This window comes from Donghicola eburneus (assembly GCF_900115865.1).
Classification (GTDB): domain Bacteria; phylum Pseudomonadota; class Alphaproteobacteria; order Rhodobacterales; family Rhodobacteraceae; genus Donghicola; species Donghicola eburneus.
On record NZ_FOXY01000008.1, the window covers coordinates 1 to 56428 of the forward strand.

General features: G+C 60.3%; 55 protein-coding genes, 1 tRNA gene and 1 pseudogene (1 of these 57 cut by a window edge). 18 read left to right on the plus strand and 39 right to left on the minus strand.

Annotated elements, in window-relative coordinates; all coding sequences use genetic code 11:
- Window positions 1-338 (plus strand): annotated as a pseudogene (locus tag BM225_RS14170) (integrase core domain-containing protein); the annotation flags it as partial.
- Window positions 339-567: 229 nt separating this feature from the next.
- On the opposite strand, the gene BM225_RS14175 reads toward BM225_RS14170, so the two are convergent.
- The gene (locus BM225_RS14175) at window positions 568-1461 is read right to left on the minus strand and encodes a LysR family transcriptional regulator (protein ID WP_072709474.1); all 894 of its coding nucleotides are present in this window, start codon (window positions 1459-1461) and stop codon (window positions 568-570) included.
- Between the two features lie 241 nt (window positions 1462-1702).
- Here BM225_RS14175 and BM225_RS14180 point away from each other — a divergent pair, with 241 nt between their 5' ends.
- Window positions 1703-2980, plus strand: a complete 1278-nt coding sequence (locus BM225_RS14180) for an NAD(P)/FAD-dependent oxidoreductase (RefSeq protein ID WP_072709477.1) — start codon at window positions 1703-1705, stop codon at window positions 2978-2980.
- Window positions 2981-2983: 3 nt separating this feature from the next.
- On the opposite strand, the gene hypE is transcribed toward BM225_RS14180, so the two are convergent.
- The 21 genes from hypE to betC all read right to left on the minus strand — a co-directional run bounded on the left by hypE (window position 2984) and on the right by betC (window position 23970).
- Entirely contained in the window at window positions 2984-4012 is a 1029-nt protein-coding gene (hypE, locus tag BM225_RS14185; RefSeq protein WP_072709479.1) for a hydrogenase expression/formation protein HypE, read from the minus strand.
- Window positions 4009-5151, minus strand: a complete 1143-nt coding sequence (hypD, locus tag BM225_RS14190; protein WP_072709481.1) for a hydrogenase formation protein HypD — start codon at window positions 5149-5151, stop codon at window positions 4009-4011. The genes hypE and hypD overlap by 4 nt, the downstream gene beginning before the upstream one ends.
- Window positions 5148-5438, minus strand: a complete 291-nt coding sequence (gene hypC, locus BM225_RS14195) for a HypC/HybG/HupF family hydrogenase formation chaperone (protein WP_072709484.1) — start codon at window positions 5436-5438, stop codon at window positions 5148-5150. Before hypC ends, hypD begins: the two co-directional genes overlap by 4 nt.
- A gap of 3 nt (window positions 5439-5441) precedes the next feature.
- Entirely contained in the window at window positions 5442-6917 is a 1476-nt protein-coding gene (locus BM225_RS14200; RefSeq protein ID WP_083595777.1) for a sigma-54-dependent transcriptional regulator, read from the minus strand.
- Window positions 6917-7771 carry a hydrogenase nickel incorporation protein HypB gene (gene hypB / locus BM225_RS14205; protein ID WP_072709488.1) on the minus strand — a complete coding sequence of 285 codons (855 nt, stop codon included), beginning with the start codon at window positions 7769-7771 and terminating at the stop codon, window positions 6917-6919. Before hypB ends, BM225_RS14200 begins: the two co-directional genes overlap by 1 nt.
- The gene (gene hypA / locus BM225_RS14210; RefSeq protein ID WP_072709490.1) at window positions 7771-8112 is read right to left on the minus strand and encodes a hydrogenase maturation nickel metallochaperone HypA; all 342 of its coding nucleotides are present in this window, start codon (window positions 8110-8112) and stop codon (window positions 7771-7773) included. The genes hypB and hypA overlap by 1 nt, the downstream gene beginning before the upstream one ends.
- On the minus strand, window positions 8105-8983 hold the full coding sequence (locus tag BM225_RS14215) for a hypothetical protein (RefSeq protein ID WP_072709492.1): 879 nt from the start codon (window positions 8981-8983) through the stop codon (window positions 8105-8107). The genes hypA and BM225_RS14215 overlap by 8 nt, the downstream gene beginning before the upstream one ends.
- 1 nt (window position 8984) lies before the next feature.
- Window positions 8985-9800: a [NiFe]-hydrogenase assembly chaperone HybE gene (gene hybE, locus BM225_RS14220; RefSeq protein ID WP_072709494.1), complete on the minus strand. Its 816-nt coding sequence runs from the start codon at window positions 9798-9800 to the stop codon at window positions 8985-8987.
- Window positions 9797-10633, minus strand: coding sequence for a hydrogenase expression/formation protein (locus BM225_RS14225; protein WP_072709496.1), 837 nt, complete (start codon window positions 10631-10633; stop codon window positions 9797-9799). Before BM225_RS14225 ends, hybE begins: the two co-directional genes overlap by 4 nt.
- A 21-nt stretch (window positions 10634-10654) precedes the next feature.
- Complete coding sequence (locus BM225_RS14230) at window positions 10655-11050, minus strand: thioredoxin domain-containing protein (protein WP_072709498.1); 396 nt, start codon at window positions 11048-11050, stop codon at window positions 10655-10657.
- A gap of 10 nt (window positions 11051-11060) precedes the next feature.
- The gene (locus tag BM225_RS14235; protein ID WP_072709500.1) at window positions 11061-11381 is read right to left on the minus strand and encodes a HypC/HybG/HupF family hydrogenase formation chaperone; all 321 of its coding nucleotides are present in this window, start codon (window positions 11379-11381) and stop codon (window positions 11061-11063) included.
- Window positions 11382-11384: 3 nt separating this feature from the next.
- Window positions 11385-11993: a HyaD/HybD family hydrogenase maturation endopeptidase gene (locus tag BM225_RS14240; RefSeq protein WP_072709502.1), complete on the minus strand. Its 609-nt coding sequence runs from the start codon at window positions 11991-11993 to the stop codon at window positions 11385-11387.
- A 286-nt stretch (window positions 11994-12279) separates the two neighbouring features.
- Window positions 12280-13056, minus strand: a complete 777-nt coding sequence (gene cybH, locus BM225_RS14245) for a Ni/Fe-hydrogenase, b-type cytochrome subunit (RefSeq protein WP_072709504.1) — start codon at window positions 13054-13056, stop codon at window positions 12280-12282.
- A gap of 3 nt (window positions 13057-13059) precedes the next feature.
- Window positions 13060-13236 carry a DUF6732 family protein gene (locus BM225_RS21840; RefSeq protein ID WP_177218633.1) on the minus strand — a complete coding sequence of 59 codons (177 nt, stop codon included), beginning with the start codon at window positions 13234-13236 and terminating at the stop codon, window positions 13060-13062.
- A 15-nt stretch (window positions 13237-13251) separates the two neighbouring features.
- Window positions 13252-15042 (minus strand): nickel-dependent hydrogenase large subunit, encoded by a 1791-nt coding sequence (locus BM225_RS14250; protein ID WP_072709506.1) that lies wholly within the window; start codon window positions 15040-15042, stop codon window positions 13252-13254.
- A gap of 3 nt (window positions 15043-15045) precedes the next feature.
- Window positions 15046-16131 carry a hydrogenase small subunit gene (locus BM225_RS14255; protein ID WP_072709508.1) on the minus strand — a complete coding sequence of 362 codons (1086 nt, stop codon included), beginning with the start codon at window positions 16129-16131 and terminating at the stop codon, window positions 15046-15048.
- A gap of 216 nt (window positions 16132-16347) precedes the next feature.
- The gene (gene hypF, locus BM225_RS14260) at window positions 16348-18600 is read right to left on the minus strand and encodes a carbamoyltransferase HypF (protein ID WP_072709510.1); all 2253 of its coding nucleotides are present in this window, start codon (window positions 18598-18600) and stop codon (window positions 16348-16350) included.
- Window positions 18600-20024, minus strand: a complete 1425-nt coding sequence (locus BM225_RS14265) for a nickel-dependent hydrogenase large subunit (protein ID WP_072709512.1) — start codon at window positions 20022-20024, stop codon at window positions 18600-18602. Before BM225_RS14265 ends, hypF begins: the two co-directional genes overlap by 1 nt.
- Complete coding sequence (locus BM225_RS14270) at window positions 20021-21013, minus strand: NADH-quinone oxidoreductase subunit B family protein (RefSeq protein ID WP_072709514.1); 993 nt, start codon at window positions 21011-21013, stop codon at window positions 20021-20023. Before BM225_RS14270 ends, BM225_RS14265 begins: the two co-directional genes overlap by 4 nt.
- Entirely contained in the window at window positions 21010-22338 is a 1329-nt protein-coding gene (locus tag BM225_RS14275) for a sensor histidine kinase (protein ID WP_072709516.1), read from the minus strand. Before BM225_RS14275 ends, BM225_RS14270 begins: the two co-directional genes overlap by 4 nt.
- A gap of 108 nt (window positions 22339-22446) precedes the next feature.
- Window positions 22447-23970, minus strand: a complete 1524-nt coding sequence (betC, locus tag BM225_RS14280) for a choline-sulfatase (protein WP_072709518.1) — start codon at window positions 23968-23970, stop codon at window positions 22447-22449.
- A gap of 205 nt (window positions 23971-24175) precedes the next feature.
- On the opposite strand from betC, the gene choX reads away from it, so the two are divergent.
- The 3 genes from choX to choV all read left to right on the plus strand — a co-directional run bounded on the left by choX (window position 24176) and on the right by choV (window position 27036).
- The gene (choX, locus tag BM225_RS14285; protein WP_072709520.1) at window positions 24176-25090 is read left to right on the plus strand and encodes a choline ABC transporter substrate-binding protein; all 915 of its coding nucleotides are present in this window, start codon (window positions 24176-24178) and stop codon (window positions 25088-25090) included.
- A 78-nt stretch (window positions 25091-25168) separates the two neighbouring features.
- Window positions 25169-26008, plus strand: a complete 840-nt coding sequence (choW, locus tag BM225_RS14290) for a choline ABC transporter permease subunit (protein WP_072709522.1) — start codon at window positions 25169-25171, stop codon at window positions 26006-26008.
- On the plus strand, window positions 26005-27036 hold the full coding sequence (choV, locus tag BM225_RS14295) for a choline ABC transporter ATP-binding protein (RefSeq protein ID WP_072709524.1): 1032 nt from the start codon (window positions 26005-26007) through the stop codon (window positions 27034-27036). The genes choW and choV overlap by 4 nt, the downstream gene beginning before the upstream one ends.
- Here choV and BM225_RS14300 read toward each other — a convergent pair.
- Genes BM225_RS14300 through BM225_RS14315 form a run of 4 tightly spaced genes read right to left on the minus strand, consistent with a single transcriptional unit; the run spans window position 27033 to window position 31178 of the window.
- Window positions 27033-27665, minus strand: a complete 633-nt coding sequence (locus tag BM225_RS14300) for an ATP-binding cassette domain-containing protein (RefSeq protein WP_072709525.1) — start codon at window positions 27663-27665, stop codon at window positions 27033-27035. The genes choV and BM225_RS14300 overlap by 4 nt on opposite strands.
- A complete protein-coding gene (locus tag BM225_RS14305; protein WP_072709527.1) occupies window positions 27662-29350 on the minus strand; it encodes an ABC transporter permease in 1689 nt (562 codons plus the stop codon). Before BM225_RS14305 ends, BM225_RS14300 begins: the two co-directional genes overlap by 4 nt.
- Window positions 29347-30546: an ABC transporter substrate-binding protein gene (locus tag BM225_RS14310; protein ID WP_072709529.1), complete on the minus strand. Its 1200-nt coding sequence runs from the start codon at window positions 30544-30546 to the stop codon at window positions 29347-29349. Before BM225_RS14310 ends, BM225_RS14305 begins: the two co-directional genes overlap by 4 nt.
- A complete protein-coding gene (locus BM225_RS14315) occupies window positions 30546-31178 on the minus strand; it encodes a CDP-alcohol phosphatidyltransferase family protein (RefSeq protein WP_072709531.1) in 633 nt (210 codons plus the stop codon). The genes BM225_RS14310 and BM225_RS14315 overlap by 1 nt, the downstream gene beginning before the upstream one ends.
- 264 nt (window positions 31179-31442) lie before the next feature.
- On the opposite strand from BM225_RS14315, the gene BM225_RS14320 reads away from it, so the two are divergent.
- From BM225_RS14320 to BM225_RS14335, 4 genes are all read left to right on the plus strand, one after another.
- Window positions 31443-33842 carry a mechanosensitive ion channel domain-containing protein gene (locus tag BM225_RS14320; RefSeq protein WP_072709533.1) on the plus strand — a complete coding sequence of 800 codons (2400 nt, stop codon included), beginning with the start codon at window positions 31443-31445 and terminating at the stop codon, window positions 33840-33842.
- 135 nt (window positions 33843-33977) lie between these two features.
- A complete protein-coding gene (locus tag BM225_RS14325) occupies window positions 33978-34943 on the plus strand; it encodes a helix-turn-helix domain-containing protein (protein WP_177218634.1) in 966 nt (321 codons plus the stop codon).
- A 126-nt stretch (window positions 34944-35069) separates the two neighbouring features.
- Window positions 35070-36593 carry an aldehyde dehydrogenase gene (gene adh, locus BM225_RS14330; RefSeq protein WP_072709535.1) on the plus strand — a complete coding sequence of 508 codons (1524 nt, stop codon included), beginning with the start codon at window positions 35070-35072 and terminating at the stop codon, window positions 36591-36593.
- A 75-nt stretch (window positions 36594-36668) separates the two neighbouring features.
- Window positions 36669-37010: a DUF779 domain-containing protein gene (locus tag BM225_RS14335; RefSeq protein WP_245780502.1), complete on the plus strand. Its 342-nt coding sequence runs from the start codon at window positions 36669-36671 to the stop codon at window positions 37008-37010.
- A 68-nt stretch (window positions 37011-37078) separates the two neighbouring features.
- Here the strand turns inward: BM225_RS14335 and BM225_RS14340 are convergent, their stop codons facing one another.
- Genes BM225_RS14340 through BM225_RS14350 form a run of 3 tightly spaced genes read right to left on the minus strand, consistent with a single transcriptional unit; the run spans window position 37079 to window position 40180 of the window.
- Window positions 37079-38122 (minus strand): ABC transporter substrate-binding protein, encoded by a 1044-nt coding sequence (locus BM225_RS14340; RefSeq protein WP_072709537.1) that lies wholly within the window; start codon window positions 38120-38122, stop codon window positions 37079-37081.
- The gene (locus BM225_RS14345; protein WP_072709539.1) at window positions 38119-39516 is read right to left on the minus strand and encodes a sensor histidine kinase; all 1398 of its coding nucleotides are present in this window, start codon (window positions 39514-39516) and stop codon (window positions 38119-38121) included. Before BM225_RS14345 ends, BM225_RS14340 begins: the two co-directional genes overlap by 4 nt.
- Entirely contained in the window at window positions 39509-40180 is a 672-nt protein-coding gene (locus tag BM225_RS14350; protein WP_072709541.1) for a response regulator transcription factor, read from the minus strand. The genes BM225_RS14345 and BM225_RS14350 overlap by 8 nt, the downstream gene beginning before the upstream one ends.
- 187 nt (window positions 40181-40367) lie before the next feature.
- Here BM225_RS14350 and BM225_RS14355 point away from each other — a divergent pair, with 187 nt between their 5' ends.
- From BM225_RS14355 to BM225_RS14365, 3 genes are all read left to right on the plus strand, one after another.
- Entirely contained in the window at window positions 40368-41357 is a 990-nt protein-coding gene (locus tag BM225_RS14355; protein WP_072709543.1) for a Bug family tripartite tricarboxylate transporter substrate binding protein, read from the plus strand.
- 102 nt (window positions 41358-41459) lie between these two features.
- Window positions 41460-41891 (plus strand): tripartite tricarboxylate transporter TctB family protein, encoded by a 432-nt coding sequence (locus BM225_RS14360; protein WP_072709545.1) that lies wholly within the window; start codon window positions 41460-41462, stop codon window positions 41889-41891.
- 11 nt (window positions 41892-41902) lie between these two features.
- Complete coding sequence (locus BM225_RS14365; RefSeq protein ID WP_072709547.1) at window positions 41903-43441, plus strand: tripartite tricarboxylate transporter permease; 1539 nt, start codon at window positions 41903-41905, stop codon at window positions 43439-43441.
- Window positions 43442-43494: 53 nt separating this feature from the next.
- Here BM225_RS14365 and BM225_RS14370 read toward each other — a convergent pair whose 3' ends face one another.
- The gene (locus BM225_RS14370) at window positions 43495-44094 is read right to left on the minus strand and encodes a TetR/AcrR family transcriptional regulator (protein WP_072709549.1); all 600 of its coding nucleotides are present in this window, start codon (window positions 44092-44094) and stop codon (window positions 43495-43497) included.
- 87 nt (window positions 44095-44181) lie between these two features.
- Between BM225_RS14370 and BM225_RS14375 the strand changes: the two genes are divergently transcribed.
- On the plus strand, window positions 44182-44715 hold the full coding sequence (locus BM225_RS14375) for an anthrone oxygenase family protein (protein ID WP_245780503.1): 534 nt from the start codon (window positions 44182-44184) through the stop codon (window positions 44713-44715).
- A gap of 3 nt (window positions 44716-44718) precedes the next feature.
- Here BM225_RS14375 and BM225_RS14380 read toward each other — a convergent pair whose 3' ends face one another.
- Both BM225_RS14380 and BM225_RS14385 read right to left on the minus strand, forming a co-directional pair.
- On the minus strand, window positions 44719-45498 hold the full coding sequence (locus BM225_RS14380; RefSeq protein WP_072709551.1) for a COG3904 family protein: 780 nt from the start codon (window positions 45496-45498) through the stop codon (window positions 44719-44721).
- Entirely contained in the window at window positions 45495-46775 is a 1281-nt protein-coding gene (locus tag BM225_RS14385) for a hypothetical protein (RefSeq protein WP_072709553.1), read from the minus strand. The genes BM225_RS14380 and BM225_RS14385 overlap by 4 nt, the downstream gene beginning before the upstream one ends.
- A gap of 139 nt (window positions 46776-46914) precedes the next feature.
- On the opposite strand from BM225_RS14385, the gene BM225_RS14390 reads away from it, so the two are divergent.
- Window positions 46915-47934, plus strand: coding sequence for an AraC family transcriptional regulator (locus BM225_RS14390; protein WP_072709555.1), 1020 nt, complete (start codon window positions 46915-46917; stop codon window positions 47932-47934).
- 51 nt (window positions 47935-47985) lie between these two features.
- On the opposite strand, the gene BM225_RS14395 is transcribed toward BM225_RS14390, so the two are convergent.
- The 7 genes from BM225_RS14395 to leuC form a co-directional block, all read right to left on the minus strand.
- Window positions 47986-48062 (minus strand) — tRNA-Pro (locus tag BM225_RS14395).
- A gap of 24 nt (window positions 48063-48086) precedes the next feature.
- The gene (locus BM225_RS14400) at window positions 48087-49082 is read right to left on the minus strand and encodes a DMT family transporter (RefSeq protein WP_072709584.1); all 996 of its coding nucleotides are present in this window, start codon (window positions 49080-49082) and stop codon (window positions 48087-48089) included.
- A 118-nt stretch (window positions 49083-49200) separates the two neighbouring features.
- Complete coding sequence (leuB, locus tag BM225_RS14405; RefSeq protein WP_072709586.1) at window positions 49201-50307, minus strand: 3-isopropylmalate dehydrogenase; 1107 nt, start codon at window positions 50305-50307, stop codon at window positions 49201-49203.
- Window positions 50308-50349: 42 nt separating this feature from the next.
- Complete coding sequence (locus BM225_RS14410; RefSeq protein WP_072709589.1) at window positions 50350-51393, minus strand: endonuclease/exonuclease/phosphatase family protein; 1044 nt, start codon at window positions 51391-51393, stop codon at window positions 50350-50352.
- A 5-nt stretch (window positions 51394-51398) separates the two neighbouring features.
- Complete coding sequence (locus BM225_RS14415) at window positions 51399-52235, minus strand: hypothetical protein (RefSeq protein ID WP_072709591.1); 837 nt, start codon at window positions 52233-52235, stop codon at window positions 51399-51401.
- 255 nt (window positions 52236-52490) lie between these two features.
- Window positions 52491-53096, minus strand: a complete 606-nt coding sequence (gene leuD, locus BM225_RS14420; protein ID WP_072709593.1) for a 3-isopropylmalate dehydratase small subunit — start codon at window positions 53094-53096, stop codon at window positions 52491-52493.
- Between the two features lie 98 nt (window positions 53097-53194).
- Window positions 53195-54604, minus strand: a complete 1410-nt coding sequence (gene leuC, locus BM225_RS14425; protein ID WP_072709595.1) for a 3-isopropylmalate dehydratase large subunit — start codon at window positions 54602-54604, stop codon at window positions 53195-53197.
- 234 nt (window positions 54605-54838) lie between these two features.
- Between leuC and BM225_RS14430 the strand changes: the two genes are divergently transcribed.
- The 4 genes from BM225_RS14430 to gpmI all read left to right on the plus strand — a co-directional run.
- Window positions 54839-55018 carry a hypothetical protein gene (locus BM225_RS14430; RefSeq protein WP_072709597.1) on the plus strand — a complete coding sequence of 60 codons (180 nt, stop codon included), beginning with the start codon at window positions 54839-54841 and terminating at the stop codon, window positions 55016-55018.
- 88 nt (window positions 55019-55106) lie between these two features.
- On the plus strand, window positions 55107-55493 hold the full coding sequence (rsfS, locus tag BM225_RS14435) for a ribosome silencing factor (protein ID WP_072709599.1): 387 nt from the start codon (window positions 55107-55109) through the stop codon (window positions 55491-55493).
- A gap of 26 nt (window positions 55494-55519) precedes the next feature.
- Window positions 55520-55990 (plus strand): 23S rRNA (pseudouridine(1915)-N(3))-methyltransferase RlmH, encoded by a 471-nt coding sequence (gene rlmH, locus BM225_RS14440; protein ID WP_092464820.1) that lies wholly within the window; start codon window positions 55520-55522, stop codon window positions 55988-55990.
- Between the two features lie 117 nt (window positions 55991-56107).
- On the plus strand, window positions 56108-56428 hold the 5' portion of the coding sequence (gene gpmI, locus BM225_RS14445; RefSeq protein WP_072709604.1) for a 2,3-bisphosphoglycerate-independent phosphoglycerate mutase. 1197 nt of this gene lie beyond the right edge of the window; 321 of the gene's 1518 nt are visible here — the first part of the coding sequence; it begins with the start codon at window positions 56108-56110; its stop codon lies beyond the right edge, outside the window.

Consider the following 56428-nt stretch of genomic DNA (forward strand, 5'->3'; position numbering starts at 1 on the left):
GCGTGGCACGTGAACTGACGACCCTCATCGATCGGCGGGGAAAGCCCGGGATGATTGTCAGCGATAATGGGACCGAACTAACTTCTAATGCTATCTTGCGGTGGTGCTCCGAGAACCACATCGAATGGCATTATATCGCGCCGGGAAAGCCGATGCAGAATGGCTTTGTCGAAAGCTTTAATGGGCGAATGCGAGACGAGCTATTGAATGAGACGATGTTCCGCAATCTGGCACACACCCGCGCGGTGATCGCTGCATGGGCCGCCGATTACAATACAGAGCGCCCGCATTCCGCGTTGGATTACCGCACGCCTGCCGAATATGCCCGAACTTTAAACCACGCAATCGCCAATCGGCGTAAATACCCTTCAGGCTCAAATCGCCGCTGGATGAATGTTCAGTGGCAGGTCACTACGACCCCGCAAGCTCTCCCAGCTCTCGTTCATCTCTGTCCGATCCCCAAGGGAATGGATAAGCGCCGTGACGCGTGCGCGATACATGTCGGAAACACGAAGCGGGAAACGTAAGGGGAGATGCTCCCGAGCAGAATTTGTGCGGCGACGAAACTCAATCCTCGTAGCAGATATCCCTTAGCCAACCACTGAACGCCTGTAATGGTCCGTACTTCCCATTCTCCAAGGGCCAACAGAGATAGTACCGTGAGCTGCTTGTTAATGTCGCTTCGCATGCTCGGACGAGTACACCGTGCTCCAGTTCGTCCTTAATCAAAAAATCAGGAAGCAAAGCCACCCCCATCCCTGACATCGCCGCTTGGGCTGCCGTGGCAAACTGATCAAACAGCATACCTTCTAGGGCGGGCGCCAAAACACCATGTAGCGCAAAAAACTGCTCCCAGGCATCCGGACGTGAACTTAAATGCAGGAGTGGGGTAAGCAGGAGGTCTTCGACAGTCTCTAACCGATGCTGCTGTTTGAAATCTGGTGAACATGCTGGAACAACGACTTCCCCTCGGAGTAACTGGAAGCCGCAATCTGGCCAATCCGGCTCGCCAAAATGGATGGCGGCGTCGATCGCCTCGCTCCGAAAATCGAACTGGCTCATTTTGGTGACGAGATTGATCGTCACGCCAGGGTTCCTACCTAGAAAGTCAGGCAAGCGTGGTGCGAGCCATCGTGTTCCGAATGTTGGGAGGATCGCCAAGTTGAGCGTTCCGCCAGAGGGGTTCGCGCGGAGGCTCATTGAGGCGGAAGATATTTTTTGCAAGGCTTCGCGAATTTCGCGCGCATACCGTTCGCCGCCGGAGGTCAATCTCAGGCTCTGCTTTTCACGATAGAAAAGTTCGGTCCCTAGCTGTTCCTCCAAGGCGCGAATTTGTCGCGACACCGCGCTTTGGGTCAGAGACAGTTCTTTGGCGGCTGCGGTGACATTCTGCGTACGCGCTGTGACCTCAAAGGCCTGAAGCAAAGACGTCGAGGGTAAGAAGCGTCGGGGAATCGGCATGGTTCGTTCGCTCTGATAGTGAGCCTTTGACTTAGCACGTGCATGACAAAGAGGAATATCAAAGGCTCTTTGCTACATGTCGCACCGGAAATCTAAGATAAATAGGCTCAATAAGAACCGCTTGAGCGTCGCTCAGGCGTTTGAGGTATTCGGGATTGGAATAACCTCAAACCCAACTCTTTCTAGCGCGAAGCATAGAGTTCGGACAATCTGATTTCAGCAATCTAATCGCGAGGCCTGAATGAACAGCACGTCGTCCCATGGCCTTTGGGGTCGAACTGCGCCGAATGCGCCCATCGCCGAGAAGCTCGGGACGAACCATGTCTGCGACGTTGCGGTGATTGGTGGGGGCTACACGGGGTTGTCCGCAGCGCTGCACTTAGCAGAGCGCGGTATGACAGTCGCAGTACTCGAGGCAGAGACGGTGGGGTTTGGCGGGTCAGGCCGAAATGTCGGCTTGGTTAACGCGGGCATGTGGGTCATGCCTGAAACTCTAAAGCAAACCTTGGGCGCAGACCTTGGCGGCCGGATGCTCTCGTTTTTGGAGGAGGGGCCTGCGCACGTTTTCGAATTGATCGACCGCTTTGGCATTGCGTGCGAAGCGCAGCGAAACGGCACCTTGCATTGTGCGGTTGGGGCGGCGGGGCTCAGTGAAGTAATCGAGCGTGCGGCGCAGTGGCGCCAGTTAGATGCACCAGTCGAGGTGTTGGACAAGAAAGCCGCCGCCACCAAGCTTGGGACTGGATGTTTCGAGGGGGCGCTTTGGGATCACCGCGCGGGAACCGTGCAGCCCTTGGCTTATGCTCGTGGACTTGCGGGGGCTGCAGTTGGCTTAGGGGCCAAACTGTTTGAGCACTCTCCGGTTTTGAAAACCGAACATGACGGGAGTAGGTGGGTTCTGACCACACCGATGGGCAGCGTCAGGTCTGAGTGGCTCATTGCTGCGACAAATATCTATTCGACGTGTGTCCACGGTGAAGTGGCCAACAGCCAGACAATCCTGCCCTATTTCAACATCGCCACCAAGCCGTTGCCCGACAGACTGCGCGCGGAAATCCTGCCCGAAAAACAAGGAGCATGGGACACGCGATCTGTCCTGACCTCTTTCCGGATGGATAACGCAGGGCGTTTGATCTTTGGGAGCGTGGGGCAGCTTGGGATTGAGGCGTCGTGCCATGCTGCTTTTGCGCGCCGCAGTATACAGGCAATGTATCCGCAGCTGCGTAATGTGGAATTCGAGCATTTTTGGTGGGGTCAAATCGGCATGACCGGTGACAACCTGCCAAGGCTTGGACAATTGGGCCCCAAGGCAGTGGCGGTCGGTGGGTACAACGGTCGCGGGATCGCGCCTGGCACCGTGTATGGCCGCGCCTTGGCCCAGCATATTGCTGGGGAAATCGCACTTGAAGATATACCGGTGCCCATCCGTTCGCTCAAACCCGCGCCGTTCCGTCAGCTCAAGGGGCTCGGCATTCGTGCGGGCGCAGCAGCCCTCCACGCCGTGGCGCAGAGGGTCTAAGGTCTAGCAAATCCGCGGAAGTTGCTCGCCCACCAGCATGTCCACGATGCGCGCTCCGCCGAACAGAGTGCGCATGGTCACCTGACCCTTTGGCCCCTGTTTCGCGCGGCCGATGATGCAAGCGTCGCGACCTGCCTCGGTGGATTTCATCGCGTCTAGGGCGGCCTCTGCCTGACCTTCGGGGACGAACAGGACCAAGGTGCCTTCGTTCGCCAGATACAGCGGATCAAGGCCAAGGATTTCGCAGACCCCTTTGACTTCGGTGCGCAGGGGCAGTGCGGCTTCCTCGATCTCAATGGCCAAACCGCAGGCCTCTGCCATCTCATTCAGGGCACTCGCGACGCCGCCACGGGTGGCATCGCGGCAGGCCTGCACGTCAGCCGCCGCGCAAACCGCCTGCATCAGGTGGCCGAGGCCCTGACAATCGGACTGGATGTCGGTGGACAGCATCATATCGCCACGAGCCGCCAGAATGGCCGCGCCGTGATCGCCAAGGACGCCGTTCACGATGGCGACGTCGCCCTCTTGGATACGGTCGGCGGACAGTGTGCGTCCCGCTGGGATTACACCCACACCCGAGGTGGTGATGAACACCTTATCCGCGCTGCCCCGGCCCACGACCTTGGTGTCGCCGGTGATGATGCGGACGCCAGCCTTTTCCGCCTCGATCCGCATGGACTCCACGATCCGGCGCAGCAGGGCGATTTCAGTGCCCTCTTCGATGATGAACGCAGCCGACAGCCACAGGGGTTTTGCACCCCCAACCGCCAAGTCGTTCACCGTGCCACAGACGGCGATTTTGCCGATGTCCCCGCCGGGGAATTCCACCGGATCAACCACAAAGCTGTCGGTGGTAAAGGCCAGCCGCGCACCCGGTTTCTGTAGCGCGGCATCCATCAAGCGGGCCTGATCCTCCATCCCGTCGGGCTGGAAGACCGAAGTAAAGACACTCTCGATCAGATCGCGCATCGCCTTGCCGCCGCCGCCGTGGGCCAGCGTGACGGTGTCCTGTTTCAGTCGCATCATGTTCATTCGGCTGCCTCCACTGCGCGGGCTCCGCCGTATTGGTAGTAGGCTGCGCAGGCCCCTTCGGAGCTGACCATCAACGCGCCAAGGGGCATTTCGGGTGTGCAGCCTTTGCCGAACATCGGGCATTGGGTGGGCTTCATCCGGCCGGTCATGACCGCGCCGCATTCGCAGCCCTCGGGTTCCTGAACGGACCGCGTGCCAGTGGCGTAACCGATGCCGAACTTCTCTTCGGCATCAAAGGCTTTGTATGTCTCGCGGATGCGCAGACCGGAATGGTCGATTTCCCCGAGGCCACGCCACTCAAAGCTGGGGCGCTGTTCATAAACATCGTCAATCGCGGCGATGCTGACGGGGTTGCCGTGTTCGGGCACCACGCGGGCGTATTGGTTCTGCACCACAGCTTTGCCGTCACGGATCTGCTCCAGCACCATCAGTACCGATTGCAGCAGGTCGAGCGGCTCGAACCCCGCCACGACGATGGGCTTGCCGTAATCGTCCGCAATAAAATCATAGGGATGCGTGCCAATCACCATGCTCACGTGGCCCGGTCCGACAAAGCCGTCCAGCTTCATGTAGGGGTCATCCAGCAGCGCCTTGATCGGCGGCGGCACGGTGATGTGGTTGCAGAAGACGGTGAAGTTGGTCAGCCCTTCCCGCGATGCCTGCTGGATCGACAGAGCGGTCGAGGGCGTGGTCGTCTCGAACCCGAGGCCAAAGAAAATCACCTCCTTGTCGGGGTTCCGGCGGGCCAGTTCCAGCGCGTCCAAGGGCGAGTAGACCATGCGGATATCCGCGCCGTCCGCCTTGGCCTGAAGCAAGGATTTGCGGGTGCCGGGCACGCGCATCGCATCGCCAAAGGTGGTGAAGATTACGTTGGGCTGTTCGGCCAGTTGGACGCATTCGTCCACGCGGCTCATGGGTAGAACGCAGACAGGGCAACCGGGGCCGTGGATGAATTCGATCCCCGGATGGGTCAGCTTATCAAGACCATAGCGGAAGATCGCGTGGGTGTGGCCGCCGCATATCTCCATGATCCGGACAGGATTTTCTTCGGTCGCGCCGATCTGGTCGCAAACGCGGGCGATAGCATCCAACGCTGCGCGGGCTGCGATGGGGTCGCGGAATTCGTCAGCGTATTTCATACCCGTCCCTCCAGTGCGGCGTCGCCGGCGGCCATCGCCTCTAGGGTTTCCTGCGCCTCGCCTAGGCCACGCAGAGCCTCTAGGGTTTTCTCCGCCTCGTCCTCGTCGATCTCTGCCATGGCAAAGCCCACGTGGATCAGGGCCCACTTGCCAATGACATCCTCTAAAGCGCCGGTGACGATGGGCGCGATGTTCACCTCGCGCCGCACGCCCGACACTTCGGCCATGGCCATCATGCGGGTGGGGTCGGTGATGGCTGTGATCTGACCGGGAATTCCCAGACACATGGCTTAATCCTCCCTCTCGTCGGCATCGGCATGGGTGTCGATCCCGTAACGTTCAATCTTGGCGCGCAGGCCGACGCGGGACAGGCCCAACTCGTTGGCGGCGCGGCTCTTGTTCCATTTCAGACGGGTGAGCGTTTCGCGCAGGATGCGCATCTCGATCACCTCGATCCGTTCTTTCAGGGTGCCCTCAGTGGTCAGGACCGCGTCGGTGTGCATGTCCGAGTGGGCATCGCGGGGCGCGGCCTGCAGGATGTGACGGCTGATCAGTTCCGGCCCAAGCGTGGCATCCTGCGAGAAGATCAGCATTCGGGTCATCTCGTTCTCAAGCTCGCGCTGGTTGCCCGGCCAGTCGTAGTTGCCGAGGAAGCGCAGGGCGTCGTCAGAAATCCCGTGGACGGGTTTGCCGTGCTTGGCCGCCGCATCGAACAACAGGCGCTGCGCCAGTACCGGCAGATCACCAAGGCGGCTGCGCAGGGGCGGGATGTGCAGAGCGGTGGGGCCAAGCGCATGATAAAGGTCCCCGCGGAAGCGGCCCTCGCTGACTTCTTGGCGCAGGTCCTTTTCGCTACCCGACAGAATGCGGATGTCCGACCGGATCATTTCGTACCCGCCAAGGGGGCGGAACGAACCCTCGGTTGCGACACGTAGCAGGGCCAGCTGCATACGGGGGCTCAGATCATGGATCCCGCTGATATAGAGCGTCCCACGATCGGCCTTTTGCAAGAGGCCGGTTTTCTTGGAGGCCAGACCAGGCACAGCGCCGCGACGGGCCCCAAATAGCTCGATCTCCAGAATCTCGTCATCTATCCCAGTTACGTCAATTTCGTAAAAAGGACGATCCGAGCGTAACGACGCATAATGCATGGCCCGCGCGATCTGGCCTTTGCCAGTACCAGCCTCGCCCTGCAGCAGCACAGGCACGTCAAAGCTGGCGAACTGGCGGGCCTGTTCGATCACCGCGTTCAGGGGCGAATTGGCAGAGCGAAGCACATTCTCGAACCCCATGCCTTCGCGCAGGGCTTTGCGCTGATCCTCGACGCTGCTTTCGACGCGGCGGGCCAGATAGCGCATTTCCAGCGACATCCGCTCGTGATCGCGGTTCAGGCGGAACAAATCGGTGGCGTTTTTGGCAACCATGAGCAGTTGGTCTGGATGCCAAGGCTTGGTCAGGAACTGGTAGATTCCCGCGTCATTGATCGCGGAAATCATGTCGTTGGTTTCGGTGTAGCCGGTGATGATGATCCGCACGGTGTCGGGCCAGCGTTCACGGACCTCGGCCAGAAATTCCACGCCCGATTTGCCCGGCATCCGCTGATCGCAAAAGATCACCTGAATGTCCTGTTCCTGCATGATCGCCAACGCGGGTTCGGCGCCCGTCGCTGTGTAGCAGTCAAAGTCATCCTCCAGCGCCATGCGCATCGCCGAGAGGCTGTGCTCTTCGTCGTCAACCAGTAGGATAGAGGGCAAAGGGGCAGTCATTATTCCGCAGCCTCGGGTTTTGCTTTCTGGGCCAGACGGTCGCGCAGCCATTGCAGCCAGACATCCATGCCTTCGCCAGTGCGGGCGCTGACGCGGATGATCTCGATGCTCGGGTTCACGCGGCGCAGGTTCTCTTCGTAGAGGTCCAGATCCACGTCGCAATAGGGGGCCAGATCGACCTTGTTCAAGAGCGCCAGACGCGAGGCGGTGAACATGTCGGGGTATTTCAGCGGCTTGTCCTCGCCTTCGGTCACGGACAGGATCGCGACTTTGGCGTCCTCTCCCAGATCGAAGCCAGCGGGGCAGACAAGGTTACCGACGTTCTCGATGAACAGCACGGACTGGTTGGACAGGTCCAGATGTTCCATCGCGTGGCCGACCATGTGACCGTCCAAGTGGCAACCCTTGCCGGTGTTGACCTGCACGGCCTTGGCCCCAGTAGCACGGATGCGGTCGGCGTCGTTGGCAGTCTGCTGGTCGCCTTCGATCACCGCGAGCGGCTGATCGCCAAGCGCCTCGATGGTTTTGCACAACAAGGTGGTTTTGCCCGAACCAGGCGAGCTGACAAGGTTCAGCGTCAGGATTTCGCGGTCGGCCAGAATGGCACGGTTCGCATCGGCATAGCGGTCGTTCTTGGCCAGAATGTCTGTCTCGATCTCGATCAGACGCTCTTGGGTCATACCAGGCACTTCGACACCAGCGGGGCCTTGGCCAAAGTGGATGTCACCGTGGTGATGATGATGGTGGTGTCCATGGCCGTTGTCATGGTCGTGATGATGATGGCCCGAGCCGTGATCGTGGTGATGGCTGTGCCCTTCGACACTGCCGGTTCCGCATCCGCAAACATTACACATCAGACTACCTCCAGATCCTTGATCCGCATTTCATCGCCCCCGACGGGCATCAGCTTGCCACCGCCGCAATCGGGGCAGGGGTCCAAGCGGTTTTCAATCTCGACCTCGTGGATGCAGTCGTAGCACATGGCTCGACCGGGCAGGTCGATCATCTCCAGTCGCGCGCCTTCGGCGACCGAGCCGCGCATCACCACGTCAAAAGCAAAGCTCAGCGCGTCCTTTTCCACTCCGGAAAAACGGCCAATCTCGACCCGCACGGATTTCACACGCGTGATGGCATGGGCGCGAGCCTGATCTTCGATCACGTTGCGGATGCCTTCGCACAGGGACATCTCATGCATGATGCGGCCTCCTTTGCAGGGTCACGGGGGCACAGGGATCGAGCAGATCGACCACGGCTTGCGCCCTATCCTGACCGCAAGGGGGCAGGCTCTCAAGGGTGCGTTGCATCACACCACCTTCGGCCATCAAGTGGTCGGTCGGCGTGATGCGGGTGAATTCGGCCACGCGGCCACTTTCGGTACGGGCGCGGACGGCGTATATGCCGCGCGCCGCCGGAACGGTGACGCATCCGTCCGGCAGCACGCGGGCCTCGGGACGCCAGCCACTCAACACGGCCCCGAGGTCGATCGCCCGTCCGAGAATACGCCAGAGGGGCCCACGGCCGAAAACCTGTTCCACATCCTGCATCAGCGGGTGGGCCCGACGGCGGGCGGAAACAGAGTTCTCTTGCGGCGCGAGAGAGAGGTGGCGCGTCTCATCAGGGACGGGCAGCCCGTTCGCCACAGCCTCGGCTGGGGCAAAACGGGACATCACAGCCGCTACCAGCGGGGCCAAAGCCGCGCTGCCAGAGGCGAAAACTTTCAACTCGTTCACATCGTCCGGCAGACCGGCGCCGAAAAGATGGGTGTTCAGATCGTCCGCCTGCATCGGAATGGGCGGCAGCCCGAAATGCTGGGGCCAGATCAGACAGAGACGCAAGAGGTGCTCGCGCCGGATTTCATCGGCCAAGTCGCCAGAGGCGTCGGGTGCAGATAGGCCAAGGGCCAGCCTGACGGCCGTGCTTTGTGCCGCGCGGCACAGGTTAAAGACGCGCGGCAGGGTTTCGGCCACCTCTTCGACGGGGCGTCCGATCACCAGTCGCGTCACCGGCAGGGCCGGGGCGGGAATGGCGGTCCAACGGTCCGCGTCAAAAGAGGTGGGCGCATTCATGTCACTCGGCCTCGGTGGATGCCATGCCGGCCGAAATAACCTGACGGCGGGTCGGTGCTTCGGGGATGTCGACTTTGTCTTCTTCGGCGGCTTGCGCTTCGGCTTCGGCAGCCTCGACGGCGGCGATCTCCTCTTCGCGGGCGGCGCGGATGTCCGCGCTGCGATCCGTTTCGGCGCGGTGTTCTTCTTGGAACAGCGCAACCATCACGGCTTCGGCGACCTCGACCGCCGAGGCCTGCGATTTGAAGTCCCCCATGGGCGAGAACAGCGAGCACGCTTTGTAGCCGCCGGTCTGCTCGCGGGTGTTGCAGATGAACTCGTAATCGCCTGACGGGAAGCGAATGATTTCCTTGGAACCGGCCATCAAGTCGTTCCAATCCTCGCCCTCAGCGGGAAGTTGGATCAGGTTCATGAACCACGGGGAAATCAGTACACCCAAGGGGCGTCCTTCGTGCATCCGCCAGCCAACGGCCTGCACGTGCAGCAGTTTGTTCACGATCGGCACGTCACGCATTTTGGCGTGCCAAACTTCGGTGAAATCGGTCACGAGAGCAGAGGTTTTCGCGGACAGCACCGCAGCTTCTGCCATCGCGTCCGAACCAGGGTCGTGGTTCACCAGAAACTGCTCTTTGGGCGCGTCGCAGTTCGGGCAGGACCAGTCATCGGGCAGGTGCATAAAGGGCGTGCCCGGCAGAACCTGACGGGTGTCATCGCCCTCTTCGGGGTCATAGGGGGTCCAGCAGATCTTGCACTCCATGACGGCGCGCGGACTGATCTTGTCGTTGGCTCCCAGATAGCTGCCTTCGAAACCGCTCATCGGATGGCCTCCAGCACTTCGACCAGACGCTCGCCGCTGTCGATCAGGTCTTCGGGGGCGGCGACGGTCACTTCGGGGATTGCGGTCACTTCGAACGTGTCAAGGATCAGGACATCCATCGAATTGAAGAACTGCACGCGCCAGACGTTCGGCAGGGCGGTCGCGGTGACACGGCAGTTACCGTAGCCGCGCGATAGGATGTCGGTCGCACCTTGCCCAAGCGCCTTGTCCAGCCACTCCAGATCCTGCTCGGTGTGAGGCAGAAGGGTCAGGTTGATCACGTGCACTTCGTCGCCGATTTGGTATCCGGCAGACTTGTCCTGCAGCTCCACCATCAGCGGCGGGGCATTCAGAACGCCGGGGGCTTTGGGCGCATCGGTGCCCAACGCGGCGCGGCGGGGATTGAACGCACGGTCGCGCGCCACGGTGGGCGAAGGGCCGACTTCGATCATGTCCATGCCAGCGGCTTTCATGACCCAGATGCCCGCAAAGACCGACTCTTGGGCAGCGACGGCGGGAATGCCGTGCATCTTCATCGAGACTTCGCCTTGGCCCATGGTTTCTGCGATCAGGCGACGGTTCTCGGCGTCCAAATCACTCAGGTCAAACGTCTGGTTAGCGGCACCTTCGCCGCAAGCTTTCGCGGCACCTGCAACGGCGGCCATCAGTTCCATGGCGGGACGCAGGTTCTCGTCGATCTCCATGTCGGGATAGTGCGTGTGATACGTGCGCATGTCCTGCGGCATGGGCATGTACTGCAGCTCTTCGCCAGTTTCATCCTGCTGCGAGCCGGGGCCGTAGCCCATGGGGGGCAGGTGGAAGTTGCTAACCATCTGTCGTCTCTCCTGTCGGCCTTAGGCGTCTGCGATTTCGCATGTGGCGCTCTGGGCCAGAATTTGGGTGATGCGGGCCATGTATTCATCCCAGTCCCGCACGCGGGGAATGCCGCCGATCATCTGGCCTTCGCGGTAGAAGATCAGGCTGGGGGTCTTGAGGACTTTGGTCTCCTCGCGGACCTTTTGTTCGATGTCGTCACCCACGACGGCGCAGTCAAAGCGGCCCTGAAAGGCCTGTTTGATTTCGGGCAGGATCACAGCCACATCTGCGGTTTCCAGATTGCGCTTGGGGTCGCCGGGGACAAACAGGACATGCACGCCTTCGCGGCTGGTGAATTCGGTCAAGTCGTGCTGGTTGTCCAGTTTGGGCCAGCTGAACTCGGTGGTCAGACGGTCAATCAAAGGATGGGTCATAGCGGGTCTCTCAAGCTGTGGTTTTGCCCGCGTCCAACGCGGCTTGCAGATGGGGCGGCAATTGCGGGGCGCGGTTGTCCAGATCGGCAAACGCATCGCCCAGGTCGTTGCCCTCCATCAGGTTGCGCAAACCGTCGAGCGCGGCAGTGATCTTGCGGGCCTCGTCCTCGGTGATGATTTCGCGGGCCGCGCCAAGGAAGGTCAGGATCCAGTCACCCACCTGCACAGGGCCGGTCAGGGACAGATCGATCAGAGCCTCTTCGCGGCCATCGGTGGCACGGGCGGCGATGCCGTCGACTGACAGCACCTGCATCGGTACGCCGACACACATGGCTCAGGCGCTTTCGGGAAAGAAGCGATGGTCGCCGGTGCGGCAGGCGTCTTCTTCGGACGGGCGACCGTCCTCGTAGGCGCTGCGCAGGATCGAGGGGTCCGCCAGATTGCTGGTGTCGCCTTCGCCCTCAATAGGGTGGATGCCCATTTCTGCCAGCTTTTGCATGGCGATCTCGATGGCGGGGTCGATGCGGGCGGCGACCAGGTCGCGCAGACCTCCGCCGTAATCCTCCAGCTCGACGGGCTGGCAGCCGATCAGGACCAGACGCTCGGGGCAGTAGCCCATCAGTTGCGCGGTCGCGATGACGTCCTGAAAACCGGTCTGGTGTAGGCTCATCTTTTTGGCGCCCATGAAAGAGGGCACGTCCTGATCTTCGACGATTTTCAGAGTGCCTGCGGGCAGACCGTAATCCACTGCGTCGAACACGATCAGCGCGTCTGCTTCTTCAAGGAAGGGGAGGAGATAGAGACCCTGAGTGCCACCGTCGAGAACTTTTACATTCGGACCAAAAGCCGTGGTCTGCGCGAGCCGCTCAACACAACGCACACCAAAACCTTCGTCGGCCCACAACACATTACCAATACCCAGAACCAACACACTCGGCGTCATCTTTGTCTCCTCCCTAGACCGGTGGGCTGGTAGCCAGCTTTCCGGTTTCCCTTGGTTCCGGTAGTTTGGCAGGCCATTCGAAGGGATGGAAGAAATTCACCTTTTGGGCTGAGAAAACTATTTCCTTTGAATTTTGGTATGTTAGCTGAAATTCAGCGTTTTAGTCGCTTAGTAATGTGGCAAGTAAGTAACCACAAATTTAGTATTTTGGAATATTGTTATCATGCAGAAAGGCGGACCCGAAGATCCGCCTTTCCGATTCCTATCCAAAGTGACAGCGCCGTGATCAATCGGGGCGGTCGTCCTTGAACGTCCGATGACCCGAGATCATGGTCGAGACCATGGACTGGCGGCTCATGATGTCTTCGCGGATCGCCACGTAGATGTGGATGATCACAAAGATCACGATGAACCACATGCCGATGTGGTGCAGGCTGTGCAGCACTTGGGTGTTCCCAACCAGCGCGATCAGCCAGCCCATGACCAGATCGGGCAGACTGCCCTGACCTGCGCCCTCGGCATACAGCGCCCAACCGGTTGCCAGCATGAAGACAGTCCCCAGCGTGATGAAGAAGAACATGGCGACTTGCGCCAGCGGGTTATGACCCACGTACTTCTTGGGCTCTTTTTCCATGAACAGGTACCAGCGGATTTCGAACATGATCTCCGCCCACCAATGTTTGTTCCAGAACGGGACATAGAACAGCTGTTTTGCGTGGTGGTTGCCCGTGATCGCCACGTAGATGCGGGCAAAGAAGCCCACAGTCATCAGCTGGCCCGCCGCAAAGTGCGCAAAGCGGATGTAGCCCATGACGAATTGGTAGGTCGCCTCGGCAAAGGTCATGGTCGGCAGCGGGCTGGCGATGAACCAGCCAGTGATGCACAGAACCACGATGCACAGAGCATTGCCCCAGTGCCACAGGCGGACAGGCCATTCGTAGACAAAGACAGAGGTCCGACGACGGATACTATCGATGTCCTCGGCCGTGGCGTCGCCGGTCAGCTGGGCTGTCGGCAACGGGTTCACGTCCATATTCGGTCGGTGAATTGTATCCTCGGGCATGGCTCACTCCTTCCGGCGTGCGGTGCGCAGGGTGTACAGGACACCCGCCACGGCAATGAGACCAAGACCGTGCATCGGCGACAGCAGCCAGTGCGATGCGCCCGAAAGGGCGGCATCGTGGCCTGTGTGCGCCTGAGCAGCAGTTGCGCCGAACAGAAGAGCAAGAGTGAAGTATTTCATTGTTTGATCCTCTGATTAGCGCACTTTTACAGTGGTCAGTTCGTCACCATCCGGCGACATCACGTGGGTCGAGCAAGCAAGGCAAGGGTCGAAGCTGTGCAGGGTGCGCAGGATTTCGACGGGCTCGTCGGGACGCTCCATCGGGGTGTTCATCAGCGACGCTTCGAACGCACCGATGTTGCCTTTGCTGTCGCGGGGCGAGCCGTTCCAAGTGGTGGGAACCACGCACTGGTAGTTCTCGATCCGGCCGTTCTCGATTTTGACCCAGTGACCCAAGGCACCGCGGGGCGCTTCGGTCATGCCAACACCTTTGGCCTCTTTGGGCCAGGTCTTGGGATCCCACTTCTCGACGTTTGCCGTGCTCTCGTCGCCGTTCTTGATGTTCTGGACCAGCTTGTCGAAGAAGTGCTTCTGCAGGCGGCCACAGTACTCGGATTCCAGCGCGCGCGCCGCAGTCCGGCCAAGGGTCGAGAACAGAGCGTCCACGGGCAGATCCATGGTGCGCAGCAGGCCGTCGACCTGGTTTTTGATGTCCTCGTGACCTTTGGCGTAGCCGACGATGTAGCGGGCCAGCGGGCCAACTTCCATCGCGTTGCCGCGCCAACGAGGGGCCTTGATCCAGCTGTATTTGCCGGCTTCGTCCAGTTCTTTGATGTTGGTCTTGGTGCCTTTGGCATTCGGACCCAGCTCGAACTTGGGCTCGGTGCGGCCATCCCACGGGTGCAGACCCATGCCGGGCTCGCCATAGTCGTACCAGCTGTGATCTACGAACTCCTGAACCTGCTCGGGGTCGCGCGGGTCAACGTCGTGAACTTCGTTCATGTTGCCGTTGATGATCGCGCCTCGGGGCAGGTGCAGCTGCTCGGGCGAAAAGTCGTTCGGGTTCTCGGGAATGTCACCGTAGGCCAAGCAAGCCTTGGATGACAGACCGCCACCATAGAGCCAGCTCTTGTAGAAGCCGCCAATGGCGATCACGTCGGGCAGGTAAACGTTGCGGTTGAACTCGTTACACTTGTCGATGATCGACGAAACGAGGTTCAGACGCTCCATGTTGATCGCGCCGACAGCACCGGTGCTGTGGACGTTGATCGGGCAGGGAACGCCGCCAACCAGCCAGTTCGGGTGGGGGTTCTTGCCGCCAAAGATGGTGTGAACCTTGACGATCTCTTTCTGCAGATCCAGCGCTTCGAGATAGTGCGTCGTCGCCATCAGGTCTGCCTCGGGGGGCAGTTTGTAGGCGGGGTTGTCCCAGTAGCCGTTCTTGAACAGACCGAGCTGGCCCGATTCAACGAACTTCTTCAGACGGTTCTGAACGTCGCGGAAGTAGCCGGGCGAGGACAGCGGGTGGCTGGGGCTAACAGCCTGCTGCAACTCGCTGGTCGCTTTGGGGTCGGCGCGCAGAGCATTGACGGGGTTCACCCAGTCCAGCGCGTGCAGGTGGTAGAAGTGCACGACGTGGTCGTGGATCTCCAGGTTCAGCTGCATGATGTTGCGGATCGAGTTCGCGTTGTCGGGGATGGTGACCCCCAGCGCGTCTTCTACCGCACGGACCGAGGTCAGCGCGTGGGTGCCGGTGCAAACGCCGCAGATGCGCTCGGTAAAGGCCCAAGCGTCACGGGGGTCACGCCCCTTCAGGATCACTTCCAGACCGCGCCACATGGTGCCGGTGCTGACTGCGTTACGGATCACACCGTTTTCGTCGACGTTCACTTCGCAGCGCATGTGACCTTCGATACGGGTCACGGGGTCTACGACAATGCGGCGGCCGGTGTTGTCGAGGTCAAAGCCGTTCGGAGTTGCGACCATGGCTTACGCCTCCTCTTTGTCTTGAGTTTTCTTTTGCGCGGCCTTCAGCGCGCTGATCGCGGCGTGGGCAGCGACACCTGCGCCAACGACACCGGCAGCGGTCAGGCCAACCTTGTCTGCGTTCGCTTCGATGCCGAACTGGGTCAGGTCGGTGACGCGGTCATAGAAGCTGCCCTGATCCCAGAAGCCGTCTTCCGAACAACCGATACAGCCGTGGCCCGACTGGATCGGGAAGCTGACGCCTTCGTTCCAGCGGATGGTGGAACACGCGTTATAGGTGGTCGGGCCTTTGCAGCCCATCTTGTACAGGCAGTAGCCCTTGCGCGCGTGCTCGTCGTCCCACGTCTCGACGAACTGGCCGGCGTCAAAGTGCGGACGGCGGTAGCATTTGTCGTGGATGCGCTGGCTGTAGAACATCGCGGGGCGGCCCTGACGGTCCAGCTCGGGCAGACGGTCAAAGGTCAGCATGTAGGTGATCACACCGGTCATAACCTCAGCGATGGGCGGGCAGCCCGGAACCTTGATGATCGGCTTGTCGGTGATGACCTTGTGGACCGGAGTCGCTTGGGTCGGGTTCGGTTTCGCCGCCTGCACACAGCCATAGGACGCACAGGCGCCCCAGCTGATGATCGCCTTGGCGTCTTTGGCGGCATAGCGCAGCTTTTCGACAAAGGGCTTGCCGCCGGTGATGCAGAACATGCCATCTTCGTTCAGGGGCGGGTTGCCCTCAACGGCGAGGATGTAGTTGCCCTTGTACTTCTCGATGGTCTCTTCCAGCGCAGCTTCCGCCGCGTGACCTGCCGCCGCCATCAACGTGTCGTCATAGTCGAGGCTGATCATCGAAAGAACCACATCCTTGGCCAGCGGGTGCGCGGCGCGGATGAAGGATTCCGAACAACAGGTACACTCCAGACCGTGAACCCAGATCACCGGCGTACGCGGCTTGGTTTCCATGGCGTGGGCGATTTTGGGTACAAAGCTTGGGCTCAGGCCCAGGGCCGCCGCAGTCAGAGAGCAATACTTCATAAAGCTCCGCCGCGTGATCCCTTGACGCCGCATGACGTCGTAGAAGGTTTCGATCTGGCTCAAAACTGGTCCTCCCCTAACTGGATCGATTCCGTCGGGATGCAATTGCATACATTCCGTTAGTCTGAATGTCGGACAGGTGAGGATTTCGATCAAAGCGAATGGGTGCACCGGTGGCACACATTTAAAACGCAGTCAGATCAGTGGCTTGCTGTAACTATTGGGCTTGGTGCTGCGGGTGCATTCGGATGGAATGCTGCCAGCTTTCCACCCTGTTGGTTACATACTTTCCGGCGTGGCCTTTGCGCGGGCCGCTGCAATCAGCGCTTGCCCCAAGGCCAGCCCGCCGTCATTGGCCGGAGTCTTGGTGTGGATCAGCACCGGTGTGTCGCCAAGCGCGCGAAGGGTCAGATCAAGCAGCAGCGCGTTCTGAAAGCACCCGCCTGATAGGGCAACGGCCTTGGCCTGACCATCCTTGACCAGTGCCGCAGCCGCAGTTGCAAACGTCTGCGCCAGTCCAGCATGAAAGCGCCATGCGATGGTCTGGATGCTGGTTTGATTGCCTAGGTCTGCGCGGATGGCTTTGAACATCTGGCTCACGTCAAAGCCGTTGGGCGTTTCTGGCATGTGATAGGCGTGGTGCGGGTCAGGCGACGGGGCCTTCAGTGCGAGCGCTTCTAGGGTCATCGCGGCCTCGCCTTCATAACTCTGGCCCGCCGAACAAATATCTAGACATGCGGCCACGGCATCGAACAAGCGGCCCGCACTGGTAGACATCGGCGCATTCAACCCGCGCGTCGCGGCCATCCGAAGCATGTCTCTAGGCGCATCAGAAAAGAGGTCATCCGCCCAATCAGACAGTCCCGCCTGATCCAGTCGCGCCAACGCATTCCGCCAAGGCTCTGCTTGCGCCCGATCGCCGCCAACCAACGGGGCGGGTGACAAATGCGCAGCCCTCTCGAAACCAAGATAATCCCCCAGCAGGATTTCGCCGCCCCAGACGGTCCCGTCCGGTCCAAGTCCCAAACCGTCCAGTATGATCCCCGCGACCTTGCACCCATCCAGAGGCCACAGGTTTTCGCCCATACACGTCGCGAGGTGGGCGTGGTGATGCTGCACTTCCTGCAGGATCAATCCCTCGGCCTCGGCCCGCGCGGTTCCGTGTCGAGAGGCGCGGAAATCGGGGTGCAGGTCCACTGCCACGACCTGTGGTTTGTGATCAAAGAGCGCTGCATAATCGCGGTCTGCCTGCTGGAACGCCTCCCACGTTAGAGCCTCATCCAGTTCTCCTAGATGGTGGCCCAACAGGGCTTGCCCGTTCTTGATCAGGCAAAGCGCCGCTTTCATCTGCCCGCCATAGGCCACAGCCTGCGGCGCATCCTCAAACCCCTCTGGTAGAGGCAAGGTCCCCGGAACGTGTCCCCGTGCCCGCCGTAAAATCATGGGGCCGTGCGGGGTGATCCGCTCGACACTGTCATCCAGCCGCCGCGCAATATCGCGGTCATGCATCAGGAACGCATCGGCAAAGGGCGCCAGTTTTTCGCGTGCCTCATCATTGCCGATGACCTGCGGCTCGCCCGACAGGTTCCCGCTGGTCATCACCAGAGGCCCGCCAAAGGCCTCAATCAGCAAGTGATGCAGAGGGGTGTAAGGCAGCATCCAGCCGTATGTGCTTTGGTTCGGGGCGACGCCGTCGGGCAGGGTGCCGTTGCTGGACAGCAGCACGATCGGCGCGGATGGATCTGACAAGAGGGCGACCTCTGCCTCTGTCGGGGATGCATGCTGGCGGATCATCGCGAGCGTCCCCATCAGAGCTAAGGGTTTCGCGGGCCGGTGCTTTCGCCGACGCAGGTTTGCGATGGCACCTGCGTTCCGTGCATCGCAAGCCAGATGGAACCCGCCAAGCCCTTTGATGGCCAAAATCTCCCCATGCCGCAGGCGGGCTGCGGCTTCGGCTATTGGGTCCTCGTGTGCGGGTTCGATCCACAGGCGCGGTCCGCAAACGGGGCAGGCGATGGGCTGCGCGTGAAACCGTCTGTCCGCAGGGTCGGCGTATTCCGATGCACAGTCAGGGCACATCGGGAACTCTGCCATGGTGGTCTGCGCACGGTCGTAGGGTAGCGCCCGCAGGATCGTGTAGCGGGGTCCGCAATGGGTGCAGTTCGCAAAAGCATACCCACACCGGCGATCTGTCGGGGTTTGAATTTCTGCCAGACACGCGTCGCATGTCGCGGCATCTGGTGTCACACGGGTTTCGGCCCCGGTGCCGCTGGACGCAATGATGCGAAAATCTGCGGGAGATTTGCCCGTGATCTCTGACACCTCAATCGCATCAATGCGGGACAAAGGCGGCGCTTTCCTGCGGATCAGATCGGGCAAGGAAGCAACGGGTCCATAGGCTTCGATCAGCACGCCCTCGGGATCGTTCAGCACATGGCCCGTCACGCCTAAACCCTGCGCCAAGGTCCAGACAAAGGGTCGAAAGCCGACTCCTTGGACCTGACCACGCACCCTGATGCGCAGACCTTGCATCAATGAACCGTACAGACCATGCAGGGGTCAAAACTGCGGACGATGTGCTGGACTGAAAGCGGCGTATCTTCGCCCTCGGCGACCGGTGCGCCAACCAAAGCGGACTCGACCGGACCGGCGGTGCCTGCGCTGTCACGGGGGCTGAAATTCCACGTGGTCGGCGCGATGATCTGGTAGTTGCTGATCGCGCCATCCTCGACGCTGATCCAGTGGCCCAGAGCACCCCGCGCGGCCTCGACCACGCCGACACCCGCGCCGTCGGCTGGTAATGCGATTTGATCCATGAACCGTTCTTCAGGACGAATGCTGCGCAACAGACGTTCCATCTCGATTTGGGTCAGAGCCATTTCCAACAAGCGCCCGATGACCCGTGCACGCACACCACCCTCTGCTGCCAGCGCCCGCGCCAAAGGGTGGCCCACGATGATCTGCCGCGCCAGTGCGCCGGTTTCAAAAGTCCGACCGGCGAGGCGCGGCGCTTTGCACCAGCTATAGGCCTCTTCGCGCATCATCTCGTCGGGGGTTGTTTCGCCCTGCGTCGGATGCGCCGCATCACCAAGCATCCACGCGTGGCTGATGTCCTCTTGGATGGCACTGAAATCGACCGCCGCTTCGGTGCCGTTGTCCCAAGTGCCCGCGTCAAACACGCGCCCCTCGGGCAACGGGTAAGCGCCGAATGACATGTAGCGGCCCGATCCTTGGCCCATCGCGCCTGTGCCAGTCGCCTTGCCGACGCGTAGGAAAAGGGCGGCATCGCCCCCGTCCCACGCTTCCAGCGCCTCGATACTGTTCAACGCGGCGAAATCTTCGAGCTTCCCGCCAAAGGTTTCGGCTTCCAGATATCGGCGGAAGGCCTGCAAGGTCGCGCCGATGCGGATCAGGTCGCGGGTTGTTGGCGCACGGGTCACGCCGCCCGGTTGGATTGCCAAGGTGTGTGGCCACTTCCCTCCGAGCATTCCAACCACGTGTAGCAGGTCAGCGCGGGCCTCGACCGCGCGGCGCAGGGCGCTGCCTTGGCCTGCCGTGAACCGTTCCAACACATGCCCATGCCAGTCTGCACTCGCGTATCCGGTGCGGGCGTAATCCGGCATGAAGAACAGGTTGAAATGCGCCATGTGGTCCGAGACGTTCTCGATCATATGGAGCAGGGCGGCGACCTTGGCCCCCTCTGGCGCGGGCTGCACACCTGCCAGATCGGCCAGCGCAGCCGCAGCCGCCATGGACTGGCTGATCGAGCAAATCCCGCAGATCCGCGGCGTGATCGTCAGCGCGTCCAAGGGCCCTTTGCCGACCATCATCCGTTCAAACCCACGAAACAGGGGCGAATTGGCATAGGCTGCCGACACCTGACCGTCCTGCACCTCGAGCCGGATTTCCAGATCCCCTTCGACACGGTTAAAGGGGCCAACAAGCAGGGTCGTCATGGTTTGGGCTTTCGCAAGGTGGGCGGCACAGTAACTCGGTCGGACACTGCATTTTCGGCCAGTCGTTTCGGGGTCGCGGCCTTGGACAGGCTGGCAAGGGCCATGAACCACGCCTTGGGCATGTCGGTGGGCAGACCCACGGGGATGCCCGCGAATTTCGGGGTTTCGGTAAAGCCGTGGCCCGGTTCCTCGAACTCGGGCGCGGTGCAGTTGATGCAGGGGTAGCCTGCCCGCGTACAACTGTTCGCGCCGTTCCAGCCTCGGGTGTTGCAGTCACCGACCGCTTGGGTGCCGACGCAGCCAAGATGCTCCATCATACAGCCCATTTCGCAAAGGTGTTCGGCGCTGGCTTTGTATTCGTAGAACTCATTCTTGGTGCAGGCGTGGTGGACCAAGGTGTCTGCATAAAAACGGGGTCGGGCGAGGCCATCGATTGCATCTTGGGTAAGCGCGCCTGCTTTGATCATCATCAGGGTTTCTGTGACCCAGTCAGGGTGGGTCGGGCAGCCCGCCACGTTCACGACCGGCAAACCAGAGTTGCTGCGCCACGTCGCGGAAAAGATACCGCCCGCGTGCCCGCCGTCGTACTGCAAGCCCACTGCGTCGGTCAGGTTTTCGCCTGCCGAGCTCATACCGCCGTAGGCCGCGCACGTTCCCACGGCGACCACGTGGCTGGCGATGCCAGCCAGATCGCGGACCCACTCCATCATCGGGCGGCCCGTGCCCGCAAGCATATGGTAGCGGCCTGTGCCGTTGGGGCCGCGCAGTATGGAGCCTTCGACGCACAGGATGTCCAGCTGCTGCTCCCTCGCCAGAATCGCGTCCAGCATCCGGCGCACTTCGGCCCCTGTGGCCTCGGACAAGGACGGGTGCCACAGCAGGTTCAGACCCGCCCCTTCGAGCAGGTCCAGCACGTTGGGGTCCTCGGCGCAGAGCAGGGACATGGTGCAGCCGCCGCAGCCCGCAGATTGGAGCCATAGGATATTCATGTCTGATCTCCCCGATTCAGGGTCAGCCGGAAACATGTGCCGCTGTCGGTCGGAACCAATTCCAACGCACCCCCGTGTTCATCCGCGATCTTGTGACTGATCGACAGCCCGAGACCGGTGCCTTGGCCGACCTCTTTGGTCGTAAAGAAGGGGTCGAAAATTTTGGCCTTGGCGCTGTCGGGAATGCCGGGGCCGTTGTCAGTAACCTCGATAATCGCGCGGGTGTCCTCGTAGCGGGTGGCGATGTCCAGCGTGGCATCGTCTTGGCCTGACATGGCGTCGACGGCGTTCTGGATCAAGTTCATCAAGACCTGTTGAATGTGGCCGCCTCGGGCGTGGGCAATGCACTGCTCGGCGCCGCTAAAGGTGATTTTGACATGGCTCTTGCTACCGCGCTCGACCCAGTCGGCGGAAATACGGGCGGTCTGGACCAGATCCGTGGGGCGCAATTCACCGGACCCTTCGGCGGACAGGCGGCGCAGGTCTTCGACGATGTTCTTGACCCGCTCCGCCCCGTCGCGGGCGCCGTTGATGGCGGTGCGCAGATTGCGCAGGTCGCGGTCCAGCTTCAGGTCGGCGCGCAGGGTCACCAATTCATCCCGAGAGGCCCCCGATTGCACGCGGTCAAAATAGGTCTCGAACCGGTTGATGTATTTCTCCAGCGCGTGGGTGTTCGCGTAGACAAAGCTGATCGGGTTGTTCAACTCGTGCGCCACTCCGGCCAAGAGGCGGCCCAACGAGGCCAGCTTTTCATTGCGGACCAGCTGGGTCTGGGCCTGCTTCAGTTCCTCGTGGCTGGTTTCCAGCTCTGAATAGGCGCGGCGTAGTTCGCCCAAGGGGCGGCCTGTCAGGATCACGCCCGCCCGTTTGCGGCCCGCCCGCAAGCGGGGCGAGACGCGGAATTCTACAGGCTCCGGTCCGATGGTGGTGGAGAGCTCAGCCTCGGCTGTTTTCTCGGCCCGCTGCGCCATGGTGCGCGAAATCGCGGTCATTAGATCGGCGCTGCTGGTCCCTGATAGGAAGCCCGCGATCGGCTGCCCGACCAGCTTTTCCACGGGCAGTCCAACGGCCTTGCAGAACGACCGGCTGGCGTCTGCGATGCAATCGGCCGTGTCGGTCACCACCAGATAATCACTGATCGAATGCATGATCGACGACAGAAATGTCCGCAGCGCCTCTAGTTCGGCATTCCGCGTTTCCAGTTGTTCCTGGTAGTCGACCAGTTCTGCATAGGTCCGATCTACAGCCTGCATCACGTCCACCCACGCCGCATCACCGATATCGGCGCGCAAGGTGTCTGGCGATGGAAACTGGTCCGGAGACATGGCTGACCTTTGTGAAACGAAAAGACCCCGCGGGGAATGCCGCAGGGTCCAACAGATTGAAACCAAAGGTCAAGGGCCAGCGGCTTGCCACCGCTGGCAGATCGCTTGTCACTCGCCGCGGGGGAAGCGTTTGTTTTCCTCTAGGACGTTCAGGTCCATGTGGTTGCGCATGTAGCGTTCCGAGGCCTTTTGCAGGGGCTGGTAGTCCCAAGGGTAGTATTCACCGTTCCGCAGAGATTCGTAGACCACCCAGCGGCGCGCCTGACTGAAACGCACATCCGCATCAAAGCGCTCCAAATCCCAGCGGCGGTCGGCTTCGGCTTGGAATTCGGCCAGTACATCCGCGTATTCGGGGTCGCCAGCGACATTGGTCAGCTCGTGCGGGTCCTTTTCCAGATCGAACAGTTGCTCGGGGTCCAGAGTGCAGCGAGTGAACTTGTATTTTCCCTGACGCAGACAGACCATGGGAGCGTACGAAGCCTCGGCCGCGTACTCCATCGCGACAGGGGTTTCGCGGGTTTGGCCCTGACCATAGGGCACCAGTGACTCGCCGGTGGTCCACGGCATGACCTCTTCCATGCTGACGCCAGCCAGATCACAAACGGTCGGGCAGATGTCGATGTTCGAGGCGGGCTCGGTGACGAGGCCAGGTTCCATTTGCGGGGCGGCGATCATGATCGGCACGCGGGACGAGCCCTCGTAGAAGGACATTTTGAACCAGAGCCCGCGCTCGCCGAGCATATCGCCGTGGTCTGACACGAACAGAATGATGGTGTTCTCGGTCTGGCGGGTGCCGTCCAATGCCTCGAGAATCCCGCCGATCTTGTCGTCCAGATACGAGATGTTGGCGAAATAGGCGCGGCGCGAGCGCTTGATGTCGTCTTCGGTGATGTCAAAGCTGCGCCAGTCATTCGCGTCGAAGATGCGCTTGGAGTGGTTGTCCTGCTCTTCGTAGGGGATTGCGCCGACTTCGGGCAGCAGGTGCTCGCAATCCTCGTACAGATCCCAGTATTTCTTGCGTGCCACATAGGGGTCGTGCGGGTGGGTGAAGCTGACGGTCAGACACCACGGACGGTCGTCCAGACCGCGTCCCAGATCATAGATCTTGCGGGTGGCGTTGTAGGCGACCTCGTCATCATACTCCATCTGGTTGCTGATCTCAGCCACGCCCGCGCCGGTAACGCTGCCCATATTATGGTACCACCAGTCGATCCGCTCGCCGGGTTTGCGGTAGTCCGGAGTCCAGCCGAAATCGGCGGGGTAGATGTCGGTGGTCAGGCGTTCTTCTAGGCCGTGCATCTGGTCAGGGCCGACAAAGTGCATTTTACCCGAAAGACAAGTCTGATACCCCGCACGGCGCAAATGGTGCGCGTATGTCGGGATTGATGATGTGAATTCTGCGGCGTTGTCGTAGACACCCGTATCGCTAGGCAACTGCCCGGACATAAAGGAGGCGCGGCCAGGTGCGCACAACGGAGAGGCCGTATAAGAATTCCGGAAACGCGTGGACCGCGCGGCCAGCTTTTTCAGGTTGGGCGCGTGCAGAAAGTCTGCCGGTCCATCCGGAAAGAGCGTGCCATTGAGCTGGTCTACCATCAAAATCAGGATGTTCGGCCGTTTCGTTTCGGTCATCTCTCGGTGTCCTCCTCGTGTTGTAAGTGCGATCTTGCAAAATGGGAATGCACTCCAAACCCCTCGCAAACCGCATAAAAACTGGTCCAATGCGCCACAAAACCCTGTCAATTCGGGTTTTTCGTTGACTCTCTCACCGAGACCAGATTTTTATTGATCAGTCAATCAACAAAACCACACTCAAACAAATCAGGGAAAAATACAGATGAAATTCAAGGCAACCATCTCTGCTCTGGCCGTCATCGCCGCTTCGCCCGCATTCGCAGATTGCTCGGAAGTGACCTTCTCGGACGTGGGCTGGACAGACATCACCACCACCACCGCAACCGCGACTCACATCCTCGAAGGTCTGGGCTACGACGTAGACACCAAGGTTCTGTCGGTTCCCGTGACCTTTGCCTCGCTCGAAAGCGACGACGTTGACGTGTTCCTCGGCAACTGGATCCCTGCGCAATCCGGCGCCATCCAGCCCTACCTCGACAAAGGTGAGATCGAGCAGCTCGTCGTGAACCTCGAGGGGACCAAGTATACTCTGGCCGTTCCTGCCTACACTTGGGAGCGTGGCCTGCAGTCCTATGGTGACATCGCGAAATTCGAAGAGTCGCTGGACGGCAAAATCTATGGGATCGAGCCCGGCAACGAAGGCAACGACTACCTGATCGGCCTGACCGAGAATGACACCCACGGTCTGGGTGAATTCGAAGTCGTCGAAAGCTCCGAGCAGGGCATGTTGGCGATGGTCGAGCGTAACTACAAAGACCAAGAAGATGTTGTTTTTCTGGGCTGGGAACCCCACCCCATGAACGCAAACTTCGAACTGAAGTACCTGCCCGGCGGCGAAGACTTCTTTGGCGGTGAAGGTGTAGTCTACACCACCACTCGTACCGGCTACGCAGACGAGTGCCCGAACGTTGGTCAGCTGCTCAAGAACATGAAGTTCAGCCTTGCCATGGAAAACGAAGTCATGGGCAAAATCCTGAACGACGGCGAAGAAGCAGATGATGCGACCGAAACCTGGCTGAAAGCAAACTTCGCAGAAATCGAACCTTGGTTCGAAGGCGTGACCACCATCGACGGTGGCGACGCAGTGGCTGCTGTCAAAGCGCACCTCGGCCTCTAATCACCGACCTATCGGGGCCCGGATCAATGCCGGGCCCCTTTCTCAAGGTTGTCCCTCCGAACAGAGAACGAGTGATAGATGCTAGATTGGTTAACCGATAACAAAATTCCGGTAGGCGAAGGCGCCGAGGTCGTGTTCGACTTCCTGCGCGACAACGCCGAATTCTTTTTCGAAGGCCTGTCCGATGCGATGGACTGGCTGATCAATGCCATCCTGTGGCTGCTTCAGACCCCGCATCCGCTGGTGGTGATCGCGGTCTTTGTCGCCCTGACATGGGTCCTGCAGCGCAACTGGAAAATCTGTGCGTTTGTCTTCGCTGGCTTCCTGTTCATCCTGAATCAGGACTACTGGGAGGAAACCACCGAAAGCATCACGCTGGTGATGTCCGCCTGTGTGGTCTGTATGGCCGTCGGCGTACCCATCGGGATTTTCGCCGCCCACAAGCCCAAGGTTTACACATATTTGCGTCCGGTGCTCGACCTGATGCAGACCCTTCCGACCTTTGTTTACCTGATCCCCGCGATCGTCTTTTTCGGCATCGGCATGGTGCCGGGCCTGATTGCGACTGTGATCTTCGTGCTGCCTGCGCCGATCCGACTGACCTATCTGGGTGTCTCCTCGACCCCGCAGCAGTTGCTTGAAGCGGCGCGAGCGTTCGGTGCAACGCCCAATCAGGTCCTCTACAAGGTCGAACTTCCCTATGCCCTTCCGCAGATCATGGCGGGACTGAACCAGACCATCATGCTGTCGCTGTCGATGGTTGTGGTCGCTGCGCTGGTTGGTGCGGATGGCCTTGGCGTGCCCGTGGTGCGCGCGCTGAATCAGGTTAACACCAAGCTCGGCTTTGAGTCTGGCTTTGTCATCGTGGTCGTCGCCATCATGCTGGATCGGATGCTGAGCAAAGGGGAAAAGAAATGAGTACGGCTGTTAAATTCGACAACGTCTCCATCGTCTTTGGCGACAAACCCCAAAGCGCGCTGCCCCTGATGGACAAGGGCGCCGACCGCGGCACCGTCCAACAGGAATGCGGTCAGGTCTTGGGTGTCCATAATTGTTCGCTCGAGGTTGGGACCGGTGAAATTCTGGTGCTTATGGGGCTGTCCGGTTCGGGCAAATCGACCCTGCTGCGTGCTGTGAATGCCCTGAACCCTGTCGTGCGCGGCTCGGTCCTGGTCAATGACGGCAACCAGATGGTCGACATCACCCACGCAGACAAAACCAACCTGCGCCGGATGCGTCTGAGCCAGATCGCCATGGTCTTTCAGCAGTTTGGTCTGCTGCCTTGGCGGACCGTGCGCGAAAATGTGCAGCTGGGTCTGGAACTTGGCGGCATGGACAAGGCCGAGCGCGACTCCAAGGTCGAAACTCAACTCGACCTCGTGGGCCTGTCCCAGTGGGCCGATCGCAAGGTGGGCGAGCTGTCAGGCGGCATGCAGCAGCGTGTGGGTCTGGCCCGCGCGTTCGTGACCGACGCGCCAATCCTGCTCATGGACGAACCCTTCAGTGCGCTTGATCCGCTGATCCGCGCCAAATTGCAGGACGAATTGCTGGAGCTGCAGCAAAAGCTGAACCGTACCATCATCTTCGTGAGCCACGATCTGGACGAAGCGTTCAAGATCGGTAACCGGATCGCGATCATGGAAGGCGGCCGGATCGTCCAGTGCGGCACACCGCAAGAGATCTTCTCGAAGCCTGCAGACGACTATGTGACCGAGTTTGTGGCGCACATGAACCCGCTGGGTGTTTTGCGTGCGGGCGATATCATGTCGCCGGCGACCTCTCTGGCGACCGATCAGGTGGATGCAGGGATGCCGGTGGGCGACGTGATGCAGCGCATCATGGGCACCGAAACTCCGCTGGCTGTGATCAAGGACGGGCAGATCATCGGTCAGATCACCAAAGATGACATCCTGCGCAATCTGGTGGACCCGCGCAGCGCGGCCTAACCGATTTTCAAGATGGGCCCGTCCGCGGCCTCTGCATCGGCGGGGTCGTGGGTCACCATCACCACAGGTAAATTCAAAGTGCGGGCGCGGGTAAACACCAGCGCCCGTATGTGTTCGCGCAAGGCCGGATCCAGACCACCGAACGCCTCGTCCAGTAGCAGCGCCTCTGGCGCACTCAGCAGCATACGCATCAGGGCGACCCGTGCCTTTTGTCCGCCGGACAAGGTCGCCGGATCGCGCTCAAAGAAGCCCTCTAGTCCCACATCCGTCAGCGCGGTTTCGATTTTCGCTCGGCGCTCGGCGCGGGTGCCCCCTTTGGTCAAACCAAAGGCCATATTTTGACCGACGCTCAAATGGGGAAATAGTAGGTCGTCCTGAAACAGAATGCCGACGCGCCGCGCTTCGGTCGGGAGGTTCGTGATATCGCGACCGTTCAGAATCACGCGTCCTTGGAGATGAAACGCAGGGGCCAGCGTGCCCGTCAGTGCAGCCAGCAGCGTAGATTTGCCCGCACCAGAGGGACCCATGACAGACAGCACCGCGCCCGAAGGCACATCAGTGTCGATCGCCAGAAGCTCAGTCTCGCCGCGGGTAATGCGCAGGGATTTCAGGGTCAGTCCGGTGGTCATCGGGTCTCCGGTATCAAGGCACGGCGGTTGCGGTGGACCAGTCTGGGCAGGCCAAGCGCGATTGCAAAGGGGATGAGCGCGGCAAGAGTTTGAGCCACGGCGTAAACCCCGATGGCACGGCGGTTCCCACCTGAACTCAGCGCGACGGCTTCGGTCGTGATCGTAGCCACGCGCCCCCCGCCAGCGAGAAGGGTGGGCAGGTATTGCCCGACGGACACCGCGCACCCGATTGCTGCGGCCGTCAGAAGGGGGGCCAGCAACATCGGCAAGCGCACACGGAACAGAACGCCATCGGGGCTGGACCCAAGCGCACTGGCCACGGTGCCATATCGACGATCCCATGCACGCCAAGGATCGGACAACGACAAGAAGACATAGGGCAGCACAAAAACCAGATGGGACAGAACCACCACCCAGCGCCCCGAGGTCAGCCCCGATTGCAGCAAGAGCACCTGCAGCCCCGGCAAGAACGCGATTTGCGGGATTAGTAGCGGCAGGTACAGCAGGGCCATCGCGCGCCCTGTGGGGCGCAGGTTGTGTCGAGTCTCGGCCTCTAGGCTGCCAATGCACAGGATCAGGGCGATGCCAGTGCTGGCCAGCGCAATCAGTGCCGTTTCCATCAGCGGATCGGTCAGTTGCGGTGCGAACCGCTGCCAACTGCGCAGGGTCATCTGGTCCGGCAGCACATCAGGATAGCGCCACTGACCGGCAAAGGACCAAATCACGAGTCCAGCCAATCCCAGTAGCACCCCAAGGGACGACAGCCCCCCGAGAACACGGGCCAGCGGGCGCAATCGATCCAGCCCTGAACTCCGACTGCCACCTGTGATCCATGCTTTGCCCAAGGTGGCGACAGCTTGCTCAGCCGCCCGCCACAGGGCCATGACGCCCACAACAAGCGCCAGTTGGACCAAGGCCCCAGCCGCCCCTTGCAGGCGGTAGGCCAGATCAGGATCGGACATCCACCGCAGGATTTGAACGGACAATGTGCTTGGCCGTGTCGGTCCTAGGATCAGCGCCACATCAACCGCCGTCATGGAGTAGGCCAGCACCACATATACGGGCAGCCGAATTTGTGCATAAATCGCAGGAAAAACCGTTTTGAGCCAAGCGCCAGAGGCACTGTGTCCCAGCGCCCGTGCAATCAGGATCGACTGGTCGGCCCGAGTTTGTCCCAGCGCCGCAAGGCTCATGAGCAATAAAAAGGGCGCCTCTTTGATAGCAAGGCCGAGGGTCAAGGTCAGGCCCCATGGATCATTCAGGATCAGCAGGTCCGGCGGTTGATCCCATCCGGTAGACCAAGGACTGAACACCCGTGTCACCCAGCCCGATGGCGCAATCAGAAATGCCAAACCAAAGGCTGCGGCGGCATGGGGTACCGACAGAAGCGGAGAGAGTAACCTGCGAAGCCAAGCAAGTGCGGGTCTGCCGTGCAGTTGGGACAGGATCAGCACGACCAAGGACAGCGCGAGCAGAGTTGCAGAAACGCCTGTGGTCACGCTCAGCAGCGCGGAGGGCCCGAGGCCGGGCCAAGCGAGCAGGGCATCAATCGCCTCGGTAGGGTCGGCACCGGTGATCTGGACCAGACCCAAGAGGGGGGCGATCACCCCCCATAGCCCCGCCCCGACCGGCAGCACCAAGGCGGCCAGCGTCAGGCGGGGAACCAATGTCAGGCTTGGCGTCACTGGACCCCGTAGCGGGCGGTCCACTCGGTTTCGAGCATCTCCATCCAGCTTGGGTGGGGTTCAGGTAGAGCAGTGCCGAGTTCCGCGGGTGTCAGGGTCGCGATACCCAGATCGATCGCATCAAAGGCCGCTTTCTGATCGTCAGACAGTTTGTCCATGTCCAGAACCGTGCCGTAGCCCAAGTTCAACGGGTCCAAACCATGGGCCTGCGCTTCGGGCGACAGAATGAAGTTGGCGACAACCATCGCCCCTGCTGCCGCATTCGCGTTGTAGGGAATGGCCAGATAGCTCGCGTTGCCCAAGGTGCCCTTGTCTAGAACAAACGTCCGTACGGTGTCGGGCAGTTCGAAGTTCGAAATCGCGGTCGAGGCCTCGCCCGGGCTGAAGCTGATCGCAAGATCAATCTCGTCGTCATTGAGCAGTTGGATCTGCTGAGGGCCACTTTGGGGATAGGTCTCGCCCTTGCGCCACAGGTTCGGAGTCAGTTCTTCGAGGAAATCCCAAACGGGCGCCGACACTTTGGCAAAGGTCTCGGGGGTTGCGGGCTCCATCAGTGGGGCAGGGTCCTCGACCAAGTCCAGCAGCGCCTGCTTGAGGAAAGTCGCGCCTAGGAAATCAGGCGGCTGGGGGTAGGTGAAGCGACCGGGATGGGACTTGGACCATTCCAGAATGGCGTTCATCGATGGCAGAGGCGCGTCGATATCGGCGGTGTCATACATGAAAACCACCTGAGCCATGGCCCATGGGCTCTCATAGCCTTCGGTCGGGATGGTGAAGTCGGTCTGGACAGTCTTGCCCTCGGTATCCACGTACTGCCAATTTGGCAGGTCTTCGGCAAAGGGGCCAAAGAGCAGGTCCTGACGTTTCATCGAGGCGAAGTTTTCACCGTTAATCCAGATGATGTCGATTGCGCCGCCTTCGTTTGTGCCAGCCTGCTGTTCGGCCAGAACACGGGCCACGGCATCAGCAGTGTCGGTGAGTTTCACGTGCTTGAGAGTGACGCCATGCTCTTCGGCCACGCGGTCCCCGACCCATGCGATAAAGTCATTGGTGGTTGTCGAGCCGCCCCATGCGTTCCAGTACACGGTTTGCCCGCGCGCCTCTTCGAGGACGGAATCCCAATCAGTGGGATCGGGTTGGGCAAAAGCCGTTGTGGCCAGCAGGGACGCGGCGCAGGCCGCAGTCAGGCGTTTCATCAAATCTTTTCCTCCTCTTGGACGGGAGACCCGAACACTTGGCGGGCCAACAGAATGCGAGACACGGCGGTGACAAAGCACAGCGCGCCAAAGACATAGGACGCGGGGGCAAACAGCACAGGCCATAGGCAGATCAGGATAAAAAAGCCGATGGTTTCTGCGCCTTCTAGGATGCCGCCGGTAAAATACAGAGATTTGGAGCCACGGGCGGACGTGTGCATCCGGTGCTTTTCGGCAAGGATGGCATAGCCCAGAAAACTTGCCCCATTGAAGTAGAAGCTGGTCAGCAAGAAGGCCCCAGCCAGCGCGTTCGAAGCGGGGTCTAGGATAACGAACCCCAGAGGAATTGCGCCGTAGAATAGAAAGTCACAGGTGATATCCAGATAGCCGCCAAAGTCGGTCTTTCGCGTCGCGCGGGCGATGGCACCATCCAGCCCGTCAGCCAATCGGCTCGCCAGCATCAGTGCCAGTCCCCAGCCCACGTGCCCTGTGGCGATTGTCCCAGCCGCACCAAGGCCCAATGCCAGTCCGACCAGCGTAACCGCGTTCGCGCTAAGGCCAGCCCGCGCCATCTGGGCTCCCAAGCGGTTCAAAGTGGGGTCGATCAAGGGACGTAAGGCGGCATCAAACATGGAACAGACAGTGCTGCGTCAAATCGGTGATGTCACCCGAATTATTGCATTTTTTCAGCCAACCGACAGGATCGTGATGGCGTGATTGAGCTCTTGGCTAATGAAATTTTTGCTGAAAAGGTTAAGCGATAGGGAACCTTTCATGTGCTGCGGGGCTTTTGTCCCAAAGCATAGCCGTATTCGGCCCATCTTGCTGTGCGCGTTTCTCTGTAGCACTCAGGGCTGAACCAACTGTAATCAAAGACCGAGAAGAACTTCCGAAAAATGATCCGCCCCCTTTCGACCCTGTCAAAGCTGATGCTGGCCTGTGTCGTGGCACTGATGTTGATGTGGTCCGGCGCTTTGCTGGCGCAGGACAGCGGTGCAGCGATGTCCTCTGACACTTCCGCATCTGACACATCTTCCAGTCAGAGCGCTGAAACCGATAAACTTATCGATGTCCTCCAGAACGATTCCACACGAGAGAGGCTGATCGAAGCCCTTCGGGAGATCGACAACTCGGACTCGTCTTCGGATTCCGAGGGCTCTTCTGATCAAAGCGAAACAACCATTGCTGATGAGGCCGCGCAAACGGTCGAGGACATCACGCAAGCAGACGACGTGTCGTTTGGCCGCCAAATCGCGACCTTTACCAAAGGGTTGGCCGAGGACCTGACAGCGCAGAGTGCGCAAATCTGGCGTCAGATCACCTTTTCGGTGTCGACGCTGACGTCGCTCGACTCTGATGACGCTTCGGACCTGCTAGCAACCTTCAAGGACTTGGCACTGGTGATCGTCTCGACCATCGCGGTGTTCATTGTTCTGCGCAGCTTTGCAACCAGCTATTACAAGCGTCTGGGGGCCAAGGCTTCTGACAGTCTCTTCCTGCGCTCTGTCGGTTTGTTCTTCCTGTCCGGCGCGATCGACGTCCTGATCGTTCTAATTTCGTGGCTCGCGGGCTATGCGCTCGCGCTCATGGTCTTTGGTGAATTCGGCGAGATCGGCATCCGTCAGACACTGTATCTGAACGCCTTCCTTGTGGTGGAGCTGATCAAAGTCGTCGTGCGCCTGATCTTCTCTCCCGCAACGTCAAGCCTGCGGATGTTCCCGCTGAATGACGATACCGCCGGTTACGTGTCGCGCCGGTTGAACCTGCTGATCGGTCTACTGGGCTATGGCCAGCTGCTGGTCGTGCCCGTCGTGAACAATGATATGTCCTATATGACGGGCCGCGCAGTGACGCTAATTCTCGCGCTGCTGGTTCTGGGCATTATCATCGCGACCGTTCTGCGCAACCGCACCAATGTGGCCAGCTATCTGCTGGGGCGCGACGAAGAGGACGCTCCCAAAGGGGCCGCGCGCGTTTTGGCGCGCAACTGGCACTGGCCGGTGCTGCTGTATTTGGCAGGCGTGTTCGTGATCGTCATGACCCGCTCCACCACCGTTGTGTTCCAAACATTTGTGAATACGGCCCAAGTCGCGCTAGTTGTCCTGATCGGCATGATGGCTTCTGGCTGGCTGACCCACTTTGTGCGCCATGGCGTGCGCTTGCCCGCCTCGTGGAAAGAGCGTCTGCCGCTGCTGGAATCGCGCTTGAACAAGTTCGTGCCCAAAGTGCTGGCTGGCTTGCGCGTTGTGCTATTCCTCTTTGTTGTCGTCTTTGCGCTTAACGCGTTGGGTGTGTTTGACCTTGGTGCAGCATTGGCGTCGAACTTCGGGGCAAATCTGTCGGCCAAGACCATTAGCGTGATCCTGATCCTTGCAGTGTCCTGCCTGATCTGGCTGTCGCTGACCTCTTGGGTGGATTATCGTCTGAACCCCGACTGGGGCTCCGCCCCAAGTTCGCGCGAGACCACGCTGCTGAGCCTGCTGCGCAATGCGGCGACCATCGCGCTGATCATCATCACGCTGATGTTCGTGCTCTCGCAAATTGGTCTGGATATCGCGCCGCTGCTTGCTTCGGCTGGTGTGCTGGGTCTGGCCATTGGTTTTGGTGCGCAGAAGATGGTGCAGGACATCATCACCGGCATCTTCATCCAATTCGAGGGAGTGATTAACGTCGGCGACGTGATCACCCTGAACGGCACCACCGGTGTGGTCGAAAAGCTGACCATCCGCTCGGTATCCCTGCGGGATTATCAGGGCATCTACCATATGATTCCGTTCAGCAGTGTCGACATGGTGTCCAACTACATGATGGAATACGGCTACTTTGTTGCCGACATGGGCGTGGCCTATCGCGAGAGCGTGCCCGAGGTGAAAGAAGCCATGTTCGATGCCTTCAACGAGCTAAAAGAGGGCGAAAATGGCGCCAAGATCACTGGCGACTTTGAATGGTTTGGTCTGAACAGCTTTGGTGACAGTGCCATCGTTCTACGTGGCCGGATTAAAACCCGTCCCGGCGATCAGTGGGGCATTGGCCGTGCCTATAACGAGATCATCAAGCGCATCTTCGATGAGCGCGGTATCGAGATCCCGTTCCCCTACCAGACCCTCACTTGGGCCGAGAACAAGGACGGCTCGTCCGTTCCGATGCGGGTCAAGAAAGAGAACCAAGAGATCGTCGAAGGCGAAGCCGACGACGTCTCGGATCCTGCGGACGCTCGCAACAAGCCCAAGGAATTGGATTTGCCCGATCACACCGACGGCGAAGCGGGTGATGACGGAGAAGACGGCGGGCGGTAATCCGCTGCAGTAGGACCAATTGACGATGGCCCGCAAGGTTTCAGACCTTGCGGGCCATTTGTCGTTGCAGGACACTACGCGCGCACGCCTTCCGAGTGAGGACGAAGTGAGGCGCGCTGTATGAGGGAGGTACTCATGTCCGAGCTTCATAACCACGCAGACCGCGTGCTGTCCGTTGTCGAGTCCAGTTCTGCGGCTGCGTTGTCGCGTTTGGCCGCGTCTTGGCGGCGGTCCTTGGTCCGGCACGGGATTGACCCAGCGACAGTGCAGGGGCCTCAGCGTCTGACCCAACGCGAACTCAATGTTCTTGTGGAATCGAATGACAGCTTCTTGCGCAGCGCGACGCCGCGGGTGGACAACCTGTATGCGCTGGTGGGGCAGTCAGGCTGTGCTGTCCTGCTGACCGATGCGCGCGGAATCGTTTTGCAGCACCGTGTGAATGACGGCGACGCCGAGGTATTCTCGGACTGGGGCCTGTGGTCTGGTGGTAACTGGAGCGAAGAGGCTGAGGGCACCAATGGCATCGGCACCTGTCTGGCAGAGCGCCGCCGCGTGACGATCCACCGAGATGACCATTTTATCGCGCGCAACACCGGCCTCAGCTGTATGGACGCACCGATTTTTGGGCCGAATGGGCAGCTGTTGGGCGCGCTGGATGTCTCCTCGGCCCGCAGCGACCAGACCGAAGGCTTCAATCAACTGATCTCTGCGATGGTGGAACAAACAGCCCGCCAGATCGAGACAGACTTTTTCCGCGCAACTTTCCCCAAGGCGCGGATCATTGTTGCAGGGGATGACACACGCGAAGGTTCACTGCTCGCGGTGGATCAGGATGATTTGGTCGTTGGTGCCACACGTCTCGCCCGCGCCGCGTTGGATTTGCCGACCGAGGGAGAATTGCGTCCGATCCCCGCTGTGGACCTGCTCGGCCGCTCCGAAGAATCGCCTAAGGGATTCGAAGGGGCCGAGCGCGCAGCTGTCATGCGGGCGCTTTCGCGTGCGGATGGCAACGTTTCTGCGGCGGCCAAAGCGCTCGGAATCGGTCGGGCGACTATGTATCGCCGGATGAAGCGCCTCGGGATTTCCGAAAAGTCTCACTGACTGTCTCAGTCCTGAGACACTCCCCCGAAACATGAGACTTTGGTGGGGATGCGCAGGACCAAAAGGGTGGGCATCGTCCTCTCAATCCCGGTCGGAGGATACGCCGGGTCAACGAGGAGGAATACCATGAACGAGATGGCTCAAGCCGGTTCGGCCAACCGTGTGTCGCCCTTTAAAGAGCGTTATGACAACTTCATCGGCGGCAAGTTCGTTGCCCCCGCAGCAGGCCGTTACTTTGACAACGGCAGCCCCATCACTGGCGGCAAAATCTGTGAAATCGCCCGTTCGGACGCGACCGACGTCGAAGCGGCGCTGGACGCAGCGCACGCAGCCAAAGCGGCATGGGGTCACGCATCGACCACCGAACGCGCTGCAGTTCTGCTGAAAATCGCAGACGTCATGGAAGAAAACATGGAGCTTCTGGCGACATGTGAAACTTGGGACAACGGCAAGCCGATCCGCGAGACCATGGCGGCTGACCTGCCGCTGGCAATCGACCACTTCCGTTACTTTGCTGGCGCTCTGCGCGCTCAGGAAGGTTCGATTTCGGAAATCGACGCGGACACCATCGCGTACCACTTCCACGAGCCTCTGGGTGTTGTTGGCCAGATCATTCCCTGGAACTTCCCCCTGCTGATGGCCTGCTGGAAACTGGCACCCGCACTGGCAGGCGGCAACTGCATCGTTCTGAAGCCCGCAGAACAGACCCCCGCAGCGATCATGGTTCTGTGTGAACTGCTGGCCGACGTCATCCCCGCAGGCGTTCTGAACGTCGTCAACGGCTTTGGTCTGGAAACCGGCAAGCCGCTGGCACAGTCCAAGCGCATCGCGAAGATCGCATTCACCGGCGAAACCTCGACCGGTCGCCTGATCATGCAGTACGCGTCGGAAAACCTGATCCCCGTAACTCTGGAGCTGGGTGGCAAGTCGCCGAACATCTTCTTCGAAGACGTTGCAGCACATGACGACGACTTCTTCGACAAGGCGATCGAAGGCTTCGTGATGTTCGCGCTGAACCAGGGCGAAGTTTGCACCTGCCCCAGCCGCGCGCTGATCCAGGAATCGATCTACGAGAAGTTCATGGAGCGCGCTCTGAAGCGTGTTGAAGAAATCGTTCAGGGCGACCCGCTGGACCCCAACACCATGATCGGTGCGCAGGCCTCGCAAGAGCAGCTGGAAAAGATCCTGAGCTACATCCAGATCGGTCGCGACGAAGGTGCGGAAGTTCTGGCTGGCGGCGATCGCAACATTCTGGGTGGTGATCTCGAGAACGGCTACTACGTCAAGCCGACCGTGATGAAGGGCCACAACAAGATGCGCATCTTCCAGGAAGAGATCTTTGGCCCCGTTGTGTCGGTCACGACCTTCAAGGACGCGGAAGAAGCTCTCGAGATCGCGAACGACACCCTCTACGGTTTGGGTGCAGGCGTCTGGTCGCGTGATGCGAACACCTGCTACCGCTTTGGCCGTGCCATCGAGGCAGGCCGTGTCTGGACCAACTGCTACCACGCGTACCCCGCACACGCGGCGTTCGGTGGCTATAAGCAGTCCGGTGTTGGCCGCGAGAACCACAAGATGATGCTGGAGCACTATCAGCAGACCAAGAACATGCTGGTCAGCTACAGCCCCAAGAAACTGGGCTTCTTCTAAGTCTGGAACACGTGGGGGGCTGTCGGCCCCCCACACCCCCCGAGGGTATTTTCGCCAAGATGAAGGAGGCGGGTCGTGTCTGAAAAACTGGACAAGGTGTCTGCCACCCCTGAAGCGCTGGAATTCCTGTCCGAGATCGTTGCCGATCATGGGCTTGTGATGTTCCACCAGTCCGGAGGCTGCTGCGATGGCTCGGCCCCGATGTGTTACGCGCAAGGGGATTTCCGCATTGGCGAGCACGATGTTTTACTAGGAGAGATTGGCGGCATGCCATTCTACATTTCGGGTAGTCAGTACGAGGTGTGGAAGCACACGGATTTGATCATCGACGTGATCGACGGCCGTGGCGGGATGTTTAGCCTTGATAATGGGCGGGAGCGTCGTTTCCTCACGCGTTCCAAGCTCTGCGCCACCTGACTCCCCACTCCTATCCAAGTGGCGCTATCCGGCGCAGGCCCCTCCTCACTGGCCTGCGCCTTATTCTTTTATGGGGATAGGAACTGAGGGGCCCCGAAGGTGGAACGCCACTGCGCGATGAACCGTTTGCGGCGGTGTTGGTCTAAGGCGACCAGAAGCATCGGATTGATCGGGATCGCACGTTCCGAGCTTTCGGGCAGGAAGGTCTCTTCGGGGTCGCGGCGCATTACGAGGCCACTTTCGCGTAGCAGCGCGTTTCCTTGGCTGGAGAGCAAGAAGTCCAGCAGCCGTGTGGCGGCACCTTGGTTCTGTGCGTTTCGCGGGATCATGTAGGCGCGTGACAGGAATAGCGTGTAGTCCTCTGGCATCACCACGCTGACATTGTCGCGGTACTGGGTGCTGACGTAAGACCCAAGCACGTTGTACGCGATCAGATAGCGGCCTGAACTGACCCCTTCGATGATCTCGTTCGAGCAGCAGGTGGCAACCGCGTTTACGCGGCTGAAGCCCTCGAGCAAAGCGCCAAATGTGCTGGCCTCAATACTGTCTGAAAACGCGAAGAGGTAGCCTAGGCCCGAGGCTTCGATGTCGTACGTGGCGATGCGATCCTCGTAAATGGGATTCTCGCGCCGCATAAGGTCCAGCAATTCGAAGCGGCTGTGTGGGACGTCCTCTTCTGAAACGAGCGCGGTGTTGTAGATGATGACGGCGGCTTCGCGCGTGATCCCCCAAAGCTCGTCGCGCCAGCGCCGATCATTGGGCAGGGCTTCGGTGAGGGGGGATCGGTAGGGCGCCGCGCACGCGCTGTTCACCAAGGACACAAGCTGGTGCACCGCCGAGGATAGGATCGCATCGGCACCGCGACCGGCTTCGCAATCCTTGAGGGATTCGGCGTAAAGCGCGTTTGAGCCCCACTGTTCGTAGATTACGCGGATGTCGGAGTTCAGACGGACGAACTCTTCGATTGTAGGCCCCAAGACGCGGATATCCGTGGTGGAGCGAAACAGCATCGGGCGGGCGGACTCTGCGCCAAACACGGCAACCGCTTCTTCGGCATGGGCTGGCAGGCTAAAGAGGCACAGCAAAAGGGCCGCGATCATTCTGCGGATCATTGGGGCTCTCCGGTTTGGGCTGGTAGGGTGAGTGTAACGCGGAAGCCGTCTTCGCCCCGTCCCATGGTCAGCTCACCTGCGAAAGCGCTGGCGACAGAGCGAACGATAGACAGGCCCAAGCCTGCGCTGCGCCCCGAAGAGGCGGCGCTGCGTTCGAAGCGTTGGCCGATGCGGTCCAGAATGTCGGCGGGGGGGCCAGAGCCCGCATCCTCGACCCAAATTTCCGCCGAGCCCCCATGTTGCGATACCCCGATAACCACGGGCGACTGGCCATGGCGCAGCGCATTGTTAAACATGTTTTTTGCCGCCTCGACCAAAGAGATCTCGTCGGCCAGTACAATCACTTCGTCCGGTCCGATCCGCAGTTCCACCTCTGTTTCGGGCGAGAGAAGTTCGTGATCCTTGGTCTCGACGACATTCAGAGCGATGTCGCGCAAATCCACTGGCAAAGGTGGCGCGCTGTCTGATCGGTGGATCACGAGCGCGCGGGACAGCATCTGGTCCAAAAGTTCGCCCAAGGATCGCGAGCGGCGCGTCAGGCGGGTGACCATCTGGTTTCGCACGTCCTCGTCTGTGGCTTCGACGATTAGCTCTGATTGAGCTCGGATAGCGGCAACGGGGGTGCGCAGTTGATGCGCGGTGTCCGAAATCAGATGTCGCATGCTACTGACCTGACGGTCCAGACGCAGCATAAACCGGTTCATGGCGTCGATCATGACGGACACTTCGGCGGGCACGTTCCGGTCCATGGGGGTCAGATCGTAGGGATCTCGGTCCAGTAATTCATCGGCGATCTTGTTTAGCGGGGCCATCGCATTGCGGATCACGAGTGTGGCCAGAACCATCAGCGCAAGTCCAGCCACGAGCGAAGCGATCAGGGCATCCCGGGTCAGTCCCAGAGCCATGACATTCCGAGCGGCGAGCGTTTGTCCGACCGTTACGCTGACCGTGCCCGAAAAATCCCTTTCGGCAAAGCGGCGGTACACAGTTACGAAACGCGCAGCCTCGTCTTGCATGGGGGCATCGTAGAACACGGGGCCACCTGTCGTGCTCGATTTCGGCAGGCGCACATGGTCTTGGCCCGTCAGAAGTTGCCCGCGCGAGCCGCGCACGGCGTAGGCCACGCGGTCATCGGGCGCCAGCGCCAAGAGTTGGAAGGCCGAGACTGGGAGATCGGTCAGAGGTTCGCCCCCGATCACCGCAATCGACTCTGCGATGTCGTTGGCGGCGCCTAAAAGCAGGCGGTCATATGCTTGGCGGGCAGCTTGGCGGCCGTAGGCAAAGCTCGCGATGGCAACAATGATTCCACCGATCAGCAAAAGCGAGAGCACACCTGTCACCACACGTGACGACAAAGATCGCTGTCGCGCGGTGGAAATCAGAGGCTCATTCATCCAGAATGATCCGGTATCCGAGCCGTCGTTGGGTCTCGATCGAGACGCCGCTGCCCGCCAGTTTCTTGCGCAGGCGGCCGATATACAGCTCGATCGCGTTCAATCCCACGTCCGCGTTTTCAAAGGCGAAAAGGCCGTCATACAAGCGCTCTTTGTTCAGAGTTTTGCCACTGTTTCGCAGCAAAAGCCCCAGCAGAGCAGCCTCGCGCCGCGTCAAGTCCAAAGGTGTGTCCGACAGGTCTGCGGTCATCGTCGACGGCTGGAATTTCAAAGGGCCAAGGGTCAGTGTGTCGGTCTTTTGTTCGGCCTCGCGGCGGACAAGAGCGCGGAGGCGGGCCTCTAGTTCCCTGTAATCAAAGGGCTTTACCAGATAGTCATCAGCCCCGAGATTTAGTGCGGATACTCGGTCATCCACGGAAAACAGCGCGGTTAGCATCAGAACAGGCGTGCGCACGCCGCGTGCGCGCAGGTCTGCAAGCAGTTCTGTACCCGTGCGATCAGGAAGGTTGATATCGAGAACCAAGGCATCATAGCGCTGCACAGCGAGGAAATCCTCGGCTGCCTCGCACGATTCGGCCATGTCACAGGCCATACCTGCCTTGCCTAGGCGAATCGCGATGGCCTCTGCCATGTCGGTGGCGTCCTCGACAATCAGAATGCGCATCTTTTTCCTCTATCGGGTCTATCTGCCGGCGCTTTGCTGTCAAATTGACAGGTTCGCGACAGCTTTCATCGCTACTTAACTCCTTCATAGCCCGCCAAGAGGAGACTGCAAACACAAGCAGCGCTGGCGGGTTCATACCGGACAGGCCCGAAATCTGTCTGATGGATCACTGTGGAGGAGAACATCAATGATCTTTAAAGCGACTCGTATGACCGTGGCCGCCCTGATGCTGGGTGCATCCGCATTTGCAGCGTCCGCCGAAGGCTGGCAGCCCGAGAACCCCGAGTGTATCGCTCCCGCAAACCCCGGTGGTGGCTGGGACTTCACCTGCCGTCAGGTTGGTAAATCCATGCAGGACCTCGGTCTGATCGAGAAAACCATGCAGGTCGTGAACCTCGCCGGTGGCGGCGGTGGTGTGGCGTTTGCCGAAGTTGTGAACAAGCGCGGCGACGATAATGACCTGATCGTTGCAGGTTCGACCGCAACTGCGACTCGTCTGGCGCAGGGCGCATACCCCGGCAACACCTATGACCAGGTGCGTTGGCTAGCGTCGATCGGTGCGGACTACGGTGTCATCGCCGTTGCAGCCGACAGCGAAGTGAACACCCTGCCCGAACTGCTGGACATGATCAAAAACGATCCCACCTCGGTATCGGTTGCTGGCGGCTCGGCTGTTGGCGGCTGGGACCACCTGAAGGTTCTGATCGCAGCAAACGCATACGGCGTCGAAGATGTCCGTTCGGTGAAATATATCGCGTTTGATGGCGGCGGCGAAGCTGTGACCCAGCTGCTGGCTGGCTCGGTTCAGGCGTTCACCGGCGACGTTTCCGAAGCAAAAGGCTTTGTTGACAGCGGTGACGTCAAAGTTATCGCAGTTCTGTCGCCCGAGCGTCTGGGTGGCGAATTCGCTGACTTCCCGACTGCAAAAGAGCAGGGCATCGACGCGATCGGCGCAAACTGGCGCGGCTTCTACGCCCCCGCTGGCATGAGCGACGAAGCATACGAAGCATGGGTTTCGAAAATCGGTGATCTGTATGAATCGGCCGAGTGGAAAGACATCATGGCAGCAAACGGTCTGGCACCGCTCGACCTGCGCGGCGATGAATTCCAGACCTTTGTTTCGCGCTCTGTGAACCAGATCCAGAACATCTCGAAAGAGATCGGGATCATCAAGTAATTCTACGCAGCCCCCCTGTGTAGACACCTAGGGACGCCGCCTCTCCCCTTCATGCGGCGTCCCTTTCCATATCCAAACCATAGCCGTCTCAGGAGATCCTTGATGAGTGATCGTATCTTCGGCGTGTTCGGCGTTCTTCTGGCCATCGGGTACGCAATGTCTGCCCTCGCCATTGAAGAGAGCTTTTTGTCGGACGCAGTCGGCCCCAAAGCCTTTCCCCTGATTATCGCAGCTATCCTCGGCATCAGCTCTGCCGTGATTGCGATCAAACCCGATCCCGAGCCGCACTGGCCTGACTTTGGTCGCTTCGTCGAAATCGCGGCCGCCGTCGTCGTGATGGTCCTGTACGCAGAGTTCCTGCCGATCATCGGATTTGTCTTCGCGACCGCAATCGCTGCCACCTATCTGGCGTGGCGTCTGGGCTCGACCATCATCGGATCTGTCGCAACAGGCGTCGGAACCTCGGTCGGCATCTACGTTATCTTCCACCTCGTGCTCGGGCTGTCGTTGGCCCGTGGCCCGCTCGGCTTCTAAGGAGACACGATATGGATATCCTTTCTGCTCTTGGCGATGGCTTTGCGATCGCTCTGACCTTTGAAAATCTGCTTCTGGCGCTGCTGGGCTGTTTTCTGGGGACTGTTATGGGCGCGCTGCCCGGCCTTGGGCCGTCGAACGGCGTGGCTATTCTGATCCCGCTGGCGTTCACGCTGGGTCTGGGGGCGACGCCGTCGCTGATCCTGCTGACGTCTGTGTACTACGGCGCCATGTATGGTGGCCGCATCAGCTCGATCTTGCTGAACATTCCGGGCGATGAGCCTGCGATGATGACCTGTCTCGACGGTCACCCGATGGCGAAAAAGGGCATGGCCGGCGAAGCGCTGTCCCTCTCCGGTATCGCCTCTTTCGTGGGTGCGTTCTTTGCAACATGGGGTCTGATCCTGTTGGCGCCCCAGCTGGTCAAAGTCGCCCTGCTGTTCGGCCCCGCTGAATACTTTGCCCTGTTCGCTTTGGCGTTCATGACCCTTGGTGGCGTGAGCTCGACCAACCAAGCCAAGTCGGCCTTCGCCGCTGCGCTGGGTCTGGGTCTGGCGATGATCGGTGTGGACACCCAGACCGGCGTGCCGCGCTTCACCTTTGGCGAAGTGCACCTCTATGACGGTCTCGATTTCCTTGTCGCTATCGTGGGTCTATTCGCCCTGTCCGAGGTTCTGATCTTCCTCGAAGAGCGTCACGGCAAAGCCAGCGCCGAAGGTCGTCAACTGAAAGTGGGCCGTCTGACGCCGCCGCTGTCGATGATCAAGCAGTGTACGCCGACCATGCTGCGCACCTCTGTTCTGGGCTTCATCGCTGGCGTTCTGCCCGGTGCGGGCGCATCGCTGGGTTCGTTCATCAGCTACTCGATGGAAAAGCGTCTGGTCGACAAAGAAGGCACTTTCGGCACCGGCGATCCTCGTGGTGTGGCTGCGCCTGAGACGGGCAACAACGCGGCTGCGGGTGGTGCTCTGGTGCCGATGCTGGCGCTAGGTGTCCCCGGATCCGGTACCACCGCTGTTCTACTGGCTGTTCTGCTGTCGCTCAACATCACCCCTGGCCCGCTGCTGTTCACCCAGAACCCTGATGTGGTTTGGGGTCTGATCGCAGCGCTGTTCATCGCGAACTTCATGCTGCTGGCGATGAACATCCCGATGGTCGGCCTGTTCACCCGCCTGCTGATGGTACCCCCGCGCATCCTGATGCCTGTGGTTGCGATGGTCAGCTTTGTCGGCATCTACGGCATCTCGGGCTCGTCCTTTGACCTGCTGGTGATGATCGGCTTCGGTGTCATGGGCTGGGTTCTGCGCAAGCTAGATGTGCCGCTGGTGCCCATCATCCTCGGGACCCTGCTGGGGAACTCGATGGAGGCCAACCTGCGCCGTGCGATCACCATCGACAACGGTGACTGGTGGACCCTCGTGGATAGCCCCCTGTCGCTCGGACTATGGGCGATTGCGATCATCGGCTTCGTGATGCCCATCATCTTTGGCCGTGTCGTGAAAAACAAAATGCGCCAGCGCAAAGACGAAGAAGGCGCAATCTCGGACTAAAAAACGACCACTCACGCAACTCGAAGCCCTCGCCCTAGCGGCGGGGGCTTTTTTTACGTGGCGGGCATCAAAGTGCGAAGACCTTGGATCGCGCGCTTGGCCCGCGCCGCGCGCATATCCGCGGACGGGACGGGCACCCGCGCAACCACCCGACGGATTTGCCAGTCCCCCAACAGCAGCGACAGATACAGATCGCAGGCCGCCTCTGCGGGTCCAGAGATGGCCCGCTGCCGGATCGCGCGTTCCATCACCGCGACGATTAGAGGCTGCACGGTGTCTCGTCCTGCCTCGGCCAAGGTTTGTCCAAGCGTCCCGCTAGCATCCGCCGCTGCCGCTCGGTTCAAGGCGACCGCGCGCTCTCCGAGCAGGGTGTCCAAGAGCAAGGGGCCGAACTCTTCGAGCACGTCGAGCGGCGCACGATCCTGCGCCGCCGCCTGCCGCAAGACGGACGCGACCCGATCAGCGTTGCGCGTGACGAGGGCGCGAAAGAGCCCGACCTTGTCCCCATACCAACGGTACATCGTCTCGTTCGAGCATTTCGCCCGCTTGGCAATCGACAGCATCGAAGCACCAGCGAACCCTTTCTCTGCCAGAACCGCGTAGGCTGCCTCTTCGATTTGTTCGCTCCGTGCGTCTTTCTTGGTGTCCTGCATAGTCGTCTCCCAATCACTTGACCGAATCCGTACATCTCGTTACGGATCTTGTATAGGCGTACACATCATTACGGATTGGGGTATTTCATGACGATGACACAGACAGTTCACTCCACCAGATCGATTGATCTGGTCACAGGGGCGCTGGTTCTTTCGCTCTTGTTCAGCGGGGCGATCTTTGGGTTTTTCTATGCATGGGTCTGCTCGACCATGTGGGGGTTGGATCACGCGGATCCGCGTGTTGCCATTATCGCGATGCAAGAAATGAACGCTTCCGTCCGAAACGCTGTCTTCGCCCCCGCATTCTTTGGCACGCCCCTTGTGTTGGGCGCAGCGGCGATATTGGCGCTGCGCTCCGGTGCGCGAGCCGCGGGACTGTGGGTCGGAGCGGGCGCGCTCCTCTACCTGTTCGGGGGCCTGTTTCTGACAATGCTGGTGAACGTCCCGATGAACGAAGCACTTGGCGCTCTCCACATCACGCTCGATACGGAGGTGGCCGAGGCCAGCCGCATCTGGACCGACTATTCAGACCCGTGGAAGGTTTGGAACATCACGCGGACAGTATTTTCGGGCCTTGCGATGGTGTGTGTCGGGATCGCTATCTCCCAGCGCAACGCCTAAGCGTTACGCCTCCTCGGCGGTGGTAAACCCGTACTCGACCAGTTCTTCGGGGACGAGCACGTAGATTTCATCCGGTGGGGTCGACAAGGCGTGCTCTGTTACCCGCAGATCGATGCCCATCTCGGTCAGATAGGCGACGACCTCTGCCTGACCGCGCTGGATATTCTCGACCGCGATAAAAGCGGGCAGCACCGTATTTTCGTCAAAGTAATGCTGGTGCACCCCGACCGAGGCTTCGTCGTCAATCTGTCTGATGGTGCCGCCTGCGAGCACGTAGGGACAAGCGGAATAGCAAAAGTCGCCTGCCAGCATCACGGTCTCTAGCGCGTTTCTGCGGATGGTTCGACCAATGTGCAATGCATCCTGCACCGATCCGCCGGGAGACATCAGCCGCACACGGTCAACGTCCACCGTGGCGAGCCATTCGTCGAACCGGACTGCGTCACCGGGCGAGATCTGCCCTTTGACAAAGGCGGTGCCGTCTGCGGCCTCGAACGCCAATCGGCTAGGGACATTATCGCCGCCTGGAAAGGGGGTGCGCCGGCTGGGATCAGTGGTTAGGTCCGGCGCGTTCGCGGGCTCGAACCGTCGGGTTTGATCCCCGGGTCGAACGGGTTGATCAAAGCTGGGGGCGCTGGACGGGCGCATCACTCCGTCCAAGCCCGACATCACATCAGAGCCTGCCAGAAACGCGCCAATCCCGATCTGCACCCACAAGATGGCCAAAATGGCACGGCGAATATGCTTGGCAGAGCGTGTGTCTACGGTGTCCGTCTCGCTCATGTGTCAGAGGTGTCCGGCTTGGGCATGGGGGCAGGTGCAGGCGTTGGGCGCGGTGTGCTGTCCTGTTCTACCTCGCGCATGGCGTACATGGCCGCGCGCAATTCGCCCAAGGTCAGGCCATCGACAGCGGGGGCGGTGTGGCGGTTTTCGCGGATGGCCGACTGGGTGACCATCAGGATCAGGACCAGCACGGCAGGTAAAAGGTCGATCGCAATCGCGCCCGCCCAAGACGGCACGAAGTTGCCCGCATACAGGATCACCGCATCCGCAGCCGAGACCGGCGTATAGACCACGTCGGCAGGAGCGGGACGGGCGAGAACCTGATCTGCTGCCTGCGCCAAAGAGTCTGCGCGCAGTTGCAGCACATCCATCACCGAAGAGATCGTCTGCTGCTGCGCCATTTGTCCGTCGGGTGTGCTGCCGTCGAGTTCGGGCAAGACGACAGACGCTGACAAGTCCGCCGCCGCGCGATCCACAAGCGGGGCAACGGACAACTGACGAAGCTGCGCCACCAGACCGGCAAGCCGTACGGCTTCTTCGCTGAAGGCGACGCTGCGGGCTTCTACGGGGCCTTGTTCAACGATCAGCGCGCGCATCTGGGACAGGAGGGCGTTACCTTCGTCAAAGGCGGAGTCGATCAGGGGGGATTGGGCAGCGATCTGTTCTTCGAGCGCCGAAAGCTCAGACGCTTTCTGGGAGAGAACACGGAAGACGGCGCCGCGCCCCGCAAGGCCGGACAGGTTGCCGTCTGCCTCTTGGGCCGACAGATCCTCGAATGACTGGCGGACGCGGGCGACGTCGCGTTCTAGCGCTTGGGCGGAAATGGCGATGTCGTGGGATTCCTCGAGCGCGCTTTGGTAGCTTTGGACCGTGGTCGCGAGGTGCTGTTCGACGGCTGCGGCACCAGCCAGCGCGGCAGCATTCAGCCAAGACGACATCGCAATGATCGCTGCGCAGCCCAAAGCCATCGCGCCGGTAAGCTTCAGCTTGTTGCCGGTGTTCTGCATCGCGGGCAACAGCCGCAGCATGTAGGACCAGAAGACGAAAATCCCGACTGATACCGCGATCGAATACGCCGCTGCCGCAAAAAAGGAAAACGCGCCCGTGTCATCCAGCAGTCCCGAAACGCCAAGATATGTGTAAATCCCCGATGCAGCGGACAGAACGCCCAAGGCGACCCCCGAAAAGGTGTCGAGCCACGCGAGGTGTCCTTCGAGTTCGCGCACATGGCGTAGGCCGCGCTGGCTATGATCATCGTGTTCGGGGCGTTCGTTCATTCACCATTCCCTTGAGAGACAGTCAGAATTCCATCAACCTATGGTAGGTGGGGCCAAGCCCCTTGGTATCAAGGGGGCGCAGGCCCTTGGGCTAGGACCAACGCGCTTGTGAAGACGCGCGAGCAGGGGGAACAGACGCATGACCGAGCCCACGGTGATGGGAAGCATGGCCGCTTCGTTTCTGGAGTATGCGGTGGGGTGCGGTGTCCCGCGCGAGGCATTGCTGAACGCTGCTCAGATCGACGAGGCGCTGTTATTGGATCCCGACGCGCGCGTGCCGGTGCGGTCCTATGGGGCGATGATGGGCACGGCGATCGGCATCACCGGCGATAGCGGCATTGCACTGCGCTATGCTGCGGAAACGGGGCTAGAGAAACTGTCGATCATTGGGCTGATCATTGACGCTGCGGGCCCTTTGGAGGCGGGAATTGCCCATGTAAACCGCTACGCCCGAATTATCGCGGATGTGCATATTCCGAACGCCCCTGATCGGTTTGAATTGCAGCGGAAGGGGCAAACCCTCTGGCTGATCGATCACTTTCCGAATGCCAATGCCTCGCCCACTGCGATCGAGCAGACCTTTGCGAATTTTGTGACGAACTTCCGCCGGATGTTGCCAGAGACTACGTTTCTGCAGGGGGTCTCTGTGACCTATCCCGCGCCGCCCCATACGGACCTGTACCAAGACGTATTTCAGGCCCCTGTGACCTTTGAGGCGCCGCGCAATGCCTTGGCGTTGGATGCGGGATGTCTGGACGGGTTGGATGCCGCGCCAAAGCCCTATGCCTTTGGGCTTTATACCCGCCATGCCGACGCGCTCTTGACCACATTGCAGCGGGACGAAAGCACCCGTGCGCGGGTTGAGGCGGCCTTGTTGCCTGATCTGCACAAGGGGTCGGTTTCGATGGATGATGTCGCACGGGATCTGGGGATGAGCCGTCAGACACTGTACCGTCGGCTAAAGGACGAAGACGTCACCTTTGCCGAGGTGCATGACCAGTTGCGCTGCCAAATGGCGCAGGAATATCTGACGGGGCAAAAGGCTTCGGTGATGGAGACGGCCTATCTGCTGGGCTTTTCCGAGGCGTCGTCATTTGTCCGCGCTTTCAAGCGGTGGACGGGTCAGAGCCCCAGCGCCTATCGCGCAGCGCATCCCTGAAAACCGTGTCCAAGAACGCACAAAGGCGCCCCTGAGGGCGCCTTGTTTTATTGGTCGGAGTGAGAGGATTCGAACCTCCGGCCCCTGCCTCCCGAAGACAGTGCTCTACCAGGCTGAGCTACACTCCGACCGTGTCGGGCCGATTATCGCACCTAGCTTTGCTTGGCAAGAGTGCTTTGGCGTTTCTTGCTTCTGCGTAGGAATAAAAGCGTATAGCGCGGGGTGGTGCCGGTTTCGAACCGAACAGCGGTGTTGGTGACCGGCGCTTGGGTGTCTTTTCTGGCGCCTTCGCGCATCACGATGTAGACGCCGCTGGCGATGATGATCCCCGCCCCAAGAAGGGTGTAGAAGTCGGGGTATTCGGAAAAGAACATGTAGCCGTAAAAGATGGCCCAGATCATCTGGCTGTACTGCATCGGTGCAACGATGCCCGCTTCGCCAGTCTTGTAGGCGCGGATCTGGAAGCTCATGGCAATCAGAGACAGAAGCGCCACGCAGGCAACGGTGCCAAGTTCCCACAGCTGCATGGGTTTGTATTCCAGCGGAATCAGCATGCCCATGATCACGATGTTGGCGATCAGGGGATACAGAAGCAGGACCATATCGCTTTCCTTCGACCCGATGCGGCGCACGATGATCGACACGAACGATCCGCCGACGGCCGCGCCAAGGGCGGCAAAGTGCCCCAAGGTCAGTTCAGACGAGCCGGGCCGCAAGACGACCATGACGCCGATCAGACCGACGATTACAGCGCCCCAGCGGCGGGGGCCGACCTTTTCCCCAAGGACAGGGATGGACAAAACCGTAATGAGAAGTGGCGTGGCAAAGACCATGGCGTAAACCTGTGCCAGCGGCAGCACCGAGAAGGCATAGAACGCACAGACACCGGTAAAGACCACGGCGATCGTCCGCGCGTAGGTCCATGCAGGAGTGGCCGGACGCAGGGTCGAGGGCTCTTTGCGTTGGATCAGCACCACGGTCAGGAAGGGAAAGCTGAGCAGGACGCTGTAGAAAACGATTTGGAAGGGGTGATGGTTTGCACCCAGCACTTTGACCAGCACGTCATGGCCGGAATAGAGCGCAAAAGCGGTTAGTGCAAAGATGGCACCCTTGATGTTCGACTGTTCAGTCGCAGGGGGGGTGGACATGAAAGGTCTCCTTGGAAGGGGAGGGAGTACAAGGAACTGGGGTAACCCTAGACCCATCAAACCAAAAAGAAAGGGGCCCGCAAGGCCCCCCTCATACATTCGTGAATGTGCAGGTTTATCAGAGGCTGGCGTCCAGAGCCGCCAGAACTGCATCACCCATGCCCTCGGTGGAGACGGGCTCGACGCCCTCTTCACCCAGCAGATCCGCGGTGCGCACGCCATCTTCGAGAACCTTGGCAACCGCGGCTTCCAGACGGTCAGCTTCGGCACCTTGGTCAAAGCTGTAGCGCAGGGCCATTGCGAACGACAGGATGCACGCGATCGGGTTGGCTTTGCCCTGACCTGCGATGTCAGGAGCCGAGCCGTGTACCGGTTCGTACATCGCCTTGGGGCGGCCGTTTGCCATGGGGGCACCCAGCGAGGCCGACGGCAGCATACCCAGCGAGCCGGTCAGCATCGCAGCCGCGTCCGACAGCAGGTCGCCAAAGAGGTTGTCGGTCACGATGACGTCAAACTGTTTGGGCCAGCGGCAGAGCTGCATGGCGCCTGCGTCCGCGTACATGTGCGACAGCTCGACGTCCGCATATTCTTCGTCGTGGACCTTCTGGACGACTTCGCGCCACAGGATGCCCGATTCCATCACGTTGGCCTTCTCCATCGAGCAGACCTTGTTGCCGCGGCGACGGGCCAGTTCGAAGGCCGAACGGGCGACGCGCTCGATTTCCGACTCGGTGTAACGCTGGGTGTTGATGCCCACGCGCTCGTTGCCTTCTTCGAAGATGCCGCGCGGCTCGCCGAAGTAGATGCCCGAGGTCAGTTCGCGTACGATCATGATGTCGAGACCAGCAACCACGTCACGCTTCAGCGAGCTGAAGTCGGCCAGCGCGTCAAAGCACTGTGCGGGGCGCAGGTTGGCGTAAAGGTCCATTTCCTTGCGCAGGCGCAGCAGACCGCGCTCGGGCTTCACCGAGAAGTCCAGAACGTCGTATTTGGGGCCGCCAACGGCACCCAGCAGAACCGCATCGACTTCTTGCGCTTTGGCCATGGTGTCGTCGTGCAGAGGGGTGCCGTGCGCGTCATACGCTGCACCACCGACGAGGTCCTCGCTCACGTCGATCTTCAGGTCGCGCTTGTCACCGAACCAGTCGATGATGCGGCGAACCTGCGCCATGACTTCGGGGCCGATGCCGTCACCAGGCAGGATAAGAAGCGAAGGATTGCTCATGTGCGATGGTCCTTTTGAATGTCCCAAGAGTTGGCAGATGGCCTACCGACTGGCGCGAAGGGGGTCAAGGAACCGCAGCTGTTGTTTTGCAGGCTGAGTGACGTTTTCTTGCGTGTTTCGGGGCATCTCGATGTCCGCCCACACCAAACGGTGCCGGCTGGCGGAATCAATGATCGCAAACGTCGGATCGTCGGGGGGCGGCCAGAGGATACCGCTGGCGCGAACGGTGATCCCGTTGTCAGGCAGAATGTAGCTGACGCGCATCGGCGGCAGACCGATATTGGACCAATCCACGGTGGCCGTGCCTTGGGCGCCTGTGGCTTGGGCAGGACGCAGGCGAGGATCGGTAAAAAGCGCGTTCAGGGGGGCTTTGAGGCCCTCTCCCCCGTCGGGATCATTGTTGAAATCCCCAATGATCACAAAGCGTTCGGGCGGCGGGCCATAGTCCCCATCCAGCAGGCGTTGCCAGAACAGGATCTCGTCCCCGTTGCGCAGGCCGTTGGCATCCTCTGGGCCGTCAAAGACAGGGGGCGTGGCGTGGAAGACCATCAGGCTGAGCGGGCCATCGGGCGTCTGGATCGGCACGACCCAATGCCCCAGGGTCGAGAGGCGTTGATCCGGGTGTGTTCCCGCCGGAGGGTGGGTCCACGGCAGGGCGCGCCACGCAAGGTTGGCGTAGTCGCGGACCTGCGCGCGGTCGATTGGGAATTTCGAAAGCAAGGCCATCCCCTCGGCCCCTGCGAATCGACCAAAGCTGTGATCTTGGGGGGGATCGGTGCCCTTGATCGGCATCCCTGTATTAGGGCGCAGGGACAGACTGTACGGATAGCTCAGGCCTTGGGCCGCGAGGGCGTCCACCAAGGCTCCGAGGGTCTGGCCACGGTAATCCCAGTCGATGCTCTGCAGTGCGAGGATGTCCGCATCCGCCTGCAACAGCACCTGTAGCACGGCGTTGACCTGATCGTCGCCGCGCCGGATGTCACGCAGCAAAAGGCCCGGCCCTTTGCGGCCGAGCTCTGTGTTGTAGGTCGCGATGCGAATGGGATCGGCGTGGGCCAGCCCAGCAAGGCAGGCCAGCAGCGCCAATAGGATCAGCCGAAGACGTGCATATCCTCGGTGTCGCGGTCCATGGATCGGCGACGCTTGTCCGCGATCATCGAGGCGACGCGGGCGGTGGCAATGCCCCGCATCAAGAGGCTCGACGGTACAAAGGCCCATAGGCTGACGGTCCAGATCAGTGACTTCGGTTGGGCCACGGCGATCGGGTCAACGATCCCCGCAGCGGCCTGCAAGAAGGCCGGGATCAAGAATGGCAGCAAAAAGCCTAAGGCCACGTAAAGATTGGCGTCGCGGTTCAGACGGCCGACTACATCACCGCCGCCAGTGGGATCAAAGGTGGGCAGGTTGGTCCACACATTGAAGCTGCCATTCTGGCGGGGCCAGCCGTTCAGCCACATGATAAAGATGAAGAAAACCAACGAGATGAGCGACATCAGATAGGCAATCGCCGAGGTGCGGCGCAACAGGTCGATATCGGCGGCATGGGCGTTTTCGGGCAGGGACAGAACCATCAGGCGCACGGGCGAGAAGGGGAAGTCCAAAGCGTTGCCGACCACGTGCGAGATCGCGGTAAACAGCTCGCTGATGGGGCTGGGATGCGCAATGCCGCGCTGGATCAGGGTCAGCACCAGAACGGTCGCAAACAGGGCGCCGAACCGCAGGCGGTTATACGGGGGGGCGTCGCGGAACTCGATCAGGCTGGGGTATTCGGTCATGTATTCCGAGAAGACGAGCCAGCCGACAAAGATCGCCACCAGAAGGACGATGGGCGCACTGTCATTCGGACCGGGCAGCAACAGCCACGGGGTCGCGATCAACAGCACGACGAATATCGCGCGCACAAGTGCGCTCACAAAACGTGTGAACACTGCTCTACCTCTCTACCAGGGCGGGCTTGGCCTTTTTTGCCGTGCCTTTTGACCCACCTGATCCGCTTATGGTGCGGAATGCCTCAATCTTGACACAATGCTGCCAATATCGGGATCAGGTCTCAATACCTGTAAGTAAGTTACTTACGTATTGGGGCGGATTCGGGGAAAAGCTGGTGCTATTCTGCATCAAACTGTAAGCAAAAAAGGGGCCGAAATGCGGCCCCTTTCTATATATTGTGGTTTGTCAGGGTCTTAGACCCAAGGACGCGCCTGCGCTGCTGTCGACTCGTAAGAATCAATTGCAGCTTTCTTTTCGAGAGTCAGGCCGATGTCATCGAGGCCATTAAGTAAGCAGTGCTTACGGAATGCGTCGACTTCGAAGGCAAAGGTCTCGCCGTCCGAGGTGGTGATGGTCTGGGCTTCCAGATCCACTTCCATACGGGCGTTGGCGCCTTTTTCTGCGTCCTTCATCAGCACGTCGACCTGCTCTTGGGGCAGAACGATCGGCAGGATGCCGTTCTTGAAGCAGTTGTTGAAGAAGATGTCGGCAAAGCTGGGTGCGATCACGCACTTGATGCCGAAATCCTTGATCGCCCAAGGGGCGTGCTCGCGCGACGAGCCACAGCCGAAGTTGTCACCGGCAATGATGATCTCGGCTTCGCGGTAGGCGGGCTTGTTCAGCACGAAATCGGGGATTTCGTTGCCGTTGTCGTCGTAGCGCATTTCATCAAACAGGTTCACGCCGAGGCCCGAACGCTTGATGGTTTTCAGGAACTGCTTGGGGATGATCATATCGGTGTCGATGTTGATCAACGGCATGGGTGCGGCGATCCCGCTGAGTTTTTCGAACTTGTCCATATCCTGTCTTCCTTCCGAAAAAGGTGGGTATGGCCTGCGTCTGGATCACGTATGGCTTACGTACATACATGACCGCCTGACGCAGGCGGCGGGATTTATCAGGCGAGAGTGCGCACGTCGGTGATCTTGCCGGTGATCGCAGCAGCAGCTGCCATCGCGGGCGACATCAGGTGCGTGCGGCCACCACGGCCCTGACGACCTTCGAAGTTGCGGTTCGAGGTTGCTGCGCAACGCTCGCCCGGCTTCAGCTGGTCGGGGTTCATGGCAAGGCACATCGAGCAGCCCGCAAGGCGCCATTCGAAACCGGCTTCCTTGAAGATGTCTGCCAGACCTTCTTCTTCGGCCTGAGCGCGGACCAGACCCGAACCGGGAACGATCATCGCACGCATGCCTTCTTTGACCTTCTTGCCCTTCAGGATCTCTGCTGCGGCGCGCAGGTCTTCGATGCGGCCGTTGGTGCAGGAGCCGATGAACACGGTGTCGATCTCGATGTCGGTCAGCGGGGTGCCAGAGGTCAGACCCATGTACTCGATCGAGCGGGCAGCCGCTTCGACCTTGCCGCCTTTGAAATCGGACGGAGTGGGAACGACAGCGCTGATCGGCAGTGCGTCCTCGGGCGAGGTGCCCCAAGTCACGGTGGGCTCGATCGATTCACCTTCGATGACCAGCACTTTGTCGAAGTGCGCGCCTTCGTCGGTGTAGAGGGTCTTCCACCAGTTCAGAGCAGCTTCCCACTGGGCGCCTTTGGGGGCGTGGGGGCGGCCTTTGACATATTCAAAGGTGGTCTCGTCGGGGGCGATCAGACCGGCGCGGGCGCCGCCTTCGATGGCCATGTTACAGATGGTCATACGACCTTCCATGGACAGGTCACGGATCGCTTCGCCGCAATACTCGATCACGTAGCCGGTGCCGCCAGCGGTGCCGGTTTCCGCGATGATGCGCAGAACGATGTCTTTGGCGGTCACACCGGGCATCAGCTTGCCGGTGATCTCGACCTTCATGTTCTTGGACTTCTTCTGGATCAGGGTCTGGGTGGCCAGAACGTGTTCCACTTCGGAAGTACCGATGCCGTGGGCCAGTGCGCCGAACGCACCGTGAGTCGCGGTGTGGCTGTCACCACAGACGACGGTCATGCCGGGCAGGGTCCAGCCCTGTTCGGGGCCGACGATGTGCACGATGCCCTGACGGACGTCGGTCACGGGGTAGTAGTGGATGCCGAACTCTTTTGCGTTGGTGTCCAGAGCGGCAACCTGAATGCGGCTGTCCTCGGGCATGTTCGACGGATCGTCACGGCCCGCGGTGGTGGGGACGTTGTGGTCCGGAACCGCGATGGTTTTCTCGGGCGCGTGCACGGTGCGGCCGGCCATACGCAGGCCTTCGAACGCCTGAGGGCTGGTCACTTCGTGTACGAGGTGACGGTCGATATACAGCAAGCAGGTGCCGTCTTCTGCCTCGTGGGCAACGTGGGCATCCCAGATCTTGTCATAGAGTGTCTTCGGGGCGGTCATGGTCCTCTCCCGTGGATATCTTTGGAAAATGTGATGGAATAGTGGTTCGGGTCCCGCCTTATAGGCGGGCGAGAACGGTGTGCATCGCACCGAAGAAGCGCCACGGCAGGCGTGCGCGATCATCCATATCGAAAATTACCATCATGGCGTGGAAATACAGCGCAGAGGGCTTCGCTGCAAGGGCAAGTCGTGTTACACGCCGCGGCTTGTGATTCACCAACGGATGTTTAGCGCGTGACCTTACTGACGAAGCCTCTGTGCTTGCTGCAAATCCTGCTGATTTTGGCCCTGTGCCTGAGCTTTGGCTGGGCACATGCGAGTCTCGAAATTTCGGGTCAGGCGGTGGAACAGGGCGCGAACGCCCGTTATGAAGGCGCGCCAAGTGAGTCGCCCGTTGCGATGCCCCCTCGGTGATTGAGGGAAAGCCGCAAAAGTGGTAGGCTATATATATGTCCAGCGCCGGGGCTATTCGGCGTGTATCTAGGAGGACCAAGTCCTGACTATGACGAACCAAGCAGCCCAGTCTGCTGAACCCGTTCCGGCAGCGGATGCCGAAGTGACAAGTGAAGCCATCTTGTCCCGTATCCTGACCTCTCTTGATGATGACAAGGCTGAAGACGTCGTGCAGATCGATTTGCGCGGTGTTTCTTCGATCGGTGATTATATGGTCATCGCTTCGGGTCGCTCGAGCCGTCAGGTTGTCTCGATCGCGGAAAAGCTGGTCGATCGCCTGAAAGAAGCGTTCGGCATCTATTCGAAGATCGAGGGCAAAGAAGGCGGCGACTGGGTGTTGATCGACACTGGCGACGTTGTTGTCCACGTGTTCCGTCCCGAAGTGCGCGAGTTCTACCAGCTCGAGAAGATGTGGCAGCCTGCGGGCACCGCCTGAGGCTGGCACGCCGCTAGGGACTGACGATGCGCGTGCATTTATGCGTGGTGGGCCGACTGCGGTCGGGGCCCGAGGCCACTCTTATTGACGATTATCTGACGCGATTTGACCGAACCGGGCGGGCCTTGGGCCTTGGCCCGGCCAAGGTCATTGAGGTCGAGGATAAGAAGTCCCGCGGTATGGGCGCTGAGGCGGATCTGCTGCGCAAGGCGATCCCCAGCGGCTCGCGGCTGGTCGTCATGGATGAACGCGGCAAGCTCATGACCTCGCCCCAGTTTGCGGACAAGATGGCGGGCTGGCGCGACACGGGCACGCAGGACTTGGCCTTTGTGATTGGCGGTGCGGACGGGATCGACCCGTCCCTGCGCGCCGAGGCGGATTTCGCGATCAGTTTCGGCAAAATGGTGTGGCCGCACATGCTGGTGCGGGTCATGCTGACAGAGCAGCTGTATCGCGCGGCCTCGATCCTGTCGAACGCGCCGTATCACCGCGAATAAGCGCCCCTGATCGGGCTGCTTCCGGTTTTTGACCAAAAAATCCAGTTGGCCGATACAGGGATGGTTCACCCCGCGCTTGCCTTGCGCTAGGAGAGGGCAAGCCTAGGAGGTAACACCATGACTGCACCCAAGCCCGTTGTTCTATGTATTCTGGATGGTTGGGGACTGAGTGATGACAGTCCGGCGAACGCGCCAGCGCAGGCAGCGACGCCCAACTTTGACCGTATCTGGAACGAGTGCCCCCATGCGCGGCTGATCACCCACGGCCCCGATGCGGGTCTGCCATCCGGGCAGATGGGCAACTCGGAAGTGGGGCACACCAACATCGGCGCGGGCCGTGTGGTCGCGATGGATCTGGGTCAGATCGATCTGGCGATCGAGGACGGCTCTTTCTACGAGAACGAAGAATTGCAGGCGTTTATCGCCAAAGTGACCGAG

Coding starts and splice junctions, on each gene's coding strand:
- BM225_RS14175 (WP_072709474.1), bottom strand. CDS start 1,461: ATGCCGATTCCCCGACGCTTCTTACCCTCGACGTCTTTGCTTCAGGCC.
- BM225_RS14180 (WP_072709477.1), top strand. CDS start 1,703: ATGAACAGCACGTCGTCCCATGGCCTTTGGGGTCGAACTGCGCCGAAT.
- hypE (WP_072709479.1), bottom strand. CDS start 4,012: ATGAACATGATGCGACTGAAACAGGACACCGTCACGCTGGCCCACGGC.
- hypD (WP_072709481.1), bottom strand. CDS start 5,151: ATGAAATACGCTGACGAATTCCGCGACCCCATCGCAGCCCGCGCAGCG.
- hypC (WP_072709484.1), bottom strand. CDS start 5,438: ATGTGTCTGGGAATTCCCGGTCAGATCACAGCCATCACCGACCCCACC.
- BM225_RS14200 (WP_083595777.1), bottom strand. CDS start 6,917: ATGACTGCCCCTTTGCCCTCTATCCTACTGGTTGACGACGAAGAGCAC.
- hypB (WP_072709488.1), bottom strand. CDS start 7,771: ATGTGTAATGTTTGCGGATGCGGAACCGGCAGTGTCGAAGGGCACAGC.
- hypA (WP_072709490.1), bottom strand. CDS start 8,112: ATGCATGAGATGTCCCTGTGCGAAGGCATCCGCAACGTGATCGAAGAT.
- BM225_RS14215 (WP_072709492.1), bottom strand. CDS start 8,983: ATGAATGCGCCCACCTCTTTTGACGCGGACCGTTGGACCGCCATTCCC.
- hybE (WP_072709494.1), bottom strand. CDS start 9,800: ATGAGCGGTTTCGAAGGCAGCTATCTGGGAGCCAACGACAAGATCAGT.
- BM225_RS14225 (WP_072709496.1), bottom strand. CDS start 10,633: ATGGTTAGCAACTTCCACCTGCCCCCCATGGGCTACGGCCCCGGCTCG.
- BM225_RS14230 (WP_072709498.1), bottom strand. CDS start 11,050: ATGACCCATCCTTTGATTGACCGTCTGACCACCGAGTTCAGCTGGCCC.
- BM225_RS14235 (WP_072709500.1), bottom strand. CDS start 11,381: ATGTGTGTCGGCGTACCGATGCAGGTGCTGTCAGTCGACGGCATCGCC.
- BM225_RS14240 (WP_072709502.1), bottom strand. CDS start 11,993: ATGACGCCGAGTGTGTTGGTTCTGGGTATTGGTAATGTGTTGTGGGCC.
- cybH (WP_072709504.1), bottom strand. CDS start 13,056: ATGCCCGAGGATACAATTCACCGACCGAATATGGACGTGAACCCGTTG.
- BM225_RS21840 (WP_177218633.1), bottom strand. CDS start 13,236: ATGAAATACTTCACTCTTGCTCTTCTGTTCGGCGCAACTGCTGCTCAG.
- BM225_RS14250 (WP_072709506.1), bottom strand. CDS start 15,042: ATGGTCGCAACTCCGAACGGCTTTGACCTCGACAACACCGGCCGCCGC.
- hypF (WP_072709510.1), bottom strand. CDS start 18,600: ATGCAAGGTCTGCGCATCAGGGTGCGTGGTCAGGTCCAAGGAGTCGGC.
- BM225_RS14265 (WP_072709512.1), bottom strand. CDS start 20,024: ATGACGACCCTGCTTGTTGGCCCCTTTAACCGTGTCGAAGGGGATCTG.
- BM225_RS14270 (WP_072709514.1), bottom strand. CDS start 21,013: ATGAATATCCTATGGCTCCAATCTGCGGGCTGCGGCGGCTGCACCATG.
- BM225_RS14275 (WP_072709516.1), bottom strand. CDS start 22,338: ATGTCTCCGGACCAGTTTCCATCGCCAGACACCTTGCGCGCCGATATC.
- betC (WP_072709518.1), bottom strand. CDS start 23,970: ATGACCGAAACGAAACGGCCGAACATCCTGATTTTGATGGTAGACCAG.
- choX (WP_072709520.1), top strand. CDS start 24,176: ATGAAATTCAAGGCAACCATCTCTGCTCTGGCCGTCATCGCCGCTTCG.
- choW (WP_072709522.1), top strand. CDS start 25,169: ATGCTAGATTGGTTAACCGATAACAAAATTCCGGTAGGCGAAGGCGCC.
- choV (WP_072709524.1), top strand. CDS start 26,005: ATGAGTACGGCTGTTAAATTCGACAACGTCTCCATCGTCTTTGGCGAC.
- BM225_RS14300 (WP_072709525.1), bottom strand. CDS start 27,665: ATGACCACCGGACTGACCCTGAAATCCCTGCGCATTACCCGCGGCGAG.
- BM225_RS14310 (WP_072709529.1), bottom strand. CDS start 30,546: ATGAAACGCCTGACTGCGGCCTGCGCCGCGTCCCTGCTGGCCACAACG.
- BM225_RS14315 (WP_072709531.1), bottom strand. CDS start 31,178: ATGTTTGATGCCGCCTTACGTCCCTTGATCGACCCCACTTTGAACCGC.
- BM225_RS14320 (WP_072709533.1), top strand. CDS start 31,443: ATGATCCGCCCCCTTTCGACCCTGTCAAAGCTGATGCTGGCCTGTGTC.
- BM225_RS14325 (WP_177218634.1), top strand. CDS start 33,978: ATGTCCGAGCTTCATAACCACGCAGACCGCGTGCTGTCCGTTGTCGAG.
- adh (WP_072709535.1), top strand. CDS start 35,070: ATGAACGAGATGGCTCAAGCCGGTTCGGCCAACCGTGTGTCGCCCTTT.
- BM225_RS14340 (WP_072709537.1), bottom strand. CDS start 38,122: ATGATCCGCAGAATGATCGCGGCCCTTTTGCTGTGCCTCTTTAGCCTG.
- BM225_RS14345 (WP_072709539.1), bottom strand. CDS start 39,516: ATGAATGAGCCTCTGATTTCCACCGCGCGACAGCGATCTTTGTCGTCA.
- BM225_RS14350 (WP_072709541.1), bottom strand. CDS start 40,180: ATGCGCATTCTGATTGTCGAGGACGCCACCGACATGGCAGAGGCCATC.
- BM225_RS14355 (WP_072709543.1), top strand. CDS start 40,368: ATGATCTTTAAAGCGACTCGTATGACCGTGGCCGCCCTGATGCTGGGT.
- BM225_RS14360 (WP_072709545.1), top strand. CDS start 41,460: ATGAGTGATCGTATCTTCGGCGTGTTCGGCGTTCTTCTGGCCATCGGG.
- BM225_RS14365 (WP_072709547.1), top strand. CDS start 41,903: ATGGATATCCTTTCTGCTCTTGGCGATGGCTTTGCGATCGCTCTGACC.
- BM225_RS14370 (WP_072709549.1), bottom strand. CDS start 44,094: ATGCAGGACACCAAGAAAGACGCACGGAGCGAACAAATCGAAGAGGCA.
- BM225_RS14375 (WP_245780503.1), top strand. CDS start 44,182: ATGACGATGACACAGACAGTTCACTCCACCAGATCGATTGATCTGGTC.
- BM225_RS14380 (WP_072709551.1), bottom strand. CDS start 45,498: ATGAGCGAGACGGACACCGTAGACACACGCTCTGCCAAGCATATTCGC.
- BM225_RS14385 (WP_072709553.1), bottom strand. CDS start 46,775: ATGAACGAACGCCCCGAACACGATGATCATAGCCAGCGCGGCCTACGC.
- BM225_RS14390 (WP_072709555.1), top strand. CDS start 46,915: ATGACCGAGCCCACGGTGATGGGAAGCATGGCCGCTTCGTTTCTGGAG.
- BM225_RS14400 (WP_072709584.1), bottom strand. CDS start 49,082: ATGTCCACCCCCCCTGCGACTGAACAGTCGAACATCAAGGGTGCCATC.
- leuB (WP_072709586.1), bottom strand. CDS start 50,307: ATGAGCAATCCTTCGCTTCTTATCCTGCCTGGTGACGGCATCGGCCCC.
- leuD (WP_072709593.1), bottom strand. CDS start 53,096: ATGGACAAGTTCGAAAAACTCAGCGGGATCGCCGCACCCATGCCGTTG.
- leuC (WP_072709595.1), bottom strand. CDS start 54,604: ATGACCGCCCCGAAGACACTCTATGACAAGATCTGGGATGCCCACGTT.
- rsfS (WP_072709599.1), top strand. CDS start 55,107: ATGACGAACCAAGCAGCCCAGTCTGCTGAACCCGTTCCGGCAGCGGAT.
- rlmH (WP_092464820.1), top strand. CDS start 55,520: ATGCGCGTGCATTTATGCGTGGTGGGCCGACTGCGGTCGGGGCCCGAG.